Genomic DNA, 57671 nt, shown 5'->3' with positions numbered 1-57671 from the left:
GCAAACATGAGAAATTCATATACGTTTCGTTTGACATGCTTACTTTGGTATATCAAACATTTAGGATGGTTGATTTCGATTTCAAAATAACCACCCTAAACGTCAATATCAAGATTGTTGATTTATTTATTCTGGAAAGGAACAACCTTTAATTTCTTTTCCTTATCTTTCTCAAGGAAGTTGCCCATTCCTGCCTTCTGATCCTCTGTCTCGAAGCAATCGCCGAATAATTTCTCTTCTACAACGATTGCCTGATCCATATCAACCTGTAATCCATCATTGATTGCTTTCTTACAGTTACGAACTGCGATCGGAGCATTTGCTGCGATGATAGAAGCCATCTTCTTAGCTGCCGGTAATAACTCCTCTAATGGATATACAGCATTTACTAGACCGATTCTGTATGCTTCATCAGCTTTGATATTTCTTGCTGTGTAGATCAGCTGCTTTGCCATTCCTGCACCTACAAGACGGGCAAGTCTCTGGGTTCCGCCAAATCCAGGTGTAATTCCAAGACCAACTTCTGGCTGACCAAATACTGCGTTCTCAGAACAGATTCTGATATCACAGCTCATGGAGATCTCACATCCACCACCAAGTGCAAATCCATTTACGGCTGCGATTACAGGGATTGGGAATGTCTCGATCATGCGGAATACGTCATTACCCTTTTTACCGAAAGCTTCGCCTTCAGCCTTTGTAAGTGTTGACATCTCTCCGATATCTGCACCTGCTACAAATGATTTCTCTCCTGCACCGGTAAGTACAAGACATCTTGTTGTATTCAGGTCAACAGCTTTGAATGTTGCATCCAGTTCTTCAAGAACTGTGCTGTTTAATGCGTTTAATGCCTTTGGACGATTAATAGTGATAACACCAACAAATCCGTCCTGTTCATATGTTACGAATTCCATCGTTTATCTCCTTATTTAGAAATGTAATATGGTTTTTCAGCCGACCGGATTAGTCTTCGATCTTAACAACTGTTGAGCAGCCCATACCACCGCCGATACAAAGTGTAGCAAGACCTGTCTTAGCACCCTTTGCCTGCATCTCATGAAGAAGTGTAACAAGGATACGGCATCCTGAAGCTCCTACCGGATGTCCAAGTGCGATTGCACCACCATTTGGGTTAACCTGCTTGTCAACATCAAATCCAAGATCCTTAGCTACTGCAACTGACTGAGCTGCAAATGCTTCGTTTGCTTCGATGATATCGAAATCTTCAATCTTAAGACCTGTCTTAGCCATTACTTTCTTTGTTGAAGCAACTGGTCCGATACCCATGATAGATGGATCAACACCACCAAGAGCACCTGCTACCCATGTAGCCATTGGCTTAACACCAAGTTCTTTAGCCTTTTCTTCGCTCATAACAACGATAGCTGCTGCACCATCATTGATACCTGAAGCATTACCTGCTGTTACGAAACCATTTGGATTGATAGTTCTGAGTCTTGAAAGTGTCTCAACTGTTGTACCAGGTCTTGGTCCCTCATCCTTCTTGAACTCAACCATCTCTTTTTTCTTCTTAACCATAACTGGAACGATCTCTGCGTCAAATGCACCTGACTCCTGAGCTGCTACAGCCTTCTGCTGGCTCTTTGCTGCAAACTCATCAAGTTCTTCACGAGTAAGTCCCCACTGCTCACAGATGTTATCAGCAGTCTTGATCATATGGTAATCATTGAATGCATCCCAAAGAGCATCATGTACCATTGTATCTACAAGTTTACCATCATTCATTCTGTATCCGAAACGTCCCTGCATTACAGCATATGGAGCCATTGACATGTTTTCCATACCACCTGCTACAACGATATCAGCATCTCCTGCTTCGATCATCTGAGCAGCCATATTTACACAGTTCAGACCTGAACCACAAACAACATTAACTGTAACAGCAGTTGTCTCAATTGGAAGACCAGCTTTGATTGATGCCTGACGTGCAACATTCTGTCCAAGACCTGCCTGGATTACACAACCCATATATACATGATCTACCTGATCTGCAGGAACTCCTGCTCTGTTTAAAGCTTCCTTGATAACGATTGAACCAAGTACCGGAGCTGGTGTTGTGCTTAATGATCCGCCCATAGTACCGATAGCTGTACGGCATGCGCCTGCTAATACAATTTTCTTTGCCATAATAATGAAATCCTCCGTAATTTTTTATAATGTAAGTGTTATATCATGGTACATTTATGCTGTAAACGGCACAATAATGACCATTATTGACATAACAGCACACTTTCTGGCTACATTCTAGCACAAAAGAAAGTACCACGCAACCAAAAATGAAATGCACGCATTAGAAATCATTATTTTTTCATTTCTGGTTATTTTCTTAATTTTATATAAAATATCAGTGTTTTTTCTTTCCTGTTTTCTGTTTTTGATATTTTTTATCATTTTGTCCTGCAGGTTTCCCGGTTTTGCTGTTTCTGTTATCCTGCCCGGATTTATAACTTCCTGAATTTTTACCGGATTTATCCTGTTTTCTATGATTACTGTTCTTGTTATTCTGATTCCGTGTTGCCTGTCCTGACGGATTCTTTTTATGGACATCTTTATATCCCGAAGTATTCCTATCCATCTTTCTCGGAGTGATCAGACAATGTTTTTCGAATCCGATCAGATCTTTCCGTCCTGCCTTTATCAGGGCTTCCTTTACCAGATCATAATTTTCCGGTCTTCTGTACTGGATCAGGGCACGCTGCATTGCTTTCTCATGTGGGTCTCTCGCAACATATACCGGTTCCATCGTACGCGGATCTACTCCTGTGTAATACATACAGGTCGAGATCGTTGATGGTGTCGGATAAAAGTCCTGTACCTGCTCCGGCATATATCCGATATCACGGATATATTCTGCCAACGCTACTGCATCTTTTAACGTAGATCCCGGATGTGAGGACATAAGATATGGTACTGCATATTGTTTCAATCCATACTGCTCGTTGATCTTCTCATATTTTTTTATAAATGTCTCATATACCTGATTCGATGGCTTACCCATGTACTTTAAGACATTATCTGAAATATGCTCCGGCGCAACCCTTAATTGTCCGCTGATATGATACCGGCAAAGCTCCCGTAAGAAGGTGTCATCGTGATCCGCAAGCAGATAGTCAAATCGAATACCGGATCTTACAAATACCTTCTTCACCCCCGGTATCCGTCTTAATTTACGAAGCAGCTCAACATAATCTTTATGACTGGCATTCAGGTTCTGACATGGTTTGGGAAACAGGCACTGTTTATTCTGGCATACGCCGTATTTCATCTGTTTGTCACATGCCGGATGTCTGAAATTCGCCGTAGGTCCTCCAACATCATGGATATATCCTTTAAACTCCGGATCTTTCGTCATGCGCTTTGCTTCTTCAATGATCGACTCATGACTTCTGGTCTGAACGATCCTTCCCTGATGAAAAGTTAGTGCACAGAAGCTGCATCCGCCAAAGCATCCACGGTTGCTTGCCAGACTGAACTTCACCTCTGCTATAGCCGGGATTCCCCCATCCTTTTCATACATCGGATGATAGGTGTTCATATAATCATACCCATATACGTCATCCATCTCCATCTGCGTGAGCGGATATGCCGCAGGATTCTGAACAACATATCCCCGGTTGCCATATCCTTCCACCAGCACTTTTCCGGAATATGGATCTGTATTGATATATTGTGTATAAAAGCTTTCTGCATATTTTAAACGGTCTTCCTGAAGTGCTGCATAATCAGGCAGGATCACCGGAGCTTCTACACCGGACAGATCTTTTGTCTTGTAGACTGTTCCTCTGATAAATGTGATATCCCTGACATCTATTCCGCTGTCTAACGCATCTGCAATCTCGACCATGCTGTGTTCACCCATGCCATAGGAAATCAGATCTGCCTGTGAATCGATCAGAATTGAATGCTTTAATTTATTCGACCAGTAATCATAGTGTGCAAGTCTTCTGAGACTTGCTTCAATCCCACCAATAATGATCGGGACATCCTTATACGTTCTACGGATCAGATTGCAATATACCACTGTTGCATAATCCGGTCTCAGCCCCATCTTTCCACCGGGAGAATAGGAATCCATACTTCTGTGTTTTTTTGAAACAGTATAATGATTGACCATAGAATCCATATTGCCGCCGGAAACCAGAAAACCAAGTCTTGGTCTGCCGAATACATCTATACTCTTATCATCTTTCCAATCCGGCTGTGGAATCATACAGATCTTATATCCATGTGCTTCCAAAACTCTGCTGATAATTGCCGGACCAAAAGAAGGATGGTCCACATAAGCGTCTCCGGTAATAAACACGAAGTCCGGCTGTTCCCAACCTCTTTCTATCATATCTTTTTTATTCACTGGCAGAAAATTATGTGTATTTGTCATTTTCTTTTCTCTGCTTTCTATGCATCTTCTTTTCTTGCTGCAATATCGACCGACATACCGGCACCAAGTGCAACTGCTTCTAACGCTTTATCCGAAACATACGTATCAATTCCCGTTTTTTCCTTGATCAGCTTATCCATTCCATACATCAGGCTGCCACCACCGGTCAGAACAATCCCATTTACCGATATATCCGCAACCAGCTCCGGCGGAGCCGTCTCAAGTACACCATGAATCGCCGTCAAAATATGAGAAGTTGTATCTGCAAATGCTTCTATTGTCTCATTTGCCGTGATCGTGATCGCCTTTGGAAGTCCCTTGATCAGATCTCTTCCCTTTACAACATAGGTGATGTCCTCCGGTCTCTCATAGACCGATCCTACCGCTATCTTTGCTTTCTCCGCAGTTTGTTCTCCGATCAGAAGATTATATTTTCTTCTGATATATCGGATCATCGATGCATTATAATCATCCCCCGCTGCTTTAATCGAACGGCTCTCTACAGCTCCTCCAAGTGATATAACTGCAATATCTGTTGTTCCTCCTCCGATATCAATGACCATATTTCCTTTGGCTTCCTCTATATCAACTGCTGCACCGATTGCAGCCGCAAGGGGTTCTTCCATAACATAAACACTCTTAGCTCCTGTTCTGTAAACAGCCTCTTCTACAGCTCTCCGCTCCACTTCTGTGACTCCGCTGGGAACACAGACACATATTTTCGGTCTGCCAACCCCGGTTCGTTTCTCCATAGCACTGCGGATAAATGCCTTTAACATTCGCTCTGTAACAATATAATCTGAAACTACTCCTTTTACGAGCGGTCTTACAACTTCGATTGATTCCGGTGTCTTTCCGATCATCTTTTTTGCTTTATTTCCAATCGCAATAATGCGTTTCGAACTTTTCTCATATGCAACAACAGACGGTTGGTTGATGACAACCCCACGACCTTTTACATATACCAATACATTCGATGTCCCCAAATCTATTCCTATATCCATACTATCTTATATCTCCTTTAAGTTTGACAACCATAAGAAACAACTTTCTACTCGTTTCTTACGTTATCGTACCGATTGTAAAAATCTCACACAAATACAGACTTTGATAACCGATCTGCGTAAAAAAAGTGCCAAGTTTACAATAATAAATATTATAAACATTGGCACCATTTTTTTCAACCAAAATATAAACTGGAAAATGTTATCCTACGATATTCACTTTTCATTACTTTATATCTGTCTTCATAACTTTCTTTGCTTCAGGATTTCTTGCATCTGCTCGTTCCATCGCTTCGTCTACAGCAGTTAACAACCTGTCAATATTACCAGTCTCCATCGCAAGAAGTAAATTCTTGATATTACCCTCAATACCATCTTCATATTTATACCCTTTTTCAATGATATATTCTTTGGCAATTACAATCATATTCTCTTCTTTAATCTGATCAAAATAAACACGATTGTTAAAGCTTCTTGCCTGTGTCATATTATCTGCAAGCATCTTGCTAAGTGCAACCTTTTCACCGGTAAGAATTATCTTAACATCATTCTTCTCCGAAGAACAAAGATCAACCATCTCTTTGAAACGCTCAGGTGTTATAAGTCCTGCGCTCTCAACGATCAGGCATCCGCCTTTCAATTTTGTAACCGCACCGGCAAGCTTACCGCTATTGATTACTTTTGCTCTAACCTTTGCCTTTGCAGGTGATGTACAGAAACCAAGATCATAATAACACTCAGCAAAATCTTCTCCAACCTTTGATGAACCAAATCCATGCAGACCGAGAATAACGAGATTCTTTGAGCGTTTCGGATCCACTTTCATTGTCTGAAGAACATTCACAATCTGTGCGCCCGCAGGATTTACACAAAGATACTTATACAGATACTTTGCTTCCGATGGCAGGGCTTTCTTCATTTCCTGATTAATCTCACTCTGTTCAGCTTCTACAGCGGCTTCATCCGTTGCTTCTAAGGATACATCTATCTTAGATGCTTCTTCTACCTTTCCTGCTTTTAAAAGTTCAACCTGTTTTCTTGCTTCTTCTTCCTTCTTAACAGCTTTTTCAAGAACCTTTGCAGCAGCGGCAGCTCTGCCACTTACTTCTTCCAATTGCTTCTTTGTACTGATTTCTTCTTTCAGAAGAGAATCAAGATCATGCTTCTTTTTATCTTCTGCTTTCTTAACTGCCTCTTCATTTGCAGCTTTTCTGGCAACGACACGTTCTTCCTGTTCAGTTTTCAAACCGGCAATCTTCTGTTTTAGTTCTTCTTCTTTCTTCTTGGCATCATCAAGCAACTTCTGTGCTGTTTTCTCTGCTTCCTTCTGGGCATCAACAGCTTCCCTCTCTGCAGTCATTGCAGTGGACTGAACTTTCTCAAGTTCTGCAGCCTCTCCTGCCGCATATTTTTCTTCTTCATCTGCAAGGAACTTCTCGCGTGCATCCTCTCTGGACTTCTTATCCTTATCCAGTTTCTCTCTTCCATCTGAAGCAACCTTTTCAGCATTCCGGATCTCTACTTCTTCTTCAATCTTAGCCTTCTCCAGAATTTCTTCTGCTTCTTCCTCTGCATTTTCTGCCTTGGAAAGAAGATCTTCTGCCTCTACTACGGATTTCTTTGCTGCATCAAGTGCCTGCTGTGCTTCAGTCTTTGCTGACTTAAAGGATTCTACATCTTTCTTTGTCGCAACAATATCATCGCTTGTTGTCTTCTTTTCTTTATTGAGTAAATCAATTTCAGACTGGAATTTCTTCTTATCAGCTTCACCCTTTGAAATTCTGGACTCTGCCGCTGCTTTTGCAGTTCTGGCTTCTTCCAGTTTCTTCAACGCTTCAGCTTCTTTTGCTTCTGCTTCTTTTAATGATTTCTTTGCTGAATCAATAGCCTTTGTTGCTGAATCATTGTTATTCGTCGCAGTCTTAAGTTTGCCTTCACTCTCAGCAAGCTTGCTTTCAAGTCCGGCTAATGTCTTTAATGACTCCGACTCCATATCTGTTGTATTCTTAAGGTTAAGAGCTGCTTCTTCCTCCGCCTTCTTGGAATCTGTGAAGATAACACCTGCACGCTGCTTATTCTTTTCTGCATCGTCCATCAGCTTCTTAGCTTTGTCATTCTGTGTCTCTTTCTTTTTCTTGGCAGCATCAATTGCTTTCTTCTTATCTTCCTCTAATTTTACGGAAGCCGTTTCTGCATCCTTGCAAGCCTTTGTATACTCAGCTTCATGTTTTTCAATATTTGCTTTCTTAGCATCTGCAAGCTTTTTGATCACTTCATCAGCTGCAGCCTGTGCATCATTGATGATTTTCATCTTGATAGTCTCAGGATTGCTCTCCTTTAATACCTTATCCGAATCATCCTTTGCTTTCTTATTAGTATCTTCTATCTCTTTATTGATAGCTTTTACTTTTGTTTCAAGCTCTGCATTTTCTTTTGCTAAGAGTTTCTCATCAGCCTTCTTCTTTGCATCGAATTCTGCCTTCAGCTTATCTTCATAAGCGGCTTTTTTCTTTGCACATTCTTCAAGCTGTGATTTCAGTTCTTTTTCTTCTTTTTCAGAATCTGCAATCGTCTTCTTGGCTGTTTCAACGACATACTTTGCATCCTGAGCCTTACGTTCAGCAAGTTCGATAGCCTGTTTTTTCTTGGTCTCGGCTTCAACCTTTGCCTTTTCAGCCGCAGCCTTCTTACGTGCCTCTTCTGCTTTCTTTTTGGACTCTTCCTCTGCTGCTTTACGTTTAGCTTCTTCTTCAGCTTTTTTCTTAGCTTCTTCTTCAGCTTTTTTCTTAGCTTCTTCCTCTGCCTTCTTCTTAGCTTCTTCTTCTGCCTTTATACGTGCAGCTTCTTCTTCGCTGGTTTCATCAATATTGGAGAGGTTCTCAATACCGGCTCCAAGGAAGTCTTCATCTTCATCGTCATCATCTATATCATACATAGATGAAACATCCGCGTCATCGTTGTTTCTGTCAGGTAAAATACTGAAAAGATCACCATTTTTGTCATTTCCTTTTTTAGTCTTAACCTCTTTCACCTTAACATTCTTGCCCGGTGTCCATTCAGCATCATCTGAAACAACAGATGTCATATCATCTTCGTCAAATCGTTCTGCTTCATCAGATAACGTTGTCTTATCTTTACCTTTTATCTTATTCGGTTCAAGGGAAGCATTCATATTCAAAGTCGAACCAAGACCGCCTCCTGTCGCACCCGGTTTTCCTGAAAGGCCTTCTCCTGAAGGTGCACTACCAAGTCCACCAAGTCCGCCGGCTCCTTCTCCAAGGCCACCGCCAAGTCCGCCGAGACCGCCATAGCCTTCTCCAAGGCCACCACCAAGTCCGCCGAGGCCACCACCAAGTCCCTCATCGGCAATACCACCGAGGTTAAGACTGATCTTTGGCATTTCCTGCTTTTCATTCTTTTTCTCTGTTTTAGCTTCACTCTCTGCCTCTATATTATTTGTATCCGGCTTTTCAGCTTCAGCTTCTTTGTTCTCTGTCTCTTCAGGCTCATCCTCATGAACAATACCTAATGCTTCTTCTCTCTTACGACGCTTCTTCTCCTCAATACGCGCAAGTTCTTCAGCAGACAAAGTCTTGTATTGGCTCTTGCTTCCACTATCTGAAGTTTTCTTTTTATTGCTGCTCTTATTCTTCAAAGCCTGTTCTTCTTCAAGTCTTTTCTGCTTTGCAGCTTCAGCAGCCCTTTCTTTTTCAAGCTGTGCTTTAATCGCAGCAATCATAGCTTCTGTTTGATCTATAGCCAATTTGTACGCCTCCTTCCACATTATCAAATAAAAAAATAATATTTATATTAATCTAATTATTTGTCATTTTTTCTTAAGCTTATATTTTTTTTCATCGGAATGTTTTGATTCAGATTTCTTTACAGCCTCGGACTCTGAAGCACTATCATTTTCCTTTATGTTTTCCGATTCATCGGTTTCATCCTCGCTTGAAGGATTTAACACAAAACTGTCCTGATGCATATTGAAATAATCAGTGTTTGATGCATATTTAGTTCCAAGCTCGATTCCGAGTCTTGCAAGTAGCTCATCCGTCTCACTGATCAAAGCTTCCTCTTTTTTCAGATTTTCAGCCATCTTCTGATCGTATTCTTCCTGTATGTCTTCATGCTTTACATGTTCTACAACAGGTGGTTTATCACTGTTATAATCAGGGAAAAGACTTGATCTGAATGTAGGAAAATCTATTTTTCTGCCATTTACATTTGCAGAATTCTCAACCACCGGTTCTAAGATTTCTGATTCTGAATCTTTTATTTCAAAAACCTCTGTTTCAGGATTTTTTGATGCAGGATCATTTATTTCAAAATCGTCGGTTTCAAAAATCTTTGCTTCGGAAATCTCCGTTTCAGAAGCATCATTATCTATATCATAATCCTGTTCTGATATTACTTCTGAAGCTGATTCATCGAGTTCATCAGGTACCGACTCATCAAACGCTTCTGTTGTGACGTCGACAGTTTCTTCCGGTATATAAGCATCTGTTTCCGACTGTTCAGATTCTGTCGTCTCCGGCTCCGCCTGTTCCGATTCTTCTGCTTCGACATCAACATTAACTTCCGCTTCGTCAATGATTTCAGCTTCCACATCTTCTTCCTGCTCGATTTCTTCTGTCTCAGACTGAATGATATCTTCATCACTTTCATCTGGCATCAGATCTTCCGGCACTTCCGAGATCTCTACAATATCGTCATCCTCATATGCCTGTTCAAATGAATCATCTTCCCAATCATCTGTATCAAATTTATATTCATCCAGTGACTGGATTGCAACATCAATATCAAATTTATGATCTTTCTTTCCTTCAGATTCAGAAACATCTTCCGAAAGCTCTTCATTTTCACTTATCTGAGGTTCTTCCATGAGAACCGTCTCGTCTTCTCCGGACAGCTGATCGGCAGCCTCTGCCACCTCTGCATTTTCATGCGGCTCTGCAGGTTCTGCATACTCAGCTTCTTCAACAACAATCTCCGACTCTGTATTTTCTTCAGACTCAGGTTCTGTATTTTCTTTTTCAATAACTGTTTCAGTATCCGATTCTGCAGCCTCTTTCTCAACAATTTCTTCAGTCTCAGGTTCCGCAGTCTCTTCCTCAACAGTTGTCTCAGTCTCAGGTTCCGCAGTCTCTTCCTCGACAATTTTCTCAGTCTCAGGTTCCGCAGTCTCTTCCTCGACAATTGTCTCAGTCTCAGGTTCCGCAGTCTCTTCCTCAACAGTTGTCTCAGTCTCAGGTTCCGCAGTCTCTTCCTCGACAGTTGTCTCGATCTCCGGCTCGCTTTGTTCAAGCGCATCCGGGTCAACCATCAATACTGTATCGAAATCATCTGTAATATCCGAAGTATCAAAATCATCCAGACTTTCATCGAATGATTCTTCTGATATCTGATCCAGATTCTTTTCTTCGCTAACAATCGAAGCGGTCTCCGGCTCTTCCGGCTCTTTCATTATATCTTCACTCTGAGTCGAATCTATATTCTCTTCTACCGCCATTACTTCATCCAGTAATTTGTCTTTGTCCGGTTGCAGCTTCTCTGTTTCAGCAATTACCTCTTCAATCGCAGCCTCTTCTTTCTTTGACAGTCGTCCTATATGAAATCTCTTTCCTTTATCCTTTTTTTCCTCTGACTGCTCATTTTCCTGTTGTTCTTTCTTCTGCTGTTTCTTTAATTCTTTCTTTTCTTTAGATTTAAGCAACATCTGTTTGAACTTCACAGAATTTGGTATGGGTTCACGATCATCGACCATCAAAGTAATCTTAGGGTCTTTCGGGAACATACGAAGGTGATCAGCTTCCAAAACCTTTTGTTCAAATGTTCTGATCTCTTCCTGTTCTTTTGAATCATCCTCCTGTTCTGATGCAGGATAACAATATATAGTTTTCTCTACATCATATGATTTATCTCTAAGCCGGTTCACATTCTCAATATATGGGGAACCTTTATAGGTCGCGCAGAAAATTTCAGCCTCCGACTGAAGTTTCTCCATATTTCCCATTGCAGCATACAATAACAACATCTCAAAATCCCAAGCTGCATCCGTTTCGGCTTCATTTGCTGAAATAAGAATTCCATACAGCTCTTTGAACGATTTTCGTTTTGCTTTTGCAATCATGTATTCTATACGATATGTACCTGCATCTTTTTCATCTTGATTAAATTTATAGATGTCATAATATGTGTCTACAAGTGTGTAAAACCCCTCAGATAAATACACTTTAATCAGTGAATATATAATCTTATTTCCAACAGGCGCCATGGAGTGGGCTTTTACAAGAGCAGCTCTGGCTTCCGAATAACGTCCGTTTTCATAGTAAACTTCACCACAAATCTTGATAAACTGAGGTGAAAGCGATCTGGTCAAATCCTGATGTTCAAGTATATCCAATGCAAGACTATAATCCCCGCTTGCCGCAAGTTCTTTTATTTTGTTGACACTTGACATGCTAATTCCAGTACCCATCCAATCATACTCCTAAACTAATTTTCATCAGCTAATTTTATCACATCAGGCCATCTTTTACAACTGTCATGTACCTGAGTTTTGCTTCTTCGAGCATATATATGCACAAAGCAATCCTGTAAATAATCCAGCTATCAATCCGCCTATATGCGCTGCATTATCTATGCCTTCCGAAACATATCCATTCAATATTGTGATCACGGATAAAAAAATAAGATCCTTTAATGAAATATCTGATATCTTTCCTTTACCAAAAAAGGCAAAAACAATCAATATACCCATCAAGCCGCAGATTGCACCCGATGCACCTCCTGCATATTCGTAAAAGTTTCCCATATAACAACTGACTATCGAACAAACAGATGCTACAATGCCGCAGAACAAATATACGCATATATACTTCACTTTCCCCAGCAGATATTCTACCCTTGCTCCAAGAGCAATCAATACAACCATATTGCTTAAAAGATGTGTCAGAGAAAAATGGAAAAACATAGAGGTTAGCAGTCTGTAATACTGCTTTTCAACAAGAACATACCGAAGATTATCTGTCAGAATTTCTTCAAGAAAAGAATATCCGTAAGCATCCCTGGTATATACATATACTATGAATACCAAAATATTGAGCAATACCAGAATCGGTGTTACCACTCCAAATATTTTCTTTAACCGGATACGCCAGTGGTCTTTTTCCGCATAAATCTCTTTTTCAAGAATCCTCTGTAACCCGTCAAAATCTGCCGGTTGATTCTCAAAAATATATAATTTACCATAATCCTCACTGAACAGCCAGACATTGTCCATCTTCTTAATGATCGTACTTAAGTCGTCATCAAATATTCCGTCCTTGGTAAGTAGCAGGTTCAAAATCATAACTCTTTTTCCTGTTTCTTCCAGATCATTTCTAATCTGTGAATTAAACTTTATAAGATTATCCGCTTTCAAATTTCTGCTATTTCCAAGCACAATAACGTATATGGCATCGCCTTCCGCTCTGCCATATACATTATTACTGTCAGGATTTAATTTTTTATATCCTTTTTCCCCCAGATGCTCAATGATCTGTAACATATATTGTTGCATTTTTACAATCCAAGGAACAGATTCTCAACCTTCTCAATTACAGTTTCCTTCATATCTCCGCGTGTTTTTTCATACTGAATACCGGATTCCATAATCTCCAATAACTGCATACGAAGTCCTGAATCAATATCCTTAATATACTTCATAAGGACATCCTTGATCTCCATAACATATTCTTTCTGTTTCATTTCTTCCAACATCGGCTCATAATTAAATGTTATGCTGTTCTTCATCTCATCCTGTTTTCTGCCACAGATCACGCATTCCTCTGCGCCACCTTCATTTACATGTCCGCAGTTACAGGTCCATACAAGTCCATCCGACTTATAATTACATACAGCATCAAGACCTTTTTTAACTTTAAGTGCTTTATACTTCAATGCACTCATTTCAACATCGATCGGATCATCTCCGCATGAATATACACCTCTTGCAGTTACATATTTCTGAATATATACTTTACAACTTGTAATAATCTTTATGTATTTTTCAGGAAGTTTACATTCTATATAATCAGATTTTAATAATGATACATTTGTTTTATCAAATACAAAATCCACACCTGTTAATGTGATTTCATCACCGTAAATATTTACAAACTGAATGTCTGCTTTGATTGCTTTGACATCATCCATATTGTAATTATTATACCATGCCGAAATCTTGGTTCCGTTTCCTTCAGATGCAAGGATAACTTTTACGGCTCTCGGTACAAGCTTGTCGTAATAATTATTTACATATAATTCTTTTCTTACAAAATCGCTCTTATCAAATTCGGATTTGTACTCTTTTTTCACCGAAACAAGTGTACCGCTAACAATAACCGCTGAAATATTAGATGAATAATCAACTATATTTGTTTTAAAGCCTACGACCGCATTGTAATTTGTCTTTCCGACAACTTCCTCAAATGACTTGATGGTTTCCTTCATTGTTCCATCCAGCTTGTCATGGTACATGCTGCTTCTGTCTGTTGCAATGTCAGCAATAGATGCACCGATCTCCTTTAAAAAATTAGAGCTTAAAATTGTCTGTACAAATTTATAAGGACCATATTCTGTTATCTCATATCCTTCAAAACTTGTGCCTGATGTAATCATAATATTTGCCATGTGTAACGCACCTCCAAAAATATATGAAAATTGTATCACAATATATCGGAATAGACAAATACTTTTTGTGAATTTTATATTAAAATCATGTCTTTTTTTAGTAATTTTACTCAAATAACCACAAATATTGTTTAAACTGCAATCGGAATATTCTTCACTTGTGGTCCTGTCTGATAATCTTCAATTGTAAAATCATCCAACGTAAACTGATAAAAATCTTTTATATCCGGATTCATGGTAAACTTTGGTGCAGGATAGGTTTCTCTGGATATCAGCTCTTTTACGATCGGAATGTGTCTGTCATAAATATGTGCATCTGCAATTACATGCACCAGTTCTCCCGGTTTAAACCCTGTAACCTGTGCAATCATATAAACCAGTGCTGCATACTGAACAACATTCCAATTATTTGCCGCAAGTACATCCTGTGATCTCTGATTCAATATAGCATTCAGGCGATCTCCTGTTACATTAAATGTCATCCCATAAGCACACGGATACAGATTCATCTCATGAAGATCCTCGTGTACATACATATTTGTCATCATACGACGACTGTATGGATTATGTTTCAGATCATAAATCAAGCGATCCACCTGGTCAAACATACCTTCTTTGTACTGGTGTTTTACACCCATCTGATATCCGTAAGCTTTTCCGATCGAACCATCTTCATCTGCCCAGCTATCCCAGATATGACTTTTCAGATCATGTACATTATTGGATTTTTTCTGCCAAATCCACAGTATCTCATCTATAGCAGACTTAATATATGTCTTTCGAAGTGTAATTGCCGGAAATTCCTTTGACAGATCATAGCGGTTTACGACGCCAAACTTTTTGATCGTGTAAGCACTTGTTCCATCCTCCCACTTAGGGCGGACTTTTTCTCCCTCTGTACTATATCCGTTTTCTATGATTGATCTACACATTTCTATAAAAATATCATCCGCACGACTCATTTTATACCTCCGTTTTTTTCATAAATAAAGCTTCTGTAATTGTATCGTATCAATCGAAAAAACGCAACTTATTACATGAAACACTACCATTTATTACATTTCGGCACTTTTTTTCTGCAAATCGTGTATGATGTTGCAAAGAAATGAAAGGAGACTTACACAAATGCCAAATGAAAATTATCCATTACCTAAGCTTCTACGTTACTTCCGTGAGAAAAAACAAATGACGCAGGCAGAGGTCGCCGAGCAGCTCTCAATCTCGCGATCCGGATATGCTAATTATGAATCAGGGCGGATACTTCCCGGTATCGAACATATAGCCAAATTATCGAAGATTCTCGACCACGACTTCCTGTTCGCCTATTCCATGTCATTAAAAAACGCAGAACAGGACAATTACAATCTGATTGAAGCAGTCAGTGATCCATCTGCATATCAGGCTGTTCCTGTTCGCAAAGAAACAATTACTGATCTTATCAATCAGTTGAAGGAAGTCCCAACATGGGAGTTGGAGCTACTAAAAACCTATGTACAATTATACTGTAATGAGAAAAACGAAAAGGAGAAAAAGAATATATGACATCCGTTATCCGAACCAATATAGGCAGTGCACTGTTATCCCTTCGAAAAAGCAAAACCTTATCCATGCGTGAAGCAGCCGAAGAATTAAAAATATCCCAATCTGCCTATTCCCAATACGAACGTGGCAGTTCTATACCCGATATAAAAACAATTTTTTATGCATCAAATTACTATCATATCAATATTCAGTTTCTTGTATTTCTAATCTGTATTGATCTTGCATCTCTGGAAAACATTAAAAATGAGAACCTTTTTCAGTTATTTACCTTTGACAATATATTTGACTGGGATTTTTTTCATGTATTTAAAGAGTATGATCGTCTGTCTAAAAATTACAAGGATGCCGTCACCCGTTTTCTTCATGCCGCAAATATCTGTAATCAGAATGAATCCAGAAAAAACAACAACTAAAAAAACAGCAGTCCGATCTGTTTTATAGCTGCCTGACTGCTGCATTTATCGTATTCATTACTTTTTTCTTATCTGCACTCCAAAGCGGTGCGATCAATAGTTTCTTCGGTCCGTCTCCGGTCAGGCGATGGATCACCATATCCGGCGGCAGTACCTTCAGACACGAAACAACACATTCTGTATAATCTTCCAGCGACAAAACAGAACATTCTCCATTCTGATACAATTCAGCAAGGTTGGTTCCTTTAAGGACATGAAGTAGTTGCAGCTTTATGCCCTGTGCACCGCTCTTTCCTATATACTCTGCTGTTTCGATCATATCTCTCTGTGTCTCTCCAGGAAGTCCCAATATCATATGTACGATCACATGTACACCAAGATCACGGAGTTTTTTTACTGCCTCGTCATATACCGAAAGCGGATATCCGCGATTAATAAGCTTTGCCGTTTCCTCATGGATCGTCTGAAGTCCGAGTTCTACCCACACCGGCTTGATTCTCTGTATATCACGCAGCATATCGATCACCTGATTTCCCAGGCAATCCGGTCTGGTTGCAATTGAAATAACCGCAATGTCTGACCGCATCGCTGCCTTTCTATAAATATCCCGCAAACGGTCAATATCACCATATGTATTCGTAAATGACTGAAAATATGCAATATAATGTTCACCTTTGAACTTCGAAGCAACCAGCTGTTTTGCCTGTTCGATCTGTCGATCTATGTCCATATCCGCTTTTGGACTGAAATCACCCGATCCTAGGCTACTGCAAAAGATACAACCACCAATTCCTGCCGTTCCATCCCGGTTCGGGCAGGTGGTTCCGGCATTTAATGACAGCTTGTATAATTTCTCCCCGAAGGTATCCTTTATATATTGATTTGCTGTATATATATTCATCTTACATATTCCTTATACATTGAACTGCCATGTTCATGTCCATCTCCATATTATATATCTTCCATATCCAACTTCCATATCGATCAGACAGCAGCTTTACTGTTTAAAAAAATTCGAGCAGCTTCTCCGGCTTATGGATGATCTGGGTAGCACCATGTTCTAACAGGAATTCTTCATCACGAAAGCCCCAGGTAACAGAGATACATTCCAGTCCGCTGTTCTTTGCGGTCATGATATCCACATCTGAATCTCCAACATAGACTGTGCCTTCCCGTCCAATCTGCATTTCCTTCATTGCTTCTATGCAAGTGTCCGGTGCCGGTTTCTTTGCTACATTTGCAGACTCTCCGATTGCTGTACTTATATATGCACCAAAGAACTGATCCCTCAGTCCCTTCACTGCAGCATCAAATTTGTTCGATACGATACCTACCGGTATTTCTTTTTCTTTTAACGCCTTAAGCACATCAACAACTCCCTCGTAAGGACATGTCTTATTCAACATATTCTTTGAATAATGTTCCTTGAATATCGCGAGTGCTTTTAATGTATCGTCCTCTGAAGTTCCCGTCGGAACTGCACGCTCCATCAGCTTCTCTACGCCATTCCCGACAAAGCGGCGGACCTCATCGATTGTCCGTTCCGGATAATCCATCTGACAAAGTGCGTAATTTGTACTGTCTGCCAGATCCTCTAATGTATTTAAAAGTGTTCCATCCAAATCAAATATAACTGCCTGATATTTCTTCATTGTACATCTGCCTTTCTGCCTTTGTTCTATTCCGGCTGATCGAGTTCCTGTACGGCTCGGACAAGTGCCGGAACGATCTGCTTCTTTCTGGAAACCACGCCTTCCAGATATGCATAATGATCGACAAATTCCGTCTGGAATGCACGGGAACAGATCTCCTCTGCCTCATCTCCAAATGCCAACATTCCGGAACTATCGTCTAAGATACTTGTCATTACAAACAAAAATACATCACATCCATTTTCTGTATAATCGATCAGATACTCATACATACTCTTCTGTATCTGCTCAATCTCTCTGGTATTGATCGATGTGATCTGTCCGATCGCAAAGGTACGTCCGTCGATCTCAAATTTCTTATAATCCTGATGCAGAATCTCATCGATTGTCTTTCCCTTCAGATTACTTCCGGCATCAAACATCTCCATTGCGAAATCATTTACATTAATCTCGGCAAGTTGCGCCAGTGCATATGCTGCATTCTTATCCTCACAGGTACAGGTCGGTGATTTAAACAGCAGCGTATCTGATAAAATAGCCGCACACATCAATCCTGCAATCTTCTTATCCGGTATAATGTTCTGCTCTCTGTACATCTGATATATGATCGTAGATGTACAGCCAACCGGCTGATTTCTGAAATAAACCGGTGCAAGCGTTTCTACATTTGCAATTCTATGATGATCGATGATCTCCCGGATCTCTGCCTTGTCGATATTATCAACCGACTGTGTACGTTCATTATGATCGACCAGGATCACCTGTTTTTTTCTGGCATTGATATAGTTACGTCTGGAAACCAGTCCCAGATAATTTCCACTCTTATCTACAACAGGGAAATAACGAACTCTCGTCTTCGACATAACACTTTTTATCGTTTCAACCGAATCATCCTCGTTAAACGTCATTATATTATCACGAACCATAAAGAACCTTACCGGTATACTCTGACCGATCAGTCTGGCCACCTTATAAGTATCATTCTGAGATGTGATGATCGAACAGCCCTTAAATGCCGCAAGCTTCACAACATCGTCATCCACCTTATCCACCAGACAAAGGATCAGCATACCTGCTCCTTTTTCGATAGCCATTAGCTGAGATTCCTTCCGGTCACTTAAGATAACAATGTCGTCCGGCTTTACAAAATGCTCCATAAGCTCCACATGTGCCGCGCCTATGATAACTTTTCCTTTCGTAATATAACTATGCGGATTTCCACAGACCATCTCACCGTCGATCGTCTCCATGATATGTCGGCACCTGGTTCTCGCTTTATACAAAATATCGTCTTCCGAATTCAACATATAAGCTTCTGCAATATCTCCGACAGTTAATATTCCACGAATCTTTCCGTTCTCCACAACCGGCAACGTCGTTGCATCATTCTTCTGCATGATCTCAAATGCCTTCTTCATTGTTGTATCACCCGGTACACCGGAAACGAGCCGGTAAGAAATATCACTCAACTGGGTGTCCACGTTTTTGATCAACTCCGGCACTTCCACATCAAAATAATTTAATACAAATTCTGTTTCTTTATTGATATTACCCGCTCTTTTGGGAATGTATTTATTTTCTGACTGATTCTTAAGATCTGCATACGCGATTGCTGAACAAATCGAATCCGTATCCGGATTCTTATGTCCGATCACAAACACCTCATCTCTTGGAATGTTATGCATATTCCACCTCCTATTAAGAACACAAAACAGCCTGCTGCAAAATGCAGCAGCCTGTTTTGTCAGGTTGTATCATATTATACTTATAATTCGCTGATGTCAACCAGTGATAATCGTCTATTTGCGGATGACTCCAAACTTGTAAGCAGTGCATTCGCTGTATCAAGGCTTGTAAGACAGGTAACACCGGTTTCAACTGCATGACGTCTGATCACGAAACCATCCTTGCTTCGTTCAACACCCTGTGACGGAGTATCGATGATCAGATCGATCTCATGACTTAAGATCAGATCCAACAGGTTTGGTGATGGTTCCTCTACTTTGTTGATCAGTTCAGCAGGCACTCCATTCTCATTCAGGATTCTGCATGTGCTCTTTGTAGAGAAGATCTCATAACCAAGAGCCGAAAAACGTCTGCCGATTTCTACTGCATCCATCTTATCTGCATCCTTAACTGTAAGAATCATCTTCTTTGTCTTTGGAAGATTTACACCTGCGCCAAGGAACGCCTTGTAAAGGGCTTCGTTGTAGTCCTTGGAGATACCAAGACATTCACCTGTTGATTTCATTTCCGGTCCCAGACTGATCTCGGCTCCACGGATCTTCTCAAATGAGAATACTGGCATCTTGATCGCAAAGTATTCTGCTTCCGGCTGAAGTCCCGGCTTATATCCCATATCCTTGATCTTCTCACCTGTGATAACACGGGTTGCAAGATCTACGATCGGAATACCGGTAACCTTGCTGATATATGGAACAGTACGGCTGGAACGAGGATTTACCTCAATTACATATACTTCATCATTGTATGCGATAAACTGTATATTGATCAGACCGATTACATGAAGGCTGTTTGCAAGCTTTCTTGTATAATCTTCAATTACACGTTTGATCTTTGGTGAAAGCGTCTGTGCAGGATATACAGAGATACTATCACCGGAATGGATACCGGCTCTCTCTACATGCTCCATGATACCAGGGATCAGGATATCTTCTCCATCACATACAGCATCTACTTCTACTTCCTTACCCATGATATATTTATCAACCAGAACAGGATGCTCCTGAACATGTCTGTTGATGATATCCATAAATTCAATAATATCTTTATCAGAGATCGCAATCTGCATTCCCTGTCCGCCTAATACATAAGAAGGTCTTACCAGAACCGGATAACCGAGTTCATTGGCTGCCTCTAAGGCTTCATCTCTGGTAAATACCGTCTTTCCGGCAGGTCTTGGGATACAACACTTCTCAAGGATCTCATCGAATAATTCTCTATCCTCAGCGGCATCTACATTCTCTGCACTTGTACCAAGGATCGGAACACCCATCTCCATCAGTGCTTCCGTCAGCTTGATCGCTGTCTGTCCGCCGAACTGAACAACCGCACCATCCGGTCTTTCCAGATCTACAATTGCTTCTACATCCTCTGCTGTCAGTGGCTCGAAATACAGCTTATTTGCAATATCAAAATCTGTACTGACTGTCTCAGGATTATTATTTACGATAATGGTCTGGTATCCCTTTCTCTCAAATGCCCATGTACTGTGTACGGAGCAGTAATCGAATTCGATACCCTGTCCGATACGAATAGGACCGGAACCAAGAACCATAACCTTCTTTACGGAATGATCTTCCTCTACTTCATTCTCACCGTCGAAGCAGGAATAATAGTATGGTGTAGATGCTTCAAACTCTGCAGCACAGGTATCAACCATCTTGAAAGATGCACGGATACCATAGCCATACCGCAGCTCTTTGATCTCTTTTGTTGTCTTTCCTGTAAGCTGTGCGATTACCTTATCTGGGAATTCTACACGCTTGATCTCCTTCATCAGTTCCTTGGAGATATCTCCCTTGGAATCACGGATCTCCTGTTCATAGTCAACCAGATTGTTGATCTTATCAATGAACCAAAGATCAATCTTTGTGATATCGTGAATTGCTTCCTGTGTAATGCCACGGCGAAGTGCCTCAGCGATAACAAAGATACGTCTGTCATCTACATGATGCAGAAGCTTTAAGATATCACTGTCAGACATATTCTTATATCTGCTGGAATGAAGACCATCTACATGCTGTTCCAGAGAACGGATTGCTTTCATCAATGCGCCCTCAAAGTTTGTGCAGATACTCATAACCTCACCGGTTGCCTTCATCTGTGTTGTCAGATCATGATCTGCCTTGATGAACTTATCAAACGGAAGTCTAGGAATCTTAACAACAACATAGTCCAGTGCAGGCTCAAAGCTTGCAAACGTCTTCTTGGTAATTGCATTCTGGATCTCATCCAGATTATAACCAAGTGCGATCTTTGCAGAAACCTTGGCGATCGGATAACCGGTTGCCTTGGATGCAAGTGCTGACGAACGGCTTACACGAGGATTTACTTCGATTACACAATATTCAAATGTAGTTGGATGTAATGCAAACTGTACGTTACAGCCACCACGGATATTTAATTCAGAAATAATATTTAATGCAGATGTACGAAGCATCTGATACTCTTTATCACCCAATGTCTGGGATGGTGCTACTACGATAGAGTCACCGGTATGGACACCGACCGGATCCAGATTCTCCATATTACAAACTGTAATACAGGTACCATTTGCATCACGCATTACTTCGTATTCGATCTCTTTCCAGCCTGCGATACAACGCTCTACCAGAACCTGACCGACACGACTAAGTCTCAGACCATTCATCAGGATCTCGACAAACTCTTCTTCATTCTCAGCGATACCACCGCCGCTTCCGCCGAGGGTATATGCCGGACGGAGTACAACCGGATATCCTATCTTCTTAACAAATTCCAGACCGGCTTTTACCGTTGTAACAACCTCAGATGGTGCTACAGGCTCATGGATCTTCTCCATGGTTTTCTTGAATTCCAGTCTATCCTCTGCTTTTTTGATTGTTGAAGAAGATGTACCGATCAACATAACATCATGTTCTCTTAAGAAACCGGACTCTTCCAGTTCCATTGCGATATTTAAAGCTGCCTGACCACCCAGTGTTGGCAGAAGGCTGTCCGGTTTTTCCTTCTCGATCACTGCTTTTACTACATCGGCTGTTAATGGCTCAATGTATACCTTATCTGCGATATCCTTATCTGTCATGATCGTAGCCGGATTGGAGTTGATCAGGACAACGCAAAGGCCTTCTTCTTTTAATGAACGACAAGCCTGTGTACCGGCATAGTCAAATTCTGCAGCCTGTCCGATTACGATAGGACCGGAGCCAATTACAACAACTTTTTTAATATTCGGATTCTTTGGCATTACTTAGACACCTCCATCATATTCATAAATACATCAAACAAGAAGTCTGTATCAAGAGGACCGGCACATGCTTCCGGATGGAACTGTACGGTCTGTGCATTCTTACCAAGGTAATGAACACCTTCTACTGTACCATCATTTACATTGATAAAGCTAACCTCGGCAACCTTTCTGTCAAGGCTCTCTTCTTTTACCATATATCCATGATTCTGAGTTGAAATATAAACCTTTCCGGTCTTTAAATCTTTTACAGGATGGTTCGCACCTCTGTGACCGTATTTCATCTTTACGGTATCGCCGCCATTTGCAAGTGCAAGCAGCTGATGTCCAAGACATATTGCAAAAATAGGAATATCTGTATCGAAAAGTTTTTTCACTTCTTTGATCGTAACCTTACAATCCTTTGGATCTCCAGGTCCGTTTGTTAACATGATGCCGTCCGGTGCATCTGCGATGATCTCCTCCGCAGGTGTCTCAGCAGGATATACAGTAACCTGACAACCTCTCTTTAATAAAGATTTGATAATATTTCTCTTAACGCCGAGATCGATCACAGCTACCTTGTAGCCATCTCCCGGATAAACTTTCTTTTCTTTGCATGTAACATCAAGAACAACATGTCCCATCTCCCATGCTTTGATCCGCTTCAGACAATCTTCAAGGTCATAAGAAGCATTTGTTGTGATCATGCCCTTCATTGTACCCTGATTTCTGAGGATCTTGGTCAAGGCTCTGGTATCAACTCCCTCGATACCTGTTATATTGTTATTAATAAGGAACTGGTTAATACTCTGTTCACTTCTAAAGTTACTTGGCTTCTTCGCAATCTCTCTTACAATAAATCCTGACTGCCATGGTTTATCAGCCTCCATATCTTCCAGACATACACCATAATTACCAATCAACGGATATGTCATACAAACTGCCTGCCCGGCATAGGATGGGTCTGTCAACACCTCTAAGTAACCTGTCATAGACGTATTGAAAACAATTTCGCTTATGATCTCATCGGTTGCTCCAATACTGGTGCCTTCAAATACATGTCCATCTTCAAGTATCAAAAAAGCTTTCATAATACAATTCCTTTCTTCTTTTTTCTATTTTTGCTCAAAAAAAAAGAGTGAACAGAGAATCTGTGCACACATACAAAGATCCTCATCTGCCTCTTTTTTCTAGTTTTGTCAATTCTAACACATTTGTTATTGTTAGACAACACTTTTTCATCGAAATTCGTCAACTTATTTCTGAGCAGCTTCCTGCTTCATTTTTTCAGTTGCTTCATACACTCTTCTGCTGAATTCACAGCCGCAGAAGTTCTGTCTATATAAATTATATTCCTTTGAAAGCTCAATCGAATGTTTATATCCATTTTTCTTCTTAAAATCACTATGCAAAAATGTTATACCATACTGCTCACCCAGTTCTTCTCCGATCTCATTGAGCCAGTCTGCATTTTTATGCGGGCTGATCGACAGTGTCGTAGTAAAATAATCAAATCCATGCTTTTTTGCAAATGCTGCACTTTTATCCAGACGAAGCTTATAACAGGCATAGCACCGGATTCCACGTTCCGGTTCCTCTTCCATTCCTTTTGCCATTTCAAGAAACCGTTCGCTCTCATGCTCTTCCAGATATGACTCCACCCCATTCTCCTGATATACTTCATGAACAAAGCGTTTTAATTCATTCCAGCGTTTCTCGTATTCTTCATCACTTGTGATATTCGGATTATAAAAATAAGCAGTAATATCAAAATAATCGGTCAGAACTTCCAGGCAATGACTGGAACACGGGGCACAGCAGCAATGAAGCAATAGCTTCTTTTTACTGCCGGAATCCGATATTTTCTTCAATTCTTCTTCCATCATAGTATAATAGTTTGCATTTTTCACTATTTATCTCTCCTTTTTTATCAAAAATAACGGAAGTTTTTCCCTTTTTTTGCCTTTTTGTGCATTATTTACAGTTGACTTTGTGCTATCTATACAATATACTATATTCAAACAAACATAGACATACTATATGATGGAGGTGTTTATCATGACAGTTGAACAGGCAATCAAAAAATACAAATTACAGCCGGTAAGTGTCAGCGTTGCAAAAGTGAAAGCCAAAGAACTGAATGTGGAGGAAGTTTTGTACATGAATGTACAGAAGAATAAATACGCCTACATTGTTAAAGATGGTGCACGGGGAATCATGCTTTACTCCGATGAAAGAAGTCTTTATACCAAATTGTATAAAGGACTTAAGATGACTCCTCTTCAGCCATAGTTTCGTATTTAATTTCACACCACATAAAAGAAGCTTATCATCAGAAGTCCGGATTTCAGGCCGAATCTGTTATAAGCTTTTTTTATTACTCTAAACGTCGCAGCTGCTTCAACAACAAAAAAATCGCTTTGTATTTATATTTAAAACAATCTGTACTCCGGCAATTCTTCTCCAAACAGAAAATGCCTGATTCCATCATCCACAAATATTATGATCAATGAAAGGAACATCCACAACACAGAATATGGCAGACATATCTGCCCCATCACATTATATGGCAGATATGAATAATCCCATACTCCGACATGAAAGATCAGATTTACTATAACTCCGGTAATAAATTCCAACAATGTTATGATCTCTGCCGATAAAAACATCTGTAACGAGATCGGCATTCTCGGGAACATCTGATTCAAACCTCCGCATGCAATCATACACAGCCCCCCACAGATTATCATGGAATAATGAGAATAATCTCTGGTAAATATTTCAAGAAAATAATATACCATTCCTCCGGTCAAAAACAAAGACAGATATTTAAAAAAAGTAATTTTCATCGCAAGCACCTCTTTTATAGTATCTGTCTTTCTGCTTATAAATATGTGTCCGTTCCTGACTTTCTCTATTCCCGGATTTTTCCTTTGAAAAATTGTTTTACATGTTCAATCGTCTTTGCATCAAGCTCTAACAGGACTTCCTCTGTGCGGTTATTCTTATTCAGAATGAAAGAATAAACAGGATTCTCTGTGTTCTTATCCTTTGAAGTGAAATTCATCGTTTTAATACCGGAATTTGCCTGATGCTCATTATCCCTATAGATTGAATCTACAGTCGTGATCTGTTTTACTTCTCCGCCTTCAAAATGATACACCTGTTTTCTGCTGCTCTTTGCGGTGATCCTTGCAACCTCAACATCATCATTTACGAACAAATATTCAAACTCACACTCTTTTCGATTGATTGCAAATGAAAATATAATTACACCAACAACCGCAAGCGGAAGTCCAAAGATTGTGCCTCCCGGTACAAAGAACATAAAAAATGCTCCCACCACGGTGATAATTGCTCCAAGTACGATCAATGCCATGATTCCGGCAGAAGTCTTTGTTTTCACTATATGTTCTACATATCCATCTGTTGTCATTTTATTTCTCCTTTTTGTATATACATACTACAACTATTATACATGGTATCCATATTTTTTTAAACCACTTCATTTATGAAAATACGATCTGATTTTCTATATAATTCTGTGTACTCCGTATATGGCTCATAAAACATGATCCCACGGCCTTTCTTTATCATCTTATGATCTGTATATGTTCCAAACAATTCAACCTTAGAAAATACAGGAATATCACTCTCACAAATTCCATATAACAACGGATCAAGCGATCCGGTAACTGTACAATACTGAACGATCTCTGCGCGATCCCCATCATACATGGTTCCATACACCGCCGCTATCTCATTCTCATCCTTTATAATATATACATCACCGAACAGGGACTGACATTCCATTCCAAGATCTTCCAGGTAGGCTCTGGTTCGTGGTACAAAGAGATCATAGCGTTGTGCCAGTTTTTCAGAAAAACTCTGCAACTGTTCATCTGTTATATCTTCCAACCCACAAAGCTCATAATCATTCTTCTCAGGTTTCAGATCGGTTATATTATAAAAGCCGCTTTCTACTACCGGAGCAAATCCCAGACCTTTATAATAGATCTCTTTCTCCGGCATCAGATAAATATAATCGTAATCATTCTCAGCCGCATATGCAAGCACATGCTTCATTAATATCGACATGATTCCATGTCTTCGGAACTCAGGCTCGGTCGCAACGCCAACGATATATCCACCCTTTTTATATGTGGTTGCTCCTGCTGTCGTCTCAGCAAGAGTATATGAATTCAAATGCACCATAGAAATAATCTTGGAGTCAGTCTTTGCCACAAAGATATGATTCCTTGTTGCCACATTTGAAAAATAATAATCCATATATGCATCCTGATCGTCAAATGACTGTTTCCAGAGCTTACGGATCTCGTTCATATCTTCCGCTCCGGCAGTTTCTATCCTGATCGAATCAAACGTTTTGCAATCCATCTGATCGCATCTTTCTTCATTCATACCCTAAACTACCTACTGTCTGACCGGACAGCCCTGACAGCCGGCGCAGCCTCCCTGGTTCATTCCCATAACATCATAATCATAGTTCCCGACAGTCTCTAACAGACAGACAGCCTGTGAACTGATTCCAAGACCCGCTCCGGTAAATCCCAGCTTTTCCTCTGTCGTAGCCTTCACATTCACCCTGTTCACCGGAAGTTCCAGACATTCTGCAATATTCTTTCTCATATCTTCTATATATGGGGCAAGCTTCGGCTGCTGTGCGATCACTGTCGCATCTATATTCTCTATAAAGAAAAATTTCTCATCCAGAAGCTTCTTCACTTTCTTTAACAGCACCATGCTGTCTGCCCCCTTATAACGGTCATCTGTATCCGGAAAATGCCTGCCGATATCTCCCAATGCCGCAGCACCGAGAAGCGCATCCATGATCGCATGAAGCAGAACATCTGCATCTGAATGCCCAAGCAATCCTTTCTCGTATGGAATCTCCACTCCGCCAAGGATCAACTTTCTGTCTTCTACTAATTTATGAACATCATAGCCCATTCCAACTCGCATATTTGATTTCTCCTTATTTTTTCATTCACTCATATTTTTCTATCGTTATGATGACCACATGAACCGGCATCAATATGCCGGTTTATTCAAATACCATCACACTGCTACAAAAAAAATCGCCATGATATCATGACGATTAAAGGTTAGTAGCGGGAGGGGGATTTGAACCCTCGACACTGCGGGTATGAACCGCATGCTCTAGCCAACTGAGCTATCCCGCCATATTTTATTTTAAATGGGACCTACAGGGCTCGAACCTGTGACCCTCTGCTTGTAAGGCAGATGCTCTCCCAGCTGAGCTAAGATCCCATTTCGTTTGTGTTCTCTGTCGAACACCTTTGCTAGTATAAGGGATATACCGATAATTGTCAAGAACTTTTTTCAACTTTTTTAAAACTTTTTTTATCTGTTAAAAATTCTGCTTCCAACTACATTCGATGATTGTCGATCAGACTGATGATCAGGTTCACGATAAACAAAATTGCAGCAACCGGAATAATCACATATACAAGAATCTTAACTCCGATCACAACCAGTAATACGATCAGGGCAAGTAATAAAACAAGTCCGATTCCGATCACAACCTTACCAAGCGTCGTAGAAAAATCAAGTTTTCCAAAGCAGACACTGGTATTTCCATTTTCATCCATTTTGATATGCCAGCCCTTTGGTGTATCTCCTCCATCTCGGCTCACACTTCCGCGTCTGCCGTTCGTTGTCTCTGTATAAGTATAGCTCTGTTCTGTCCGGTCAGCTCCTGCGGTATCAACGATCGTCTTTGCGATCAGTCGCCCGGAGCCAAGTTCCGCAACAATTTCCTCCTCAGTCTTACCTTCTGCTATTTTTCTCCGGAAATAAGACTCATAATATTCTATTGTTTCACGATATTTCTCATATGATACATTCCCATCCAATCCTTCTCTGAGCTGATCCATAAATTCCTTCTTACTCATTTTTATCACACTTCACTCTCCCCTGTTCATCAGGCATTGAGTTTTCCTTTCTCCCGTACTGTCACGGGCATTTTGTTTTACAATAATAAAATCATGTATTTACATATACAATGATCACATAATATTCTCCCATATCTTCAACCAGATACTTAAGTTTTTTTATAGCCGAACTGTCATAGAGAAATGACAGATCCGGTCTGTCCGTATCCATATAATAAACAATTGCTTCGAGCACATCCGAGCGTCCGATCTGCTTCGTGATCCCTTTCTTATATGCTTCAAAATCATCAAACACTGCAAATGTCTTCACATAATAATTCATATCTGTATCTGTGCAGGTACGGTAAAACTCCCGTTCCCATGTATGATTTTCGGCAAGTGCCTCATCTGTCAGATTAAAATATGTGTGTTTTATATACGATCCCATGTCCGGAACCGCATCATCCCAAGTCAGATCGATATTATACCATTTGCCATTAAGTTCAACCTGATTCCACGCATGCAGGTCACCATCTGCCGTTCCGACTACAATATCACATGGAATATCAAGACAGGTCATCAACATAAAAAACGCTTCCGCATAACCATCACATACTGCTTTATGAGATACAAGGACACCATAGGCATCATATGCATCCTGCTGTTTCTCCGGAAAACCATATACACAGTTTTTTATCAGATAGTCATGTACCGCCACCTCTTTGTCAAAATCACTCATCGGTTCTTTGATGCAGGTCTGATAAAATTCTATATATGCATCATACATAGCAATCGCTTTCTTTTTATCCGATGGTATCTCTTCATCAAAAAGCACTTTCCGGATCACATAGTAATTCTCGCTACGATCAAAAGAAAGCTGAATTGCAAGATAATCACCGGAAGATACCAATACCCGATAGGTATCTACACTTCCGAATGCCGAATCCACATATTTATTAATATCACTGATATCCTTTATCTTTACATTCTTTACATAAAAGATATCAGAATCATTTCCATCCTCCATCGAATGCATTACATTTGTTCGTAATGCTACCAGTCCGTTCACAACATCCTGACGATGAAATATATTAAAAAATGCCCATCTTCCTGTATAGAAAAGAACGATCAGCACAAGTGCCGTAATGATTCCTTTCAAAATAAAATGTCGTTTCTTCATCCAATCCATCCATTCTGACAATTTAGGTTATTTTATCATCTGTCCACAACTGCTGTAAACCTGTAAATATCTTTTTCATAAAAATTTGATATTTACCATGCAAAATTCTTCTGCTAATCCCTGTTTTTGTTGATTAAGCTCTCATCCTGTTGTAAAATGAAACAGTTAAAATAATTTTAGAGAAAAGAGGAACTACATTATGGCACAGCTCTGGGGTGGTCGTTTTACAAAAGAAACAGACCAATTAGTATATAACTTTAATGCTTCGATCTCTTTTGATCAGAAGTTCTATAAACAGGATATCCGCGGAAGCATCGCGCATGTTACCATGCTTGCAGCATCCGGCATCCTTACAGAAGCAGAACGAGATCAGATCATCGACGGCTTAAACAGCATACTTACCGATGTGGAAAATGGTACACTTGAAATCACATCCAAATATGAAGATATTCACAGCTTTGTAGAAGCAAATCTGATTGACCGTATCGGTGATACCGGTAAGAAATTACATACCGGAAGAAGCCGTAATGATCAGGTAGCTCTTGATATGAAGCTCTATGTAAGAGATGAGATCGTTGAAATTAAAGCTCTTGTGCTGGAATTAATGAACACCTTACATTCCCTGATGAAGGAACATATCCACACATATATGCCCGGATTTACACATTTACAGAAGGCGCAGCCGATCACTCTCGCCCATCACTTTGGTGCATACATGGAGATGTTCAAGCGTGATTACGGCCGTCTGTGTGATATCTATGCAAGAATGAATTACTGTCCACTGGGCTCCGGTGCTTTAGCCGGCACAACTTACCCTCTGGATCGTGAGCTAACTGCTTCCCTGCTTGATTTTGCAGGTCCTACTCTTAACAGTATGGATTCTGTCGCAGACCGTGATTACTGCATCGAATTATTATCCGCTCTTTCAACGATCATGATGCATCTGAGCCGTTTCTCAGAGGAGATCATTATCTGGAATACAAATGAATATCAGTTTGTCGAACTGGATGACGCATACAGCACAGGAAGCTCGATCATGCCACAGAAAAAAAACCCTGATATCGCAGAGCTGGTTCGTGGTAAGACCGGACGTGTCTATGGCGCACTGACTTCTCTCCTTACCACAATGAAGGGAATTCCGCTTGCTTATAATAAGGATATGCAAGAGGATAAGGAATTTACCTTTGATGCGATCGATACCGTAAAGGGATGTATCGCATTATTTAACGGTATGATAAAAACTATGACTGTAAATAAAGACCGTATGGAAGCATCTGCAAAGAACGGATTCACAAATGCTACGGATGCTGCCGATTATCTGGTAAACCACGGTGTTCCATTCCGTGATGCTCACGGCATCGTAGGTGAACTGGTTCTCACCTGTATCGAACGGAACATCTCGCTGGATGAGCTTCCACTAGACGACTACAAGGCAATCTGTCCGGTATTTGAAGACGACATCTATCTGGCGATCAGCATGGAAGAATGTGTCAATAAACGTAATACAATCGGTGCTCCAGGACCGGAAGCTATGAATAAGATCATCGAGATCAACGAAGCTTATCTGAAGGATCTGAATAAGTAAGGAGATGAATCAGAAATGAATCGAACAACAAAAGCAAAATATGATCTGGCAGAACGAATGTTAAATGTTCACATCGAACCGGCCGAGGTTGCCATAATGAGCGATCTTCCACTCGAGGAAGTAGAAAAGCTGAAAGCAAATCTCATGAAAAACAGCGACACCGGCGGCACAACCGTTCAGGACTATATGGCAGAGCTTGCCACCGAAGCCAAATCACAGCTAGAAGCTCAAAACAAGAATAAATAGAGCAAAAAAAGCACAATAAATGTAAAAACTATAATAAAATATGGGAAATCACAATAACACAGATTTACCTATAAACAAATAAAGAGGTATCTATATTTTGTTCTACAGACCTTTTTCATGTCGGTCCTTAACGAACCGCAAGGCGGTGAGTTTAGTACCGCTACGTGATAACTGAGCCCTTACCAAGGCTATTTAGCCGAGGTTAGTTCGAAGTTATACAGCGTAAAAATAGAATGAAAATGCTCTGTAGAATAAATATATAGATACCTCTTAATCGTCCATATATTATCTGAGGTAGCCCTTTAGAGATTTGATTGCACTCTTTTCGATACGGCTGACCTGCGCCTGTGAAATGGCGATCTCCGATGCGACCTCGGTCTGTGTCTTTCCTTCAAAGAAACGGAGCCTTAATATATTATATTCTCTCTCGTTTAATTTCTTCATTGCCTCTTTCAATGAAATATTCTCTACCCAATTTTCTTCTTTATTCTTCTTATCACTTAACTGATCTACGATATATAACGTATCTCCGCCTTCCTGATAAACAGGCTCATATAATGAAACCGGTGTCGATATGGCATCCAGTGCTGTCGTGATATCTTCCGGTGCTACATCGATCTCCTTTGCAATTTCATCCACGGTCGGTTCCCGATCCAACTTCTTTAACAAAGCATCCTTTGTGTAAATTGCCTTATATGCAATATCTCTTAACGACCTGGATACCCTGATACTGTTATTATCCCGCAGATACCTCCGACATTCTCCAAGTATCATCGGAACTGCATATGTTGAAAACTTCACATTCAGACTCCGGTCAAAATTATCAATTGCTTTTATCAATCCTATGCATCCAACCTGAAACAGATCGTCAGGGTTCTCATTTGAATTCGAAAATCTCTGGATCACACTCAGAACCAGTCGCAGATTGCCCTTGATAAAGGTCTCTCTGGCAGCCATATCTCCCTGCTCGATCCTGTCAAACAATTCATCCTTTTCCTTGTCTGTCAGCAACGGAAGTCTGGCTGTATTCACACCACATATCACTACCCTGTTCAGTGCCATATCATGTTCCTCCTGCTTATGTCTGCCTGTCTGTCAAACGGATTTTTTCTTAGGCCTCATAAGAAAAGGATTTACATTTTCAAGGTAGATTATTCATTTATTTAATTCTTTCTGAACTCTAACAGTTCCAGTCCTTCATTATGCTCAAGCACCTGATTGATAACCCATTCATTTGCAAATAATAATAATGGATTACCCTTCATATCCTTCACCTTCTTAACATCGCTGACACGTTTCAGCTTTGTAAGATCTGTAGATGGATCTTTTACCCAACGGATATAGTTATAAGGGATCGGCTCTAAACGGATCTCACATCCATATTCATTCTCCAGTCTGTATTTTAATACATCAAACTGAAGAACACCTACAACACCTACGATAATCTCAGACAATCCTGCTGTAAACTCCTGAAAGATCTGAATTGCACCCTCCTGCGCGATCTGAGTAACACCCTGTACAAACTGCTTACGCTTCATTGTATTCATCTGAACAACACGACAGAAATGCTCCGGCGCAAATGTCGGGATTCCTTCGTACTGGAATTTCTTACCCGGAAATGTAAGAGTATCACCGATTGAAAATAATCCCGGATCAAATACACCGATTACATCACCCGCATATGCTTCTTCTACGATCTTACGATCCTGCGCCATAAGCTGCTGCGGCTGGGATAATTTTAATTTACGCTTACTGGCTGCATGGTAAACCTCCATACCGGCTTCAAATTTACCTGAACAGATACGCATAAATGCGATTCTGTCACGATGCGCTTTATTCATATTTGCCTGTATCTTAAATACGAAAGCTGAAAATGGTTCTGTAACCGGATCGATCACACCCTGATCCGACATTCTTCCAAGAGGAGGTGTCGTCATTTTCAGAAAATAATTCAGGAACATATCGATACCGAATGTATTCAGTGCAGAACCAAAGAATACGGGTGAAAGCTCTCCCTTCTGAACCTTCTCGAGATCGACTTCATCGGTTGCACCGTCAACCAATTCAATTTCTTCCTTAAACTGGTCATACAGGTACGGTCCGATCAGATCCTTAAGCTCCTGATCCTCGATATGATATTGCGTCTCCGCAGCCTTCTTCGCACCACCGGTTGAGATTGCTTCAAAGGTATCGACCATCTTGGTCTCTCTGTCATAGACACCCTTAAATTCCTTACCGGAACCGATTGGCCAGTTCATCGGACAGGTACGTATTCCAAGGACATTTTCAATCTCATCTAACAATTCAAATGTATCTCTTGCATCACGATCCATCTTATTAATAAATGTAAAAATCGGGATATGACGCATTACACAGACCTTAAAAAGCTTGATCGTCTGTGCCTCTACACCCTTTGAGGCATCAATAACCATAACAGCAGAATCCGCAGCCATCAGGGTTCGATATGTGTCTTCTGAGAAATCCTGATGTCCCGGTGTATCAAGAATATTGATACAGTAGCCTTCATAATTAAACTGAAGAACGGATGAGGTAACTGATATACCTCTCTCCTTCTCAATATCCATCCAATCGGATACCGCATATTTGGAATTTGCTTTTCCTTTTACCGATCCTGCCGTATTGATTGCACCACCAAACAGGAGAAACTTCTCTGTTAAAGTCGTCTTACCGGCATCCGGGTGGGATATGATCGCAAATGTTCTTCTTTTCTTAATCTCGTTTTCGATATTCTTGTCTGCCATTTCTAATTTCCTCTTTTACTCATAATTGAATCTTTATTTTTTTTAGCCCACATCATCAACGATTGAATGTTGACCGACATTTTTTCCAATTCAGACAGAACCGAATCAAACTGCTCCAGTTCTCCTTCATCTACAATTCCATCGGAGGTGATATTGATCAGTTGCTCCGTAATATTCTCCATCTTCTGAGAAGATCCAAGGAACTGAAGGATCAGTCGATCCAAGCTATCTGCATTGATCGGTTTCACTGTCTCACGACCGATTGCACACTCCCCTGAGCAATACATATTACAAAGCTCCGGTATCTCATATACATCCGCCATCGCCAGAACTTCTTCCGGATAAGGAACTGACATGCCAAGCTCGATCCGTGATAACCGCGTCCGGTCAATATTTAAAATCTCAGCCGTCTTTTCCCGGCTGGTAAGATTTGGATTATTCTTTGATGCATTATATCTTGCGATATAATACGGATTATTCAGTGCTTTCGTAGCTTTTTTACTCATATCATGTTCCTCCAAAACTTCACTTATGTAGCAGTACATAAATTTTCATCATCATATTACCACACAATCTACATTCTGAGAAGAAAAAAGAACCGACTTATCAGAAAATACAGTTTCTTCTAACAAACCTTCCTTATCTGCACAGGCACAGAGATTATATTCCCGACCTGTTTTATCTGTTATTCTGAATTCTCGGAAATAGACATTTTTCTTTTTCATCTCTGAACGATCCATAATTTTTTTCTGAGTCGGATCTGAAAAATCAAGTCCTTTTCCTGTCATCTTACCAAATGATTCCATCCGGGTCCAGACCCGCGCAAAATATAACGCAGCCGCATCCGGATCCAACTTCTTATATTGTTCTTTGTCCGCTTCTGAAAATAACCGGTTCACGATCTTCTCCCGTCCACCCTGTATCAGCTCGATATCAATGCCACAGGACAGATCGTGTTTCGTTTCTTTATGAAAGATCAGAACTGCAACGCATCCGCTGTGACTGATATTAAATGCTATCTCAGGATGATCTGCCAGATAAACCTTGCCATGCTCCATGATCTGATAGCGACAGTCTTTCTCAGACAAATGACACTCTTTTAACGCCCGGTCAAGCAAAATTCCCGCAGCAACCGACAATTTCTTATCCTTCTCATATCGAAGCCTATTCACTTTTTCCAAACGATACTCAGACAGCTCTTCCAGATACTTTTTCATCTGCTCCTCTGTCATATCCGACACATCCGCATACCAAATCAGCATGGAAATTTTCCTTTCTATCTATTCATGTAAATCTTTTTCTAGTATAACCATATTCCGGTAAAAATCAAATTTAAAAAAACCCCACATACGAAAGTTTGAAAAACACTAACGGTTTCATACACCTCCACATGCAGGATTCTTTCATACTATTTATTATAACGTGCAAAGATTCGGGAAATCTCTCATATCCCTATTCACTTCGTCAATATGCAGTCCCTTGTAAGAACTATCTACTGCATTATAGGCTTTCTGCATCTCTGCTGTACATGCCATCATAGATGCAGGCACGCCGACATACATATCATTGATCGAAATCTCGATCTCCCCAGGATTCAATGTAATGGAATCCTCCTTCTCATTATATGGTTTATCCATCAGGATTCCTTTTACTGCCCTACTGAAATACGGCATTACATTTGGCACTGATATATATTTCTTATTTAACAAAAGTTCTTTGTAGCCATCCTTGAGCACACATAACTGCTTTTCTTCCTGAATATCATTTACAAATGCAGCAGCTACCTTCTGCATAACTTCATCCCGTCGGTCATTTGTCGGTGAACCAAACATAACATTGATATCATTCTCCGCAAGCTTCTTATCAGAGAATGCAACGGATAACATCTTCTCCGGACCATATGCTCCGATACCGCTGAATAAACGACGATAAATCTTCTCCATCGCATCCTTGACAGGAACAACTCTTCCGTTATCAATATTTGCTTCATTATCTAACATCAACCGGATCAATCCATCCTTTACCTCATTGATACGACTGTCATTTACATAATCAGTCGGAAGGAATTCATGTCTGGCTGCATTCTTTAATATATTCTTGGTTGTTACCTTACCTTCATTTGCAAGATCCTCGATTGAATTCTTCAGGTCTTCTCCGAACTGGGAATAGATCTCATCCAAACGCTCTGCTCGCTGCTGCAACCAACGAAGTGTATCACCAAACAGATCCTGTGCATCAATCTCATCCATGATCCGATTTCGTTCTGCAGCAAGTGTCTCTTTGATACAGGCATCATAATATCCATTCTCTGTCTCACGCTTTGCAGACGGAAAAGTGAAGAAACGTTTTGCTACAATCTCACATATAGATTCTATAATTCTGGAATATTCACCGGATGGTGTATATTTGCTGTGAAGCTCCTGCAGCTTCTTAACCTCTGCCATCATACCTCTGGTAGAATCTGCCACACCGGCTGTCGGTGCTCCGATAATATCAATTGCTGCATACGGACCGCATTTCTCGATATATCTGGCAATTACCGCATCTAAGGAATTCCATAATTTATTCTTAATGGACTTGATCATAACCGGAAGCTCCTTATCCATATTATCAAGCTTCTCACCCATATGTTCTCTGAGTCCGTCTGTATGCTTCTTGATCATCTTATAGGTTGGCTTCGTAAACTGTCCAAACTGGATCAACCCGTTCACACTGAGGTTGATCTCATCCCCCGGCTCTGCATGAAGAAAAGCATCCAGTTCCTTTAAAGCATCCTTAATATCCGTTTCAATCTGCGGATTGTCGAACGGAGATACAAATAATCGCTTATACGCCTTATTGAACAGATCACTCTCACAGATATTCTCAATCTCACGGATTGGTATCTTATAATCTGCTTCACTGACAACCTTATAATAACAGTTTGCTGTCGCAATCTCAGAATCCGAATGCTCCATCTTCCAGTTTGTCACAGAATATTTCTCGTTATCAAAGAACACATCACGAAGCAGCTTCCTGTCATCATTTACATCATTGTTACCGATATATTTATTACATGCAAGCTTATATAAGAAGCTTGCTGTATCCATAAGAATTGTTCCCTCCGGCAGATATCCCTGACTGTCCTTTTTACCGGATACAAGCATACATGCATCGAACAGATTCTCCCGGATCACCATCTTGTGAGTGGTGCTTTCAAATATATATGCATCATCCTTTTCTGAAAGCTTCATATAATAATCAACTTCTTTTAACGCAGCACAGCCATTTGCCATCATTCGGAACATTAATTCCGGATCTTGGGTTACGCTCTTGTTGCCAAATATAACATCCGGCATTAACAAACAGCCTCCGATCCGAAGATTCGCCCACTTTTTTGCCTTTCCGTATGCACGAATATTATATGCAAGATCGGATAAGATACCGCTTCCGGTTCCGCCGGAAAGACTTGATACGATGATCACATCCATCCAGTTACCATTCGCTTTATCATGGATCTCTTCCAGTCTGTCAAATAACAGCATACGGATATCTTCATAAGCATTTGAAAACATCAGTCGTCCGATCTGACGATTGCCATGCGCACCATCCTTTGTCACTGTTACATCCGGAAAATCTGCATCCATCCAGTTTGCTAGATTCGGATGTACCGGATTCTTCTTGATTCCATCCGCAAGTATATTTTCAATATTAGGTCTGTAGATACTTAATACTTCAAGTGCATTAAAACCAATATGTTCTTTACTGTCCTCAATTGTCTGTTCCATCTCGGGAATATCTGAATCAACCATCAGAAAATGAATATTATCCTCCGGTGTGATATCATCGACCATCATTCCTTTTAAATTACAAACTGTTCTGCTTCCGATTCCACCTAAACCAATTACAAGCAAATTCCCATTAAACCGGTCATCATGACTGATCCTTCCAAATACGCGGATGTCTCTCAGTTTGCTAAATTCTTCTTTTTGCGTATCAATAAGTATCATATACAATCTCCTTAATTATAACCATTCCCCCGGCACAGAAGCGGGTTCAGCCAATTCTGCGCAGCTCCGTCACAAATATACTAACATATATATTTTATGCTAACACTATTTTATGTGATTTTCAACAAAAAGCTACATATTTTTTAGAAGTTTTGTATTCTTTTTCCTATACAATCTTAACATTCTACACATAACTCTTATTCTTTATGCATAAATTTTTGCGACAAAAAAGTCCATCAGACTTGCTCATTCAGAAAACTGACTCTGCTATAAATGACTCGCTGATGTCATTTTATAACAGAGCCAGTCCTCTGAAGGAAACAAGTCTGATGGACTTTTTCTGTCTATAAATTTCTCTAATAAAATATTATACAAAATACTTAATACCATCTTCTCATAGTAATTTTCATTACTATAAGTAAAATGTAGGCAAATTATATATTATTCATTGGTTAAATATACGACAACACCCTTGTTTGCCGGGAGGTCTACGATCAGCTTACCATCGCGGATCTCAAGGCTTTCTCCACCTGTACAGTCACCGCCTGCGGCTACAGCGTTTCTCTCCTGCTTATGCATAGTCTGTTCGAATTCGCCGATCACACGATGCATGTTGTTCATGGTATCATTCAGATTTCCAAACAGATTCCATACTGCCTGTCCGAAGTCTGCGCCTGTTTCCAGTGCTTCTAATGCCTTACGGATATCTTCTGCCTTATAGCGGATCTCACCGGAGGCTCCAACCAACTGACCGGCTTTATCAAGCAGCTCATTTCGTGCATTTCCCCATGCCTTTGCTGTTGCATCATCTGTACAGGTATCCTCCTGTACTTCTGTTGACTGATCGATCGTCAGGAGGTTGACTGCTTTATTTGCACCAATCGGCAGATTGATCTCCATGTGTGCACCGTTATCTGCATTATTCAATGCTGTTACAACTGCACGTCCATCCAGACATCTTGCAAATGCAAACTGTCCGGTAGTCAGATACAATTCCCGGTAGTCTCCATAGGTCAGTTCCGGAAATCTCTGTTTCAGATGCCCAAGTGTTGTATACAATGCAGGGAGCTCATCTTTTTCATTAAAATCAGCCAGATTCAGATCCGGACGCAGATTCCAGTCTGAACCATTCTCCTTATTGCCCGGTATACCGAATTCAGAACCGTAATAGATTGACGGAATTCCCGGTACGGTATATACGAGGATCGCTACATTGTACATATGCGCCTTGTTATTTAATTTACTGTAAATTCTTGCTACATCGTGGTTATCACAGAAAGTATATAACTTCTTGTCACCTACAATGCCATTTAAACGCTTGATCGTATGTGCAATCTCAAAATAGTTATGGTCGTTATGTCCGGAATACAAGCCCTTATGCAGTTCATAATTTGTTACGGAATGGAGCATATCGTTATTTGCCCATCTCGAATAATCTCCATGAATAACCTCGCCCATCAGCCAGAAATCCGGCTTTAATCCATTGCAGAAGGAACGTAATTCTTTCATAAAGCCAAAATCAAGTACGTCCGCAGCATCCAGACGGATTCCATCAATATCAAATTCATCGACCCAGAACTTTACGGTTTCAAGATGATAATTCTTCACTTCCGGATTCCAGAGGTTTAATTTCGCAAGCAGATTATATCCGCCCCAGTTATCATAGGAAAATCCATCGTTATATTCGTTGTTACCCCAGAAATTCACATTGCAGTACCAATCCTTGTATCTGGAATTCTCCCGGTTCTGCTTTATATCCTGAAATGCAAAGAACTCTCTGCCTGTATGATTAAATACACCATCTACGATGACCTTTACATCATTTGCATGACAGTTCTTTACGAACTGCTTGAAGTCATCATTTGTTCCAAGTCGTCTGTCTACCAGCCGATAATCGGTTGTATCATATCCATGAGAACCGGATTCAAATAACGGCCCTATATAAATCGCATTGCATCCGATCCGCTTCGCATGCTCCGCCCATTCATTTAACTTGTCAAAATGCTCTCCTGTCTCTCCATTGTTATCATGTGGACATCCACACAATCCAAGTGGGTAAATATGATAAAATACTGCGCTGTCATACCATGCCATAGTCTTTATCTCCTTTTATCATTTTTTGTATACATATTGCAAAAAGCCATACATATCACTCATGTAAAATTATACCACAAACCTGTCGTATACGCGAAACTTTTATGCAAATTCCGATTTCCTATATATTCCATATAAATTTATCTTCCTGCATTTCATTTTTTCCCGACACATAATCATAAAAACTCTGTACACAGGGAGGCTTATAAGCAGTCGCGTCACAGACCATATAATACATCCGGTCTGCCCGGGGCTTTCTTAGCTTCAGGATTTTTACCGTAAGCCGTTCTAAGAGCTTCATATAAGGAACAACAGCAATTCCAAAGTTATGCGCTACAAGGCCGGCAATTACTTCATCTTCTTCTGTCTCATAAGCAATCTGCGGTGTCTTACCTATCAAGCTATATAATTCGTTTATCACATCCCGCATACCGGAACCTTCCGCAAAATAAATCTGCGGATATTTTAATGTATCCGCAAGATCTACATTTTTCTCTTCTGCGAGCGGGTGCCCCTCCGGGGTGATTACGACAAGATCCTGTCTGCCAACCGGAAGAACAGACAGACCACTTTCATCCACCGGTCTGGAACAGAATATAATATCGTACTGTTTCTCTTTCAGTCCATTTATTAACTCATGTGTTGTTCCTGTATGAAATGAAAACTGAACCATTTCATCCTGTAACCTTTTCCTATAATCATCAGCCAATCCCGGAACAAAGTCCATACCAAGCGGTCGAACAAACCCTAATCTTATGACACCTTCTCCATGTGCTGCCTTCTGCATCAGACGAATGCCCTGATCGAGCGTCCGGATCGTATTCTCCGCATAAACCAGAAATTCTTCTCCATACCTCGTAAGTACAGTGTTACGTCCTGTCTTTTCAAATAATAATACCCCAAGTTCTTCTTCTAACTGGTGAATCGCATGGCTTAAACTCGGCTGTGTGATGTTCAGATTCTTTGCTGCCTTCGTGTACTGCTGTTCCTTTGCCAGTTCCACGAAATATCGTATATAAAATAAATTCATCCGTTTACCTCTTTCTATCTGACTTTTGATGTTCGATTCATTTTCTGTTTTCATCCAAAAAATTTATATTTGAATCCATTATTTATATTATACTCATAGATTTTATATAGACAATATCTATAGAATTATAAAAACTATTCATTTGTTATCATTTGCATGGAGTGTTACAATACGGAACCGTGAAAGGCATATAAAAATGAAGCAAATCCGCTTACATATAATACCGAAATAATCCATTATACATATCGATATGATAAAAACAAATGAAAGGATGCAGCTTTAAAATGAATATATATATACAAAACCATATCATCCAAGAAACAGATGCTCATATGACTCGGCATATCGTGTATGGTGAAATAGCTTTGATCGTTGCCGTATGCATAAACGGCTTCGCAGTCGTTCTGATGTTATATTCCGGTGCAGGGATTTCTGCGATTTCCAGTGTTCCTTACGCCTTTTCCGAGGTGCTCCCAAAGCTCAGCTTAGGTACTTGGACCTACATCTTTCAGGGACTTCTGGTTCTCACCCTGATGATTTTACGGAAGAAATTTGTCCCTCAATATCTGTGCAGTTTTATCGTTGGTTTTTTCTTCGGGAAACTGCTTGATGTCCATGAAATGTGGATCAACATTCTTCCAACCGCTATCGGATACCGGATTCTTTATTTTATAATTAGTTATGTGCTGATCTGTATCGGTATCGCACTTTCCAACCGTTGCGGTCTGCCAATCGTTCCTACCGACCTTTTTCCACGCGAGCTGTCGCAGATCATAAAGAAGAAATATTCAATCGTTAAGATTTCTTTTGACGTCATCTGTCTGCTTACAACTGCCTGTATGACAGGCTTCTTTCTCGGTCATATCAAAGGTCTTGGGATCGGAACTATATTGGCAGCTTTTACAATGGGAAAAGGTATTGCTATCGCCGGACAGATCATTGATAAATATATGATCTTTGTCACCTATCTGTCCAGAAAGAAATAGATTTTTATATAAATATTTTGAACAAAAATAAAATTCCATGAATGGGATAACAGGGAGCCGGAAAGCTCCTGTGTTACCCCACCATGGAATTTTTTTAACTTAAATTTGCAGTTTTATTTTACTGTGACCTTCACCCGTTTATTTACTCCATTTAATGCAGTAACATAGATATAACAGGTTCCTTTTTTCTTTGCACGGATCGTACCCTTTGCCGTTACAACAGCAACCGCTTTATTGGTACTGCTGTAGCGAAGCTTAGCACCATGCCCTTTGGATAACAGTTTCTTCTTGTTATCCTGTAAGATAAGCTTAGTTGTTATCTTTGCTGTTTTACCTTTCTTTAAGGTATACTCTGTCTTCTTGCACTGAATCTTCTTTACATTTGTATATGTCTTGTTCTTCGGCCCTGCGATATGGAGGGTCAGTCCTGTAGCAATATACTGCTTCTTCCCATTCACAATACGATATGCCTTGACACGGACTCTGTATGACTGCTTCCGGTTCAGACTCTTGCCTTTATACTTACTCAGTACTGTTGCGTTCTTCTTTGCACCTGAAATCGTCTTAACAACAGTCAGCTTCTTTCTGTTACATGGAGCTGCATAGACATCATATCCCTGTGCCCCCTTAACAGCTTTCCAGGTCAGTTGGATTCCCTTCTGTGTCCATGCAACCTTCTGTTTGCTGGAAAGTGTCTGTGAATTCTTCTCAATCTGCTTCTTAGTCAGTTCCTCTACAACCGGTTCTGACGGAGGCTCCGGCGTCTTAATAACCGTTACCGTGATCTTAATCGGTACATTCTGTAACAGCTTCTCATCAACGGTACATACCAGTTTGCTAAGATCTGTATTGTTCGTACGGACATCTGCTGTGATATCTGTACCATTCATACTCCATGCATTGATCTCGTAGCCAGCGATCACCGATGCTGTCATTGTAACCGTGCTGTCCCGATATACTTCAAGACTGCCGGATCCGGCGGATACATCCTGCATAAGATCATTCTGTTTTTTGCGATCCACATGAACAGCTATTGTTCCTGCCTTTGCTCCATCTGCCGATACCAGCTCATACTGAAGTTCTACCTTTGGAATCTCCTTATAAGTAACTGCAACCTCTACATTTTTCTCAAAGCCTGTATCTGGTGCCTGAATCCTGATCTGCTTATTGTCTGTATTTTCTATATCAGAAACCGTCATATCACTGTAAGCTGCACCATCCATCATTACTGTGATCTGATCCACTTCATATCCGGTCTTCGGTACTGCTGTCATAACGATATCCTCTGTGCGGCATCTGTCAATATAACCACCGGATGCAACATTACACTCCAGTGTTCCGTTATTATCACTGTTATATGTGACAGTTGAACGATCAAGCAGAACGAGTACAACACGCATGGATTTGTTTACACTGTTAAATGAACATTCCTTCGCATCCTTTCCGGTTGCGATCGTCTGTTCTTCTGAACCGGTAAACAGCTTCCACGCAGAGATCTGATACTGCTCCGGTACATCTGCTTTCATAACAACCGGCAGATTCTTTACGATCTTTGTATCATTGCTGATCTGCACTGAATCGCTCCATGCCGTAACAACATCATCTACCTGCTGTCCCTGTTCATTTACCGCTTCAAAATGAAGTGTTTCCATCTGGAACATATTGACAACCAACTTGATCTTCATGTTCTTCTGGACGTTGGATACTACATACTGATCTCCTCCGGTTGCTGCAACTGTATAATGTATATCATCTGTATAGATTCTCCATTCTGATACAGTAACGGATTCCGGAAGATCTGCTGTAAGTGTCACCGTTGATCCCTTTGCTGCCTTGCCATCCTGAACCTGTTCTGAGACATTGATCTTACAGCCTGCAACCGATGTATCCGGATCTTCTGCGATCACTTCTGTCTCAAATAAATATGTCTCTACCGGTTCAAATTCAACGGCCACAACAGTATCTGTCTCCACATTATCGAGTGTGATCTCTGTTCCGGCAAAGATACTTCCGTCAGTATTTTTCTGGATCTTTGCTGAACCACCATGAGAAACCGTCCACTGTTTTACGACATAATTCTCATCTGGAACTGCCTGAAGCAGGATACTCTTTCCCGTAAGGACGGTCTCACCTGTATCGATCTTGCTTCCATAGTTTCCGGCCTTTACATAATATGCCTGAAGACTTCCGTTTTCCGGCTGATCGTAATTCAACTGGTAGGTTTTTGCTGCAAAGGATACACTGACATGAACACTGCTGCTCAATGCTGAAATGATCAATGTATCTCCATTTACCACATAATCAGTTCCGAGAACCAGATCATTTCCATCACTTCCTGTTACCTTCCATGCTTTGATCTTATAATTATCCTTTGGAATTGCTTTAAAGGATACCTTGCTCTGATCTGCTAATCCGGTTCCGGATGCAAATGGCTCTTTGGAGTCTCCACAATATCCTTTTATCGTTCCTTTGCCATCAGACTCATATCGGACTGTATACTGGTTCGATACGATCTGATATTTTCCTCTGTTCAGAGTGACGTTATATTTCTTCAGGAATTCTTTTACCAAATCTATATACTCACTATCTTCTTCGGTTCCAACTGTAAGCCATGCGATTCCGGTCTGGTAAACACCTGCTGTCGAATTTTCATCTAACTTCGGCTCAGCCTCTATTGTCATCAAATCCGACAGTTTATATTTAGCTGCATCTGAATCCAGGATACCGGATTCTGTGTCATCACCCGCATATTTTACAACAACATCTGACAGGCTTAATACTTTATCTGCCGTGTCATCCTCTGATATACCATCCTTTGATGGAGCAGTAATAACGATCGGCCGTTTGCTTACGGTAAGCATCTTCATCGCATATGATTTGGTCTGACTGGTACCGTTCTGTCTGGTTATCGTCGCAACAAATGTATGCTGTCCCGGCCATTTTGGAGTAAATGTATTGCTGGCTATATTTTCCGTTACAACCTTATCATCTCCATCCACATAGGATACCTGATAAGATACAGAAGCATCTGCTGCAAGCGGTTCTGTCGTTATATTGCCGGATGTATCGTTTTCCCGTTTTCCCTGTCTGACTTCTAACTTAATGGTATTGCCATATTCCGCATTGTTTCCGGAAAGAACGTATACCATATTATCCGTACGATCTACTACATAATAAACAGTCTGTGTATCAGTAGGATATAATGATGTATTTCCTCCATAAGATACAGTTACCGTATAATCTCCGGCTTCTTCCGGATTCCATACAACAGAAGCATTACCATTCTTATCTACAACGGTTGATATATCACGAATAGAACCGGTCCGGTTATTGAAGAAGTTTACATTTACAATTCCTGTTTTATCGATATTGACAGAAGATGTAACTGCCTCTGCAACATGGATCTGAACCGTTGTCCGATCTCCCTTTATGATATCTTCAACCTGTGTATCATATGTTTCATTTACGGTAACAACCTCACCAGGGGTAACACCATACTGCTTAGATGCTCCACTTCCCATAAGAGAAAAGGCATCATCCGTAGCGATCTTTAATTCATTAAATGTTGTAATGATCTGCTCCTGCTGGTTCTCATCTGTTACCGTCTGCTCAGTCTTGTAATAATAGGTCTCATCCGCAGTCCGATCTGCTTCGGCGGATTTTGCATACATGATATAAGCATTATTTCCTTCGTATGCCTCCGGCCAGTACAGATACCAGGTTGTTCCATCAACCTCGATATACTGCTGATTTGTAGTGCCAGCAGATTCTTCTTTATATCCGGCATAAGCAGGCACATAGGACTGAACAGTACCGGCATACGCTTTTGCTGTAATTGCTCCATCTGTACCCTGTTCCAACTGATACCACTGTGTAACTGCTTCTGACATAGCATCTGTACTGTACAACAATATCTCACCATCGGCTGTTACTGCTGTATATGCATAATAAGTCTTGCCCGCTGCCGTCTCTGTCACCTGTTCTGTCACAGGCTTTATTGTATCTGCATCAACTCCATTCCAGAGAGCGGCTGCATCACCGGTTGTTCCACTCTGGAATACATTTGGTATTACTTCATTTAATTTCACCTTTGCAGTTGCTGTTCCTGCTGTCTCATTATATCCTTCCAGTACATACCATTCATTTGTCTGGCCGTCAAAATAGATAAATTCCGGTATTACTGCATTCGGATATACGGCGGATACCGCTGCACCATTCTTATACTGGACAAATGTCTCCTTCTGTGTTCCGATCGTAACCGCTACAGTCTTCGATACCGTACGTTCATTCGTAACCGTCCGTGTCTGTGTATACTGTCCAAATGCTGTATTGGTTCCCTTATTCGCACTGTCGGACTGTGTATTGCTAATCGTTGCTGTCATCATACTGTCAGCCCTTCCGACATGCAGGATACCCGGAGCTCCATATGCATATAACCGCACACCCTTTATCAGCTCAGAAAGAACGCATCGATAAGAATTGCCATCCATATCCTCTGTGATACCATTTAACTTCAATGTACTTCCATTTATACCGGAAGCTTCTTTGTCCGTCAGGTTTACCCAGTTGACCGAACCTGCTTTTCGAACCTGCCATGCATAGGACAGACCGCCTTTCGCATTTGCAGATGGGAGTGCATCGATCACAAAGCTCGCATTACCGCCGACAACAACTCTCTGTACACTTGTCATGCTTAAGATATCTGGTTTCTCACTGTCAGCCAGTGTATGAACGGATACCTCCGGTGTGTATTCGGAGTATACAGTCTCGCCTCCGCTATTTGTTCCAACTGAACGAAGTGCAAATTCATATTCCGTCGATGGTTTCAGTCCATCATAGCTGTAAGAAAAACTGTCACCGCTGATCGTATCTAACAGACTGTATTTATTGGTTGTAATACCATCATTAAATACCTGATAGATCTCATATTTCTCTGCCTTCTTATAACCACTTTCCCATGCAAGCGTTACGGAATCCGCGGTCACTGTATCCACACTGATATCTTCCGGTGGAGATGGCGGCTGTTCGACATTCTTTACAACAAAGCCAAGAATCGGAACATTGCTATCGCCAAGCTTTGCCTGCCAGATACCAAATTTGGTACTGAAGCTGTACTGAGAATCCGTCGCCGGCGGGTAAGCTACCACGCCTTCCTTTGATACTGATGAATAATCAAATGTTGTCTTACCGGAGCCCCAGCCACCGCCAAGCTTGACACCACCGCCATAATTCATCTTCGCTACCTTGGCATCAATTTCACCTTCTACACCAAGTGTCAGTTCGAAGCTGTTCGTCTGGGTCATTGTTTTACTGCTCTGTGTATTGTCCGTAATATTCATAGCTACCGTTGTCTGGTCATTGACCTTATTATTGATCTCTATCCAGTTCGGATAGCCAACGAAACCTTTCATTCCAAGCGAGCTGGTCGCATAGGTATCCGGACATCCCGGCGTACTGGACAGAATATCCTTCGTGATCACCTTATTTTGCAGAGTTTCATCGCTTGCTGCAAACCGATTAAAGGAATCTACATCCATGGTCGAATAGACCGGCTGCTGCTGCACTCCGACCTCCATGGTATACGATGCACTTCCATTCGCCGGTGTGATGACATATTCATACAATATAACCGGCGTTCGATAAAGTACTACCTGATTCTTCGTACCATCATTTTCAAAACTGATCGAATACTCATGGGAAAGCTCATCCTCATACGACCACTCCCAGTCATGGGTATAGGACGCCTCCGTATGGAACTGCAATGCTGAAGAACCGATGGAAAATGATGCATATGCTCCGATGGATGCCATTTTCGTCTTACTGGTTACCGTTCCTTGTCCGGATAGCTTACCATATAAGGTTTCTCCGATATTGCCATTATAATAATTATCCTGAAGCTCTCCAAAATATGGAGCAGCCTGTAATATAGCCAGAATATCTACATTACTGTATGTATATTTCTTGCTCTTAAAGGTAAATACATCTGTATCTTTATCCGCATCAACTGCTGCAATCGCCAGGCAAGGGAAATCACTCATGCCGACATGCCGCACCAGCTCGTTTGAAGTCGAATCAAAATAACTGCCCGGTGTACAGATACCGGTCGATGAATCCTTGTTCTGTTCCTTACCGGACATGTTCACCCGGTAAAAGTACCGGTTAAAGCTCTGTTGCTTATATCCGGTCGTATATAAGACCTGCTCAATTCCCAGATCATTTTCATCAAAGTTTCCTGCCACACATCCGTCTACCCAGGTATCGGATATGATATAACCGCCGATTCCTTTATCACTGCTCTGACATACCTTGGCTGTATAGTCCTTTTTCCATGATTCATTTTCAAACTTCCAGAAAACACCATCTAAGAAAACCTGCTCCGCATCATTTCTTCCGTTTACTGCCGCACAGGTCAATGCAGGAAGCGGATGCACATTATCATCTTTATCAAAGCCTGCATTTACAAAATTACACATATCCATTACGTTTCCGCCGGATGGAATTAATGTCTCCACCTCTTCATTTGGATCGTATTTCAATGTTACCAGCATATACTTTTTATTTGAACCGGATTTATCTCCATCCGGGCCATCATTATCACTGTATACACCGGCAACTACAACTTCCGGGAAGCCATCAAAATCAATATCACCTGCTGCTACAGATGCGTAACGCATATATACACTGCATGTATCCTTATCCATTACATACTTATTCATCTGCTGTGGTTTCTTGTTCTCTACCTTATAACAGGCAAATACAGAGCTTCTCTGCTGCAGCTTCTTTCCATCACTGTCATCGTGGATATTCGAATAGGAACCAACCAGAAGGATCTCATCTTTACCATCCCGATTGATATCCGAAGTTTCTATCGACATGTTGATTGTTGCTCTTGCTGTCTTACCATTATTGGTAAATTTACCTGCCATATCCGCTCCGGTATTTCCCATAAAACTACGAACCGAAATATTATCACTGATCGGCGATAAGGTGATTCCGTCCAGGATCATAATATACGGATCTCCACGTTTTGGAACATAGACTGCGATATCTTCATCTCCATCGCCATCAAAATCTCCTGCCTTTAATGTAAAATAATTCTTATAGGCACTGTATTTTTCCAACTGATTATCCCGAAGCCAGTCATTATCATCACCCGATCCAAGGCTGAAGGTCTTTCTTAATTCCTGACCTTTACCGGATGCACTGTATCTTGCTACAACAAGCTGCGGATCTTTTCCCAGTGATGCGCCAACAAGTGCAACCATATTATCACGTCCGGTTCCATACGGATCATAACCGTCTACATTTACATACTTGACATCAGCTGCGCCGGATGCTGTACGGCTCTGCATAAATCCATTGTTGTTCCGTTTCGAATCCGGTCCAACATAATAGCCCTTGATATCCGAGCTTTTCGTATAGTTATACGTCTCAGCATTTCGGTTCTTTCCACTGGATCGATACCATAAAAATGCTTCCATTTTTTCATTAAATGCAGAATAGCCGGAACCATATGGATTTTCACCGTCATTTGCATTAAATGAACTTGGTGTCGTCAGATTAAATCCATATTTATCCTTTCCGCTGTTATCTGCATTTGAAATATCTGCCTGCGTGACCGCCTGCCCCGGCGGCTCATCCGCAAGAACTCTGACCGGATTTCCAACCCCAGGAAACATACCGATCACCATCGAAATCGAAAGCATTGCTGCCATCCATTTCTTTCCCCATTTTCTGTTCATGTTCTCATCATCCCTTTCTTACATAAACGTTATTCTTGTTTCTGAATGCTGTCTCTGCATCCAAACCTCCAGTTACATAATAATTATATCGAAATATTTTCTAAAAAGAAAGAAAAATAGATACATTTTATAAATATATCCATCTTGTAAACACAATATGTGTATTTGTTCTGACAATTTGCGTTAGTTGATTAGAAGCGGATACAATTTAAAACGCATAATGTTACGCAAATATTGTCGGATCAAATCATAAATTATACCCCTCTTGCTTCAAAAAAAGACATTTTCATATGATATCCTTATAAAAATATATCCCAAATTTCGGACATATCTTAAACTGTAACATCATACGAAAATGTCTTATTATGTGCTCCAACTATTCTATTTTTTATTCATTAAACTGCTGTTCTATTATGAATGAATGCTATTCTATTTCCATTTTACTTGGTAAATAAATGCTGCCTTCTGATTACATCTTACTTTGTAAGTAAATACTGTGCCTGATTACATCTTACTTTGTAAACAATGCTTCTATAAATACATCTGCGATTAACTGCTGTCCCACTGCAGTCGGATGATCATCCGGATCTATATAATTTTCTGCATTCTGATTATTAAGCACAATATCATTTGATGAAGCAAAGGCTTCATAGCAATCTGCCAGTACAATATTCTTTTCTTTACATACAGTACTAATGATTGTATTTGCCTGACTGATCTTTTCTTCTGCATACTGTCCGATATTGATTGTTATCCCGCCTGCCGATATTTCATAATCCATATTACGATATGGATTATATAATGTCATGATCGCAATCCGGCAATCCGGCGAAGCCTTACGGATCAGATCTATACTATCTGAAAGATTATTATAAAACCGATTCAGATTATCTTCCGCAGACCGGTCTGCCTCCTCAAAGTCCCGGACAAATGTCTTTTTATTAATTTTTTTCCAAAGCGAAGAATCATCTCCTGCACCGGAATATCCATAAAAATAATCTTCATACTGCATAACAAAGAATTCAAACGGAAGAAGTGCATCATTCGTACCAATGCAAAATGTCACATAATCAGCATGGTCTAACAGATCTACCTTGCCTTTCTTGATATTTTGCCACATGTCGTCACTGAGCTGACCATTTACACCTTGATTACATTCGACAACCTGCATCCCCTGTTGTTTCATATAAGCAGCAATCCTTGCAGAAAATCGTTCATTCTCAGCATGTTCTAATGAATATCCATATGTAATCGAATCTCCCAATGCAACATATATAACAGAATCATCCGATACCTGCTCATCTAACTGCAACAATTTTGCATTATTCTTTGTACGACCATGCAATCCCCAGACGATTGCAATAACACATGCCCCGGCTACTGTGATCAGTCCGGCAGCCTTCCATTTTTTCATATCGATCACCTCTGTCTTATATAATACTCCCTTATAATATAACACTATTTTATATTTACAGGCTAACGAATTAGCATTTTACATACCCGGCGCCAACCCGAAGCCTTTCGTATTATCCTAATCCGGTATAATCTCTATATATACCTGATCGTATTTGTATTTCAGTTCTTGCTTGATCTCATCTCGGACACGATGCAGAATGCTGATATGTATAACGTCTGTTTTATTTCCAATATATACTTCGACCCAAAGCTTCCGTCCGGTCTGGATAACATCTAAGAATGTAACCTCATAGGGATAATCATTCATATGTTTATCCACGATTCCACGTATCTGATTTAAGACATCTTCCTCCGGCGCAAATAAAATCAGATTTTTAATGCTCTGGAAAATCTCCTTTACCGGTTCTGTTATAAGAAGCAGTGCCATAATTACAGCTACTGCAGGATCAATATATGGCGTCAGGAATCGAAATCTCGTTGTAAGCAATATCATCTGAACTGCAAATGCTACGGCTACTCCCATACTGCTTATAACATCAAGCTTCCACATATAAAGCTCAGCTTTGATCGTCGTAGACTCATACTTTTTACTGTAATGACCAAGCAACAGATACATGCCTGCACATCCAAGACATACAAGCAATTCAAATATAGCAATACTGCCGGCATCAACTTCATGTCCACCATGTAATAACAGCTTTATATTTTCAACCATTAGATTGCAGGTAAGTGCTAATAATACACTGTACTTTACCAGTAAAAACAACGATTCTACCTGCGCATATCCATATGGATGCTTCTCTGTCACCGGTTTATAAAGCAGGGGCACAAGCACCAGAAACGGTCCGATCATCACTAAATCCGCTGCATCAAACAAGCAATCAGTCCACAAAGAATGGGAATGGGTAAACCATGCCATCACACCTTCCGCTACTATAAACAATACACTTCCAAAAAATGATAGTTGTAATATTCTCTTTTCAATCGTCAGTTTCTCTTTCTTTTCCCTACGTTCTTTCTTTACACTGTCCTTTTTCTTCGTACTATTATCTGTCTTCATCTGTTTTCTCTTTCTTACTTTCATCTTTTTCTATTCTTCAATCTCACAACTACCACTATAACACAAAAATCCCGCCCGGCATACACCAAATGAGATTCTTTGTATCGTTCACAATTATATGCAAACATATAATTTTAATTATTAACTAACAAAAAGCCCCTGTTACTGCAATATAACAGTAACAGAGACTTTTTATTATTGACTATTATAATTCACGTTTTCGTGCAGTCTATTATTTGTTAGCGATTGCAGCCTGTGATGTCAGTCACAGTAAGACGCTCCCCTGCCTTGCCCTGACCGTAGGTATACTTTGCATACGAATCCACGCCGTAATCATCCAGCGCATATCCGTCTATCAGAAGTTCCTCTCCCACTTTTATCTCTGTCTTTGCTGTGTCTATATACACCGCATAAGCGGGTACGTCAAATATGCTGTCATAGCTGTCATATATAGCTTTGTCTGCATCCGTGGCAGGCTCGTATGCGAGCAGTACACTCTTCCCATACAGCTCGGAAGCCGTGAAGCTTGTGAGCACATCACCGTCTATACCGAAGCTTACCTTGTCCCTGTCTGAATCCGGTATCTCAGCCCAGCTATGAGAAGACTTGCCCGGTCATACTACGAATCCTCTATAAATCCAATACCTTTATAACACTACTCATATTTGTATGCTACGAGCAAACACTAATTAACTTTCCAGTATTTTATCTGTCTAACAATGTCCTCTCGTACCTTTTCCTCAGTTAAATAATCTGGAAATACACCATCCTTCTTATAATCATCTGATATTGTAATGTTCCTTTCAAGCAATTCTTTTAAAAATTTAATAATCTTTGCTTTTTTCTTATGATCAAAAGCCTTAAATGCTCGCAACAAATCTGTGTAGGTACTAATCTCTCTAATCAGCGTCCAAGTATCTTGTATAGTCATGTTATCGCTAATATATTCTTCAGCAATTCTTATACCATTCTTATCGCCTAGTAACGAAGTAAAATGGCAATACATATCAAAAGCATGTGCTGTTTTATACATATTTTTACTTCTTAATAATTCTTTGTATTCAGCATTTTGCTTGCTTTTGAGCCATTCCTTTTCTAAAGATTTCGGTACACAATATCTTTTATATTTTTCATATTGTCCATCACGAACCATCTGATAATAGCTGCCATCATATTTATCAAAAACAGCCTTAGCATCTTCAAAATTCTTATTACTCATAACTATTCTAGCTCCTAATTGATTATTGCTTCCCATATATCCCCATTTTTTATAAATGAATATCCATGTTCTACTAAAAATTTTACCTCACTTGAAAAATACCCATCTGCTTCTGCTGGATTATGAGATAAAATAAAATTTTTTCCCTGCGAAAGCTGTTGCTCTAAAAACCTTTCATTTATATACCACATATTATCATTCCCAACTATTTCTTCAATTTCTGCCCAGTTATCCAATTGAAAATATGTTGCATTTTTTTCCTTCGCAACATTAATGTATGATACTCCATCTTTGTTATATTTCCCCAAAACAACTGTTGTTGCGGTACTATTGTGTGTTGCACCTTTTGCCAACCGAGCATAAAAATACTGAATATTAATGTACCCTGTAAGTGTCACTTCTGCCAAAGCCAGATTACCTAATCTGCCCATCATGTCTGCTGCCTGCTCTGCAGAACTTAAATCTCCCGTAAACAAATAATCGAGGTTATCAGTCCACATTTCATAATTCAACGCTATCATCGCAACAACAAGTAAACCCAACATAGTGCCATATGCCACCAATGAAAACGGTGTTAGCGTAAGTGCGAAGAATTGAACAGCAGCCCAAACCAACATTGACGTTGCAGCAGCCGAAGAAAATGTAGCGCATAATCCTTCAAGCGTCAAAAGCGCCGATAATGAACCCCCATTCAGCCCTCCGGATATCATATACGCCCCTGCTCCGGTCTCAGGGTCTATGACCATATACCCTGTTCCCGACCAGCTGCCTATCGTCATGTCCTCTGCCGGAATTGTGACTATCTTACCTGCGTTTACGGCTTCCGTCACTGCCTGTTTTGTGGTGTCTGTTGTATTCAGTTTTTCCATCTCTTCCGCCATGTTAGCGGATGAGATGAGCAGAAGTTCTATCCCCTTCTCCTGTGCCGCAGCCAGTATGCTGATGGTTGATACGCTCTCGTATCCTGTGAGCTCCTCCCACACCGTACTCTCGTAAATATTGCTTACTTTTTCCCTTATTTCTCCTCAACTTAATCCAACCTATACATATCTGCATGTATTACATTATCTACTTGCATTAAGACCTAATATCATTTTCGCTGTTTTATTATTTTTGTCCATTGTTAATAACAGTTCTGCATATTCCTTAGCATGACTATAATCCATAATGCGTTCAGGAAGTCCATAAAAAAATAGGATTCTTTCTAAATTTCCAATGCTATTTTGTATTTTAAGTGCAAGTCTTGAATAATAATATGCCGCATGATATGCTCCCTCATAAAATGCTAACGGTCCCAATAACAAATCAATTAAGACGTCTAACCAGAACATATCCTGTGTAGTTTTAAACATATCCTGTGCAAATAACAGCAGGGTTACATTTTCTGTATCATTTGCACATATGATAATTGTATCTCTAATCAAATTCCTATCCATATCCTTACACAAGCCTTTAGCAAAATCAAATTGTCCGTCTAATATATATTTAACAAATTTTTTTTCCATTTCACTCATTTCCCTCCAGTGTATATTCAATTAACCCATGCATTTGATATAGATATTCTTCCATCATAAGACTTCATATAAGTTACCGTAACCTCATAGCCATTTAATACAGCTGTTTTTTTATATGCAGACTTATATGAACCTTCTTTGCCTGTTTTCATAACATTTACTATTATACTTTTTATATCCTCCCAATTTTTATCAGAAACCAAATATTCCCAATTATGTTCAGAACTTTTACTACCATTAATGATATGGTTTACTTTGTTATCGCTAAAACCATTCAGTTGTTCTAAACATTCAGAAGCATCCTGACCATTGACATACATATTATCGATTTTATTTAATCGACCATTAATTTGACTTGCCACGAATACTTCCACCAAAGCCAGATTACCTAATCTGCCCATCATGTCTGCTGCCTGCTCTGCAGAACTTAAATCTCCCGTAAACAAATAATCGAGGTTATCAGTCCACATTTCATAATTCAACTCTATCATCGCAACAACAAGTAAACCCAACATAGTGCCATATGCCACCAATGAAAGCGGTGTTAGCGTAAGTGCGAAGAATTGAACAGCAGCCCAAACCAACATTGACGTTGCAGTAGCCGAAGAAAATGTAGCACATAATCCTCCAAGTGTCAAAAGCGCCGATAATGCACCCCCATTCAGCCCGCCTGATATCATATACGCCCCTGCTCCGGTCTCAGGGTCTATGACCATATACCCTGTTCCCGACCAGCTGCCTATTGTCATATCCTCAGCAGAAATTGTGACTATCTTACCTGCATTTACGGCTTCCGTCACTGCCTGTTTTGTGGTGTCTGTTGTATTCAGTTTTTCCATCTCTTCCGCCATGTTAGCGGATGAGATGAGCAGAAGTTCTATCCCCTTCTCCTGTGCCGCAGCCAGTATGCTGATGGTTGATACGCTCTCGTATCCTGTGAGCTCCTCCCACACCGTACTCTCGTAAAGCGACCCCATCATACCCGTGCTGAGCATGTATTCTCTTGAAGCGTCCTCATCACCAGTGAGGCTGATTACACTGTGGCTGTCTGTGTCCACGTCTATGTACAGGCTGCCCTCGCTGAGTCCGGATACCCGTCCGTACAGCTTATCACATCTCACCTCGTAGCCCGTGATACCTTCGCTCAAGTCTCTTACGGCTGTCACACCGTATACTATCTATATAGATTACTACATTAGAATTGTGCATCGCAGAATCCTCATTATAGTTGCTTGTACATATCACGTGATTATTTTTAGCTTATATTTTATTAACTGATATTTTGAATTGTAAATCTCTGAAATTTTATATAATTCAGGTTTTTTATTCGCTTCATTAAGTAATCTTTCTACCAAACGGCAAAACTCAATCATTTGCTTTTTGCACTTTTTATGATATGAGCGAAAAATCCAGCCAGTTTCTGCACTAACATCACTTCTGCCAATGATTGTTTCTGCGATATTCATGCTGTTTTTTGCATCTAACTTACTTTCAACTTTCTTTCCCGTATCCAGCATTATATCTATAGAGTCAGGGATTATTAAACATGGTTCTAGCAAGCTATCCATCTTGAAGTATACGAGCCACGGCTTATCAGACTTCTCAATTTCAGAACTATATATTTTTGCTTTTTGAATGCGCCAAATATTCTCTTGTTTTGAAGAAATTTTCATACTTCTGTATTGATTATATTTTAATAAATCCTGATCATACATATAGAAAGAATTTCCATCATATTCTTTAAAAAATTTTTCTGCTTCAACAATATTCATAAACTTTCCTCACCTCACCATTTACTCGAGAATAGCTTTCCACAATTCATCATCAACCTGAGAAAATGTATAACCTAGTTCTGATAAATAATCTATTTCCCTCTGATAAAATCTTTTGCTTCCATCTCCAAACAAATATTGTAATTCCGGGTTATCTGTCAAAATAATTGTTTTATTAAGTTTAATTTGATTATCTATATATTGTTTATTTATTTTCCATATTTCGTTATAATTGTTATTTAAGCTTTTAACCAAATCTGACCATTTGCTCTCGTCTAATATAAAATATGTATAATTATTATCCGAAGCGTACACATTATATTTACCAGTTGTTCCTAAAACACATGTATCGCTTTCTTTGTTTTTTGTTGCTAATTTAACGTAATATTTTATTTGTGAATTGTTTAATGTTGCGCTTATGCTTGAGATACTCTTTGATAAGCCTAATTCCACCAAAGCCAGATTACCTAATCTGCCCATCACGTCTGCTGCCTGCTCTGCAGAACTTAAATCTCCCGTAAACA

General features: G+C 40.2%; 44 protein-coding genes and 2 tRNA genes. 6 read left to right on the top strand and 40 right to left on the bottom strand.

Features of this window, described 5'->3' with window-relative positions; all coding sequences use genetic code 11:
- Positions 1 to 122 precede the first annotated feature (122 nt).
- From DWW43_RS10405 to thyA, 9 genes are all read right to left on the bottom strand, one after another.
- Positions 123 to 914: an enoyl-CoA hydratase-related protein gene (locus DWW43_RS10405; RefSeq protein ID WP_008400710.1), complete on the bottom strand. Its 792-nt coding sequence runs from the start codon at positions 912 to 914 to the stop codon at positions 123 to 125.
- A gap of 49 nt (positions 915 to 963) precedes the next feature.
- Complete coding sequence (locus DWW43_RS10400) at positions 964 to 2148, bottom strand: acetyl-CoA C-acetyltransferase (RefSeq protein WP_008400709.1); 1185 nt, start codon at positions 2146 to 2148, stop codon at positions 964 to 966.
- Between the two features lie 217 nt (positions 2149 to 2365).
- Positions 2366 to 4399, bottom strand: coding sequence for a YgiQ family radical SAM protein (locus tag DWW43_RS10395; protein WP_119963523.1), 2034 nt, complete (start codon positions 4397 to 4399; stop codon positions 2366 to 2368).
- Between the two features lie 17 nt (positions 4400 to 4416).
- Positions 4417 to 5403: a rod shape-determining protein gene (locus DWW43_RS10390; RefSeq protein WP_008400707.1), complete on the bottom strand. Its 987-nt coding sequence runs from the start codon at positions 5401 to 5403 to the stop codon at positions 4417 to 4419.
- A 226-nt stretch (positions 5404 to 5629) separates the two neighbouring features.
- Positions 5630 to 9166, bottom strand: a complete 3537-nt coding sequence (locus tag DWW43_RS10385) for a hypothetical protein (protein ID WP_119963522.1) — start codon at positions 9164 to 9166, stop codon at positions 5630 to 5632.
- Positions 9167 to 9229: 63 nt separating this feature from the next.
- Positions 9230 to 11884, bottom strand: a complete 2655-nt coding sequence (locus DWW43_RS10380) for a hypothetical protein (protein WP_119963521.1) — start codon at positions 11882 to 11884, stop codon at positions 9230 to 9232.
- 66 nt (positions 11885 to 11950) lie between these two features.
- The gene (locus DWW43_RS10375) at positions 11951 to 12967 is read right to left on the bottom strand and encodes a rhomboid family intramembrane serine protease (protein WP_119963520.1); all 1017 of its coding nucleotides are present in this window, start codon (positions 12965 to 12967) and stop codon (positions 11951 to 11953) included.
- Positions 12968 to 12969: 2 nt separating this feature from the next.
- On the bottom strand, positions 12970 to 14079 hold the full coding sequence (locus tag DWW43_RS10370) for a heavy metal-binding domain-containing protein (RefSeq protein WP_119963519.1): 1110 nt from the start codon (positions 14077 to 14079) through the stop codon (positions 12970 to 12972).
- Between the two features lie 131 nt (positions 14080 to 14210).
- A complete protein-coding gene (thyA, locus tag DWW43_RS10365; protein ID WP_119963518.1) occupies positions 14211 to 15041 on the bottom strand; it encodes a thymidylate synthase in 831 nt (276 codons plus the stop codon).
- A 163-nt stretch (positions 15042 to 15204) separates the two neighbouring features.
- On the opposite strand from thyA, the gene DWW43_RS10360 reads away from it, so the two are divergent.
- Together DWW43_RS10360 and DWW43_RS10355 are read left to right on the top strand one after the other, a co-directional pair.
- Positions 15205 to 15621, top strand: a complete 417-nt coding sequence (locus DWW43_RS10360) for a helix-turn-helix transcriptional regulator (RefSeq protein ID WP_044944927.1) — start codon at positions 15205 to 15207, stop codon at positions 15619 to 15621.
- Positions 15618 to 16034, top strand: a complete 417-nt coding sequence (locus DWW43_RS10355; protein ID WP_008400699.1) for a helix-turn-helix transcriptional regulator — start codon at positions 15618 to 15620, stop codon at positions 16032 to 16034. Before DWW43_RS10360 ends, DWW43_RS10355 begins: the two co-directional genes overlap by 4 nt.
- A 22-nt stretch (positions 16035 to 16056) precedes the next feature.
- On the opposite strand, the gene DWW43_RS10350 is transcribed toward DWW43_RS10355, so the two are convergent.
- The 6 genes from DWW43_RS10350 to DWW43_RS10325 all read right to left on the bottom strand — a co-directional run bounded on the left by DWW43_RS10350 (position 16057) and on the right by DWW43_RS10325 (position 24547).
- Positions 16057 to 16935, bottom strand: coding sequence for a TIGR01212 family radical SAM protein (locus DWW43_RS10350; protein ID WP_119963517.1), 879 nt, complete (start codon positions 16933 to 16935; stop codon positions 16057 to 16059).
- 103 nt (positions 16936 to 17038) lie between these two features.
- On the bottom strand, positions 17039 to 17686 hold the full coding sequence (locus tag DWW43_RS10345) for an HAD-IIIA family hydrolase (RefSeq protein WP_119963516.1): 648 nt from the start codon (positions 17684 to 17686) through the stop codon (positions 17039 to 17041).
- 26 nt (positions 17687 to 17712) lie between these two features.
- On the bottom strand, positions 17713 to 19371 hold the full coding sequence (locus DWW43_RS10340) for a putative manganese-dependent inorganic diphosphatase (RefSeq protein ID WP_119963515.1): 1659 nt from the start codon (positions 19369 to 19371) through the stop codon (positions 17713 to 17715).
- A gap of 80 nt (positions 19372 to 19451) precedes the next feature.
- A complete protein-coding gene (carB, locus tag DWW43_RS10335; RefSeq protein WP_119963514.1) occupies positions 19452 to 22655 on the bottom strand; it encodes a carbamoyl-phosphate synthase large subunit in 3204 nt (1067 codons plus the stop codon).
- Complete coding sequence (locus tag DWW43_RS10330) at positions 22655 to 23728, bottom strand: carbamoyl phosphate synthase small subunit (RefSeq protein ID WP_117807642.1); 1074 nt, start codon at positions 23726 to 23728, stop codon at positions 22655 to 22657. Before DWW43_RS10330 ends, carB begins: the two co-directional genes overlap by 1 nt.
- A gap of 165 nt (positions 23729 to 23893) precedes the next feature.
- Positions 23894 to 24547 carry an epoxyqueuosine reductase QueH gene (locus DWW43_RS10325; RefSeq protein WP_243104469.1) on the bottom strand — a complete coding sequence of 218 codons (654 nt, stop codon included), beginning with the start codon at positions 24545 to 24547 and terminating at the stop codon, positions 23894 to 23896.
- A gap of 148 nt (positions 24548 to 24695) precedes the next feature.
- Between DWW43_RS10325 and DWW43_RS10320 the strand changes: the two genes are divergently transcribed.
- Entirely contained in the window at positions 24696 to 24929 is a 234-nt protein-coding gene (locus tag DWW43_RS10320; protein ID WP_021943757.1) for a hypothetical protein, read from the top strand.
- Positions 24930 to 25069: 140 nt separating this feature from the next.
- Here DWW43_RS10320 and DWW43_RS10315 read toward each other — a convergent pair whose 3' ends face one another.
- The 8 genes from DWW43_RS10315 to DWW43_RS10280 all read right to left on the bottom strand — a co-directional run bounded on the left by DWW43_RS10315 (position 25070) and on the right by DWW43_RS10280 (position 29732).
- Positions 25070 to 25486, bottom strand: coding sequence for a hypothetical protein (locus tag DWW43_RS10315; RefSeq protein WP_008400688.1), 417 nt, complete (start codon positions 25484 to 25486; stop codon positions 25070 to 25072).
- A gap of 65 nt (positions 25487 to 25551) precedes the next feature.
- On the bottom strand, positions 25552 to 26073 hold the full coding sequence (locus DWW43_RS10310) for a DUF6106 family protein (RefSeq protein ID WP_008400687.1): 522 nt from the start codon (positions 26071 to 26073) through the stop codon (positions 25552 to 25554).
- Positions 26074 to 26132: 59 nt separating this feature from the next.
- Positions 26133 to 27059, bottom strand: a complete 927-nt coding sequence (locus tag DWW43_RS10305; protein ID WP_008400686.1) for a GNAT family N-acetyltransferase — start codon at positions 27057 to 27059, stop codon at positions 26133 to 26135.
- A gap of 12 nt (positions 27060 to 27071) precedes the next feature.
- Entirely contained in the window at positions 27072 to 27620 is a 549-nt protein-coding gene (ispF, locus tag DWW43_RS10300; RefSeq protein WP_119963513.1) for a 2-C-methyl-D-erythritol 2,4-cyclodiphosphate synthase, read from the bottom strand.
- 147 nt (positions 27621 to 27767) lie between these two features.
- A tRNA-Met gene (locus DWW43_RS10295) sits at positions 27768 to 27841 on the bottom strand.
- Positions 27842 to 27856: 15 nt separating this feature from the next.
- Positions 27857 to 27929: transfer RNA gene (locus DWW43_RS10290), tRNA-Val, on the bottom strand.
- A gap of 119 nt (positions 27930 to 28048) precedes the next feature.
- A complete protein-coding gene (locus tag DWW43_RS10285) occupies positions 28049 to 28573 on the bottom strand; it encodes a DUF1700 domain-containing protein (protein ID WP_008400684.1) in 525 nt (174 codons plus the stop codon).
- Between the two features lie 91 nt (positions 28574 to 28664).
- The gene (locus tag DWW43_RS10280) at positions 28665 to 29732 is read right to left on the bottom strand and encodes a transglutaminase domain-containing protein (protein WP_243104467.1); all 1068 of its coding nucleotides are present in this window, start codon (positions 29730 to 29732) and stop codon (positions 28665 to 28667) included.
- A 199-nt stretch (positions 29733 to 29931) separates the two neighbouring features.
- Between DWW43_RS10280 and argH the strand changes: the two genes are divergently transcribed.
- Complete coding sequence (gene argH / locus DWW43_RS10275) at positions 29932 to 31317, top strand: argininosuccinate lyase (RefSeq protein ID WP_008400682.1); 1386 nt, start codon at positions 29932 to 29934, stop codon at positions 31315 to 31317.
- 15 nt (positions 31318 to 31332) lie between these two features.
- Positions 31333 to 31563 carry a hypothetical protein gene (locus tag DWW43_RS10270; protein ID WP_008400681.1) on the top strand — a complete coding sequence of 77 codons (231 nt, stop codon included), beginning with the start codon at positions 31333 to 31335 and terminating at the stop codon, positions 31561 to 31563.
- A 285-nt stretch (positions 31564 to 31848) separates the two neighbouring features.
- Here the strand turns inward: DWW43_RS10270 and sigG are convergent, their stop codons facing one another.
- The 7 genes from sigG to DWW43_RS10235 all read right to left on the bottom strand — a co-directional run bounded on the left by sigG (position 31849) and on the right by DWW43_RS10235 (position 41438).
- On the bottom strand, positions 31849 to 32625 hold the full coding sequence (gene sigG, locus DWW43_RS10265; protein ID WP_008400680.1) for an RNA polymerase sporulation sigma factor SigG: 777 nt from the start codon (positions 32623 to 32625) through the stop codon (positions 31849 to 31851).
- A 101-nt stretch (positions 32626 to 32726) separates the two neighbouring features.
- On the bottom strand, positions 32727 to 34325 hold the full coding sequence (locus DWW43_RS10260; protein WP_008400679.1) for a peptide chain release factor 3: 1599 nt from the start codon (positions 34323 to 34325) through the stop codon (positions 32727 to 32729).
- Between the two features lie 2 nt (positions 34326 to 34327).
- Positions 34328 to 34831: a helix-turn-helix transcriptional regulator gene (locus DWW43_RS10255; protein ID WP_021943746.1), complete on the bottom strand. Its 504-nt coding sequence runs from the start codon at positions 34829 to 34831 to the stop codon at positions 34328 to 34330.
- A gap of 51 nt (positions 34832 to 34882) precedes the next feature.
- On the bottom strand, positions 34883 to 35587 hold the full coding sequence (locus DWW43_RS10250) for a 4'-phosphopantetheinyl transferase superfamily protein (RefSeq protein WP_008400677.1): 705 nt from the start codon (positions 35585 to 35587) through the stop codon (positions 34883 to 34885).
- Between the two features lie 153 nt (positions 35588 to 35740).
- Positions 35741 to 38314, bottom strand: coding sequence for a tubulin-like doman-containing protein (locus DWW43_RS10245; RefSeq protein ID WP_008400675.1), 2574 nt, complete (start codon positions 38312 to 38314; stop codon positions 35741 to 35743).
- A gap of 441 nt (positions 38315 to 38755) precedes the next feature.
- Positions 38756 to 40408, bottom strand: a complete 1653-nt coding sequence (locus DWW43_RS10240; protein ID WP_119963511.1) for an alpha-amylase family glycosyl hydrolase — start codon at positions 40406 to 40408, stop codon at positions 38756 to 38758.
- Between the two features lie 121 nt (positions 40409 to 40529).
- Positions 40530 to 41438: a LysR family transcriptional regulator gene (locus tag DWW43_RS10235; RefSeq protein WP_119963510.1), complete on the bottom strand. Its 909-nt coding sequence runs from the start codon at positions 41436 to 41438 to the stop codon at positions 40530 to 40532.
- A gap of 284 nt (positions 41439 to 41722) precedes the next feature.
- On the opposite strand from DWW43_RS10235, the gene DWW43_RS10230 reads away from it, so the two are divergent.
- Positions 41723 to 42424 carry a DUF6198 family protein gene (locus DWW43_RS10230; RefSeq protein WP_165853064.1) on the top strand — a complete coding sequence of 234 codons (702 nt, stop codon included), beginning with the start codon at positions 41723 to 41725 and terminating at the stop codon, positions 42422 to 42424.
- Between the two features lie 113 nt (positions 42425 to 42537).
- Here the strand turns inward: DWW43_RS10230 and DWW43_RS10225 are convergent, their stop codons facing one another.
- The 10 genes from DWW43_RS10225 to DWW43_RS12115 all read right to left on the bottom strand — a co-directional run.
- Positions 42538 to 50166 (bottom strand): fibronectin type III domain-containing protein, encoded by a 7629-nt coding sequence (locus tag DWW43_RS10225; RefSeq protein WP_119963509.1) that lies wholly within the window; start codon positions 50164 to 50166, stop codon positions 42538 to 42540.
- Between the two features lie 511 nt (positions 50167 to 50677).
- Complete coding sequence (locus DWW43_RS10220; RefSeq protein ID WP_119963508.1) at positions 50678 to 51580, bottom strand: SGNH/GDSL hydrolase family protein; 903 nt, start codon at positions 51578 to 51580, stop codon at positions 50678 to 50680.
- Between the two features lie 117 nt (positions 51581 to 51697).
- Positions 51698 to 52642, bottom strand: coding sequence for a cation diffusion facilitator family transporter (locus DWW43_RS10215; RefSeq protein WP_119963528.1), 945 nt, complete (start codon positions 52640 to 52642; stop codon positions 51698 to 51700).
- Positions 52643 to 52881: 239 nt separating this feature from the next.
- Positions 52882 to 53178 (bottom strand): hypothetical protein, encoded by a 297-nt coding sequence (locus tag DWW43_RS10210; protein WP_119963507.1) that lies wholly within the window; start codon positions 53176 to 53178, stop codon positions 52882 to 52884.
- 149 nt (positions 53179 to 53327) lie between these two features.
- Positions 53328 to 53861 (bottom strand): hypothetical protein, encoded by a 534-nt coding sequence (locus tag DWW43_RS10205; protein WP_044944921.1) that lies wholly within the window; start codon positions 53859 to 53861, stop codon positions 53328 to 53330.
- A gap of 14 nt (positions 53862 to 53875) precedes the next feature.
- Complete coding sequence (locus DWW43_RS10200; protein WP_119963506.1) at positions 53876 to 54844, bottom strand: hypothetical protein; 969 nt, start codon at positions 54842 to 54844, stop codon at positions 53876 to 53878.
- A gap of 81 nt (positions 54845 to 54925) precedes the next feature.
- Positions 54926 to 55366: a hypothetical protein gene (locus DWW43_RS10195; protein ID WP_119963505.1), complete on the bottom strand. Its 441-nt coding sequence runs from the start codon at positions 55364 to 55366 to the stop codon at positions 54926 to 54928.
- Between the two features lie 26 nt (positions 55367 to 55392).
- Positions 55393 to 56523 carry a polymorphic toxin type 35 domain-containing protein gene (locus DWW43_RS10190; protein WP_133302416.1) on the bottom strand — a complete coding sequence of 377 codons (1131 nt, stop codon included), beginning with the start codon at positions 56521 to 56523 and terminating at the stop codon, positions 55393 to 55395.
- 93 nt (positions 56524 to 56616) lie between these two features.
- On the bottom strand, positions 56617 to 57147 hold the full coding sequence (locus tag DWW43_RS10185; RefSeq protein ID WP_119963503.1) for a hypothetical protein: 531 nt from the start codon (positions 57145 to 57147) through the stop codon (positions 56617 to 56619).
- A gap of 21 nt (positions 57148 to 57168) precedes the next feature.
- A partial coding sequence (locus tag DWW43_RS12115) for a hypothetical protein (protein ID WP_165853063.1) occupies positions 57169 to 57671 on the bottom strand: 503 nt, incomplete at its 5' end.

The organism is Clostridium sp. AF15-41 (assembly GCF_003604095.1).
Classification (GTDB): domain Bacteria; phylum Bacillota; class Clostridia; order Lachnospirales; family Lachnospiraceae; genus Coprococcus.
Note: the sequence above shows the minus strand (reverse complement) of the source record. Positions and strands in the feature narration are given on the sequence as shown.

Excerpts from the sequence above, each read along its gene's own strand:
- DWW43_RS10195 (WP_119963505.1), bottom strand. The coding sequence starts at position 55,366 with ATGGAAAAAAAATTTGTTAAATATATATTAGACGGACAATTTGATTTT.
- DWW43_RS10315 (WP_008400688.1), bottom strand. The coding sequence starts at position 25,486 with ATGAAAATTACTTTTTTTAAATATCTGTCTTTGTTTTTGACCGGAGGA.
- DWW43_RS10250 (WP_008400677.1), bottom strand. The coding sequence starts at position 35,587 with ATGCTGATTTGGTATGCGGATGTGTCGGATATGACAGAGGAGCAGATG.
- DWW43_RS10215 (WP_119963528.1), bottom strand. The coding sequence starts at position 52,642 with ATGAAGACAGATAATAGTACGAAGAAAAAGGACAGTGTAAAGAAAGAA.
- DWW43_RS10230 (WP_165853064.1), top strand. The coding sequence starts at position 41,723 with ATGAATATATATATACAAAACCATATCATCCAAGAAACAGATGCTCAT.
- DWW43_RS10255 (WP_021943746.1), bottom strand. The coding sequence starts at position 34,831 with ATGAGTAAAAAAGCTACGAAAGCACTGAATAATCCGTATTATATCGCA.
- DWW43_RS10320 (WP_021943757.1), top strand. The coding sequence starts at position 24,696 with ATGACAGTTGAACAGGCAATCAAAAAATACAAATTACAGCCGGTAAGT.
- DWW43_RS10245 (WP_008400675.1), bottom strand. The coding sequence starts at position 38,314 with ATGATACTTATTGATACGCAAAAAGAAGAATTTAGCAAACTGAGAGAC.
- DWW43_RS10310 (WP_008400687.1), bottom strand. The coding sequence starts at position 26,073 with ATGACAACAGATGGATATGTAGAACATATAGTGAAAACAAAGACTTCT.
- sigG (WP_008400680.1), bottom strand. The coding sequence starts at position 32,625 with ATGGCACTGAACAGGGTAGTGATATGTGGTGTGAATACAGCCAGACTT.
- DWW43_RS10205 (WP_044944921.1), bottom strand. The coding sequence starts at position 53,861 with ATGAGTAATAAGAATTTTGAAGATGCTAAGGCTGTTTTTGATAAATAT.
- DWW43_RS10340 (WP_119963515.1), bottom strand. The coding sequence starts at position 19,371 with ATGCATAACATTCCAAGAGATGAGGTGTTTGTGATCGGACATAAGAAT.
- DWW43_RS10240 (WP_119963511.1), bottom strand. The coding sequence starts at position 40,408 with ATGGCATGGTATGACAGCGCAGTATTTTATCATATTTACCCACTTGGA.
- DWW43_RS10220 (WP_119963508.1), bottom strand. The coding sequence starts at position 51,580 with ATGAAAAAATGGAAGGCTGCCGGACTGATCACAGTAGCCGGGGCATGT.
- DWW43_RS10380 (WP_119963521.1), bottom strand. The coding sequence starts at position 11,884 with ATGGGTACTGGAATTAGCATGTCAAGTGTCAACAAAATAAAAGAACTT.
- DWW43_RS10370 (WP_119963519.1), bottom strand. The coding sequence starts at position 14,079 with ATGGCAAATATTATGATTACATCAGGCACAAGTTTTGAAGGATATGAG.
- ispF (WP_119963513.1), bottom strand. The coding sequence starts at position 27,620 with ATGCGAGTTGGAATGGGCTATGATGTTCATAAATTAGTAGAAGACAGA.
- DWW43_RS10280 (WP_243104467.1), bottom strand. The coding sequence starts at position 29,732 with ATGAAGAAACGACATTTTATTTTGAAAGGAATCATTACGGCACTTGTG.
- DWW43_RS10350 (WP_119963517.1), bottom strand. The coding sequence starts at position 16,935 with ATGAATATATATACAGCAAATCAATATATAAAGGATACCTTCGGGGAG.
- DWW43_RS10330 (WP_117807642.1), bottom strand. The coding sequence starts at position 23,728 with ATGAAAGCTTTTTTGATACTTGAAGATGGACATGTATTTGAAGGCACC.
- DWW43_RS10185 (WP_119963503.1), bottom strand. The coding sequence starts at position 57,147 with ATGAATATTGTTGAAGCAGAAAAATTTTTTAAAGAATATGATGGAAAT.
- DWW43_RS10345 (WP_119963516.1), bottom strand. The coding sequence starts at position 17,686 with ATGAAGAAATATCAGGCAGTTATATTTGATTTGGATGGAACACTTTTA.
- thyA (WP_119963518.1), bottom strand. The coding sequence starts at position 15,041 with ATGAGTCGTGCGGATGATATTTTTATAGAAATGTGTAGATCAATCATA.
- argH (WP_008400682.1), top strand. The coding sequence starts at position 29,932 with ATGGCACAGCTCTGGGGTGGTCGTTTTACAAAAGAAACAGACCAATTA.
- DWW43_RS10360 (WP_044944927.1), top strand. The coding sequence starts at position 15,205 with ATGCCAAATGAAAATTATCCATTACCTAAGCTTCTACGTTACTTCCGT.
- DWW43_RS10395 (WP_119963523.1), bottom strand. The coding sequence starts at position 4,399 with ATGACAAATACACATAATTTTCTGCCAGTGAATAAAAAAGATATGATA.
- DWW43_RS10405 (WP_008400710.1), bottom strand. The coding sequence starts at position 914 with ATGGAATTCGTAACATATGAACAGGACGGATTTGTTGGTGTTATCACT.
- DWW43_RS10285 (WP_008400684.1), bottom strand. The coding sequence starts at position 28,573 with ATGAGTAAGAAGGAATTTATGGATCAGCTCAGAGAAGGATTGGATGGG.
- DWW43_RS10305 (WP_008400686.1), bottom strand. The coding sequence starts at position 27,059 with ATGAATGAAGAAAGATGCGATCAGATGGATTGCAAAACGTTTGATTCG.
- DWW43_RS10390 (WP_008400707.1), bottom strand. The coding sequence starts at position 5,403 with ATGGATATAGGAATAGATTTGGGGACATCGAATGTATTGGTATATGTA.
- DWW43_RS10355 (WP_008400699.1), top strand. The coding sequence starts at position 15,618 with ATGACATCCGTTATCCGAACCAATATAGGCAGTGCACTGTTATCCCTT.
- DWW43_RS10270 (WP_008400681.1), top strand. The coding sequence starts at position 31,333 with ATGAATCGAACAACAAAAGCAAAATATGATCTGGCAGAACGAATGTTA.
- DWW43_RS10260 (WP_008400679.1), bottom strand. The coding sequence starts at position 34,325 with ATGGCAGACAAGAATATCGAAAACGAGATTAAGAAAAGAAGAACATTT.
- DWW43_RS10235 (WP_119963510.1), bottom strand. The coding sequence starts at position 41,438 with ATGAATTTATTTTATATACGATATTTCGTGGAACTGGCAAAGGAACAG.
- DWW43_RS10375 (WP_119963520.1), bottom strand. The coding sequence starts at position 12,967 with ATGCAACAATATATGTTACAGATCATTGAGCATCTGGGGGAAAAAGGA.
- DWW43_RS10400 (WP_008400709.1), bottom strand. The coding sequence starts at position 2,148 with ATGGCAAAGAAAATTGTATTAGCAGGCGCATGCCGTACAGCTATCGGT.
- DWW43_RS10225 (WP_119963509.1), bottom strand. The coding sequence starts at position 50,166 with ATGAACAGAAAATGGGGAAAGAAATGGATGGCAGCAATGCTTTCGATT.
- carB (WP_119963514.1), bottom strand. The coding sequence starts at position 22,655 with ATGCCAAAGAATCCGAATATTAAAAAAGTTGTTGTAATTGGCTCCGGT.